General features: G+C 46.5%; 61 protein-coding genes, 1 tRNA gene and 1 pseudogene (1 of these 63 only partly in view). 14 read left to right on the top strand and 49 right to left on the bottom strand.

Going from position 1 to position 56343, the window contains the following annotated elements; translation table 11 throughout:
- The 6 genes in view from B5F78_RS02190 to B5F78_RS02165 are tightly spaced (at most 9 nt apart) and all read right to left on the bottom strand, a layout consistent with a single transcriptional unit that may run on beyond the window.
- Positions 1-1467: the 5' portion of a MotA/TolQ/ExbB proton channel family protein gene (locus B5F78_RS02190; RefSeq protein WP_087405846.1), read on the bottom strand. 162 nt of this gene lie to the left of the window's left edge; the window shows 1467 of its 1629 coding nt (coding positions 1-1467); it begins with the start codon at positions 1465-1467; its stop codon lies off the left edge, out of view.
- 9 nt (positions 1468-1476) lie between these two features.
- Positions 1477-2346, bottom strand: a complete 870-nt coding sequence (locus B5F78_RS02185) for a hypothetical protein (protein WP_087405845.1) — start codon at positions 2344-2346, stop codon at positions 1477-1479.
- Positions 2347-2354: 8 nt separating this feature from the next.
- Positions 2355-5678 carry a hypothetical protein gene (locus B5F78_RS02180; RefSeq protein WP_087405844.1) on the bottom strand — a complete coding sequence of 1108 codons (3324 nt, stop codon included), beginning with the start codon at positions 5676-5678 and terminating at the stop codon, positions 2355-2357.
- 2 nt (positions 5679-5680) lie between these two features.
- Positions 5681-7123, bottom strand: a complete 1443-nt coding sequence (locus tag B5F78_RS02175) for a tubulin-like doman-containing protein (RefSeq protein WP_239473438.1) — start codon at positions 7121-7123, stop codon at positions 5681-5683.
- Between the two features lie 5 nt (positions 7124-7128).
- Positions 7129-7632: a hypothetical protein gene (locus tag B5F78_RS02170; protein ID WP_087405842.1), complete on the bottom strand. Its 504-nt coding sequence runs from the start codon at positions 7630-7632 to the stop codon at positions 7129-7131.
- 7 nt (positions 7633-7639) lie between these two features.
- A complete protein-coding gene (locus B5F78_RS02165) occupies positions 7640-8920 on the bottom strand; it encodes a hypothetical protein (protein WP_140399996.1) in 1281 nt (426 codons plus the stop codon).
- A gap of 611 nt (positions 8921-9531) precedes the next feature.
- Between B5F78_RS02165 and B5F78_RS02155 the strand changes: the two genes are divergently transcribed.
- The gene (locus tag B5F78_RS02155; RefSeq protein ID WP_087405839.1) at positions 9532-10158 is read left to right on the top strand and encodes an HU family DNA-binding protein; all 627 of its coding nucleotides are present in this window, start codon (positions 9532-9534) and stop codon (positions 10156-10158) included.
- A gap of 172 nt (positions 10159-10330) precedes the next feature.
- Here B5F78_RS02155 and pflA read toward each other — a convergent pair whose 3' ends face one another.
- Together pflA and pflB are read right to left on the bottom strand one after the other, a co-directional pair.
- Positions 10331-11062 (bottom strand): pyruvate formate-lyase-activating protein, encoded by a 732-nt coding sequence (pflA, locus tag B5F78_RS02150; protein WP_087405838.1) that lies wholly within the window; start codon positions 11060-11062, stop codon positions 10331-10333.
- A gap of 97 nt (positions 11063-11159) precedes the next feature.
- Positions 11160-13382: a formate C-acetyltransferase gene (gene pflB, locus B5F78_RS02145; protein ID WP_022039928.1), complete on the bottom strand. Its 2223-nt coding sequence runs from the start codon at positions 13380-13382 to the stop codon at positions 11160-11162.
- Positions 13383-13908: 526 nt separating this feature from the next.
- On the opposite strand from pflB, the gene B5F78_RS02140 reads away from it, so the two are divergent.
- Positions 13909-13995, top strand: a tRNA-Ser gene (locus B5F78_RS02140).
- A 323-nt stretch (positions 13996-14318) separates the two neighbouring features.
- Here the strand turns inward: B5F78_RS02140 and B5F78_RS02135 are convergent.
- The 4 genes from B5F78_RS02135 to B5F78_RS02115 form a co-directional block, all read right to left on the bottom strand.
- Complete coding sequence (locus B5F78_RS02135) at positions 14319-14909, bottom strand: hypothetical protein (protein ID WP_087248845.1); 591 nt, start codon at positions 14907-14909, stop codon at positions 14319-14321.
- On the bottom strand, positions 14899-15315 hold the full coding sequence (locus B5F78_RS02130) for an RNA polymerase sigma factor (protein WP_239473402.1): 417 nt from the start codon (positions 15313-15315) through the stop codon (positions 14899-14901). The genes B5F78_RS02135 and B5F78_RS02130 overlap by 11 nt, the downstream gene beginning before the upstream one ends.
- A 50-nt stretch (positions 15316-15365) precedes the next feature.
- Positions 15366-16220 carry an alpha/beta fold hydrolase gene (locus B5F78_RS02125; RefSeq protein ID WP_087405836.1) on the bottom strand — a complete coding sequence of 285 codons (855 nt, stop codon included), beginning with the start codon at positions 16218-16220 and terminating at the stop codon, positions 15366-15368.
- Between the two features lie 1347 nt (positions 16221-17567).
- Positions 17568-17924 (bottom strand): hypothetical protein, encoded by a 357-nt coding sequence (locus B5F78_RS02115; protein WP_239473401.1) that lies wholly within the window; start codon positions 17922-17924, stop codon positions 17568-17570.
- 30 nt (positions 17925-17954) lie between these two features.
- On the opposite strand from B5F78_RS02115, the gene B5F78_RS02110 reads away from it, so the two are divergent.
- From B5F78_RS02110 to B5F78_RS02070, 9 genes are all read left to right on the top strand, one after another.
- Positions 17955-18176 (top strand): hypothetical protein, encoded by a 222-nt coding sequence (locus B5F78_RS02110; protein WP_005650250.1) that lies wholly within the window; start codon positions 17955-17957, stop codon positions 18174-18176.
- Between the two features lie 18 nt (positions 18177-18194).
- Positions 18195-18452 carry a DUF6926 domain-containing protein gene (locus B5F78_RS02105; RefSeq protein WP_005650248.1) on the top strand — a complete coding sequence of 86 codons (258 nt, stop codon included), beginning with the start codon at positions 18195-18197 and terminating at the stop codon, positions 18450-18452.
- Positions 18453-18456: 4 nt separating this feature from the next.
- On the top strand, positions 18457-18816 hold the full coding sequence (locus tag B5F78_RS02100; RefSeq protein WP_087405834.1) for a PcfK-like family protein: 360 nt from the start codon (positions 18457-18459) through the stop codon (positions 18814-18816).
- Position 18817: 1 nt separating this feature from the next.
- The gene (locus B5F78_RS02095; RefSeq protein ID WP_087405833.1) at positions 18818-20104 is read left to right on the top strand and encodes a PcfJ domain-containing protein; all 1287 of its coding nucleotides are present in this window, start codon (positions 18818-18820) and stop codon (positions 20102-20104) included.
- 19 nt (positions 20105-20123) lie between these two features.
- The gene (locus B5F78_RS02090; RefSeq protein WP_087405832.1) at positions 20124-20381 is read left to right on the top strand and encodes a hypothetical protein; all 258 of its coding nucleotides are present in this window, start codon (positions 20124-20126) and stop codon (positions 20379-20381) included.
- Between the two features lie 12 nt (positions 20382-20393).
- Complete coding sequence (locus B5F78_RS02085) at positions 20394-20615, top strand: DUF3873 domain-containing protein (RefSeq protein WP_072543831.1); 222 nt, start codon at positions 20394-20396, stop codon at positions 20613-20615.
- Positions 20612-20851, top strand: a complete 240-nt coding sequence (locus B5F78_RS02080) for a DUF6956 domain-containing protein (RefSeq protein WP_005650234.1) — start codon at positions 20612-20614, stop codon at positions 20849-20851. The genes B5F78_RS02085 and B5F78_RS02080 overlap by 4 nt, the downstream gene beginning before the upstream one ends.
- 62 nt (positions 20852-20913) lie before the next feature.
- The gene (locus tag B5F78_RS02075; protein WP_005650232.1) at positions 20914-21117 is read left to right on the top strand and encodes a hypothetical protein; all 204 of its coding nucleotides are present in this window, start codon (positions 20914-20916) and stop codon (positions 21115-21117) included.
- Positions 21118-21170: 53 nt separating this feature from the next.
- A complete protein-coding gene (locus B5F78_RS02070) occupies positions 21171-21476 on the top strand; it encodes a hypothetical protein (protein ID WP_087405831.1) in 306 nt (101 codons plus the stop codon).
- Between the two features lie 118 nt (positions 21477-21594).
- Here B5F78_RS02070 and B5F78_RS02065 read toward each other — a convergent pair whose 3' ends face one another.
- The 24 genes and pseudogenes from B5F78_RS02065 to B5F78_RS17925 form a co-directional block, all read right to left on the bottom strand.
- A complete protein-coding gene (locus B5F78_RS02065) occupies positions 21595-21939 on the bottom strand; it encodes a hypothetical protein (protein WP_087405830.1) in 345 nt (114 codons plus the stop codon).
- A 247-nt stretch (positions 21940-22186) separates the two neighbouring features.
- A complete protein-coding gene (locus B5F78_RS02060; protein ID WP_140399994.1) occupies positions 22187-22972 on the bottom strand; it encodes a DUF6624 domain-containing protein in 786 nt (261 codons plus the stop codon).
- 188 nt (positions 22973-23160) lie between these two features.
- On the bottom strand, positions 23161-23679 hold the full coding sequence (locus B5F78_RS02055; protein ID WP_087405828.1) for a glycoside hydrolase family protein: 519 nt from the start codon (positions 23677-23679) through the stop codon (positions 23161-23163).
- Positions 23680-23686: 7 nt separating this feature from the next.
- Positions 23687-24205: a DUF3872 domain-containing protein gene (locus B5F78_RS02050; protein WP_025892202.1), complete on the bottom strand. Its 519-nt coding sequence runs from the start codon at positions 24203-24205 to the stop codon at positions 23687-23689.
- A gap of 5 nt (positions 24206-24210) precedes the next feature.
- Complete coding sequence (locus B5F78_RS02045; RefSeq protein WP_087405827.1) at positions 24211-25134, bottom strand: toprim domain-containing protein; 924 nt, start codon at positions 25132-25134, stop codon at positions 24211-24213.
- The gene (locus B5F78_RS02040) at positions 25131-26024 is read right to left on the bottom strand and encodes a DUF4116 domain-containing protein (RefSeq protein WP_005650216.1); all 894 of its coding nucleotides are present in this window, start codon (positions 26022-26024) and stop codon (positions 25131-25133) included. The genes B5F78_RS02045 and B5F78_RS02040 overlap by 4 nt, the downstream gene beginning before the upstream one ends.
- Before the next feature lie 8 nt (positions 26025-26032).
- Positions 26033-26590 (bottom strand): conjugal transfer protein TraO, encoded by a 558-nt coding sequence (locus B5F78_RS02035; protein ID WP_087405826.1) that lies wholly within the window; start codon positions 26588-26590, stop codon positions 26033-26035.
- Positions 26587-27585: a conjugative transposon protein TraN gene (gene traN / locus B5F78_RS02030; RefSeq protein ID WP_239473400.1), complete on the bottom strand. Its 999-nt coding sequence runs from the start codon at positions 27583-27585 to the stop codon at positions 26587-26589. The genes B5F78_RS02035 and traN overlap by 4 nt, the downstream gene beginning before the upstream one ends.
- Positions 27586-27648: 63 nt before the next feature.
- Entirely contained in the window at positions 27649-28971 is a 1323-nt protein-coding gene (gene traM / locus B5F78_RS02025; RefSeq protein ID WP_087405825.1) for a conjugative transposon protein TraM, read from the bottom strand.
- Entirely contained in the window at positions 28946-29248 is a 303-nt protein-coding gene (locus tag B5F78_RS02020) for a TraL conjugative transposon family protein (RefSeq protein WP_204502520.1), read from the bottom strand. The genes traM and B5F78_RS02020 overlap by 26 nt, the downstream gene beginning before the upstream one ends.
- A gap of 4 nt (positions 29249-29252) precedes the next feature.
- Positions 29253-29876: a conjugative transposon protein TraK gene (gene traK, locus B5F78_RS02015; protein WP_087405824.1), complete on the bottom strand. Its 624-nt coding sequence runs from the start codon at positions 29874-29876 to the stop codon at positions 29253-29255.
- Between the two features lie 92 nt (positions 29877-29968).
- Positions 29969-30997, bottom strand: coding sequence for a conjugative transposon protein TraJ (gene traJ / locus B5F78_RS02010; RefSeq protein ID WP_087405823.1), 1029 nt, complete (start codon positions 30995-30997; stop codon positions 29969-29971).
- A 3-nt stretch (positions 30998-31000) separates the two neighbouring features.
- Positions 31001-31639 (bottom strand): DUF4141 domain-containing protein, encoded by a 639-nt coding sequence (locus B5F78_RS02005; protein WP_005650203.1) that lies wholly within the window; start codon positions 31637-31639, stop codon positions 31001-31003.
- Positions 31640-31677: 38 nt separating this feature from the next.
- Positions 31678-32100 (bottom strand): DUF3876 domain-containing protein, encoded by a 423-nt coding sequence (locus tag B5F78_RS02000; protein WP_005650202.1) that lies wholly within the window; start codon positions 32098-32100, stop codon positions 31678-31680.
- A gap of 96 nt (positions 32101-32196) precedes the next feature.
- A complete protein-coding gene (locus B5F78_RS01995; protein WP_087405822.1) occupies positions 32197-32874 on the bottom strand; it encodes a hypothetical protein in 678 nt (225 codons plus the stop codon).
- Between the two features lie 43 nt (positions 32875-32917).
- Complete coding sequence (locus tag B5F78_RS01990; RefSeq protein ID WP_087405821.1) at positions 32918-35434, bottom strand: TraG family conjugative transposon ATPase; 2517 nt, start codon at positions 35432-35434, stop codon at positions 32918-32920.
- Positions 35431-35763, bottom strand: coding sequence for a DUF4133 domain-containing protein (locus B5F78_RS01985; protein WP_087405820.1), 333 nt, complete (start codon positions 35761-35763; stop codon positions 35431-35433). Before B5F78_RS01985 ends, B5F78_RS01990 begins: the two co-directional genes overlap by 4 nt.
- 36 nt (positions 35764-35799) lie before the next feature.
- A complete protein-coding gene (locus B5F78_RS01980) occupies positions 35800-36111 on the bottom strand; it encodes a DUF4134 domain-containing protein (protein ID WP_005650196.1) in 312 nt (103 codons plus the stop codon).
- A 177-nt stretch (positions 36112-36288) separates the two neighbouring features.
- Positions 36289-36963: a hypothetical protein gene (locus B5F78_RS01975; protein ID WP_005650194.1), complete on the bottom strand. Its 675-nt coding sequence runs from the start codon at positions 36961-36963 to the stop codon at positions 36289-36291.
- Positions 36957-37253 carry a DUF3408 domain-containing protein gene (locus tag B5F78_RS01970; RefSeq protein WP_087405819.1) on the bottom strand — a complete coding sequence of 99 codons (297 nt, stop codon included), beginning with the start codon at positions 37251-37253 and terminating at the stop codon, positions 36957-36959. The genes B5F78_RS01975 and B5F78_RS01970 overlap by 7 nt, the downstream gene beginning before the upstream one ends.
- 36 nt (positions 37254-37289) lie before the next feature.
- Positions 37290-37706 carry a DUF3408 domain-containing protein gene (locus tag B5F78_RS01965; protein ID WP_005650191.1) on the bottom strand — a complete coding sequence of 139 codons (417 nt, stop codon included), beginning with the start codon at positions 37704-37706 and terminating at the stop codon, positions 37290-37292.
- A gap of 5 nt (positions 37707-37711) precedes the next feature.
- A pseudogene (locus tag B5F78_RS01960) lies at positions 37712-38518 on the bottom strand (ParA family protein); the annotation flags it as partial.
- A gap of 153 nt (positions 38519-38671) precedes the next feature.
- The gene (locus B5F78_RS01955; RefSeq protein WP_140399991.1) at positions 38672-38893 is read right to left on the bottom strand and encodes a hypothetical protein; all 222 of its coding nucleotides are present in this window, start codon (positions 38891-38893) and stop codon (positions 38672-38674) included.
- A gap of 230 nt (positions 38894-39123) precedes the next feature.
- Positions 39124-39252 carry a hypothetical protein gene (locus B5F78_RS17925; protein WP_255376581.1) on the bottom strand — a complete coding sequence of 43 codons (129 nt, stop codon included), beginning with the start codon at positions 39250-39252 and terminating at the stop codon, positions 39124-39126.
- Positions 39253-39259: 7 nt separating this feature from the next.
- On the opposite strand from B5F78_RS17925, the gene mobA reads away from it, so the two are divergent.
- From mobA to mobC, 3 genes are read left to right on the top strand one after another with little or no spacing between them, the layout of a single operon-like run.
- On the top strand, positions 39260-39697 hold the full coding sequence (gene mobA, locus B5F78_RS01950; RefSeq protein WP_005650187.1) for a conjugal transfer protein MobA: 438 nt from the start codon (positions 39260-39262) through the stop codon (positions 39695-39697).
- Positions 39682-40929, top strand: a complete 1248-nt coding sequence (mobB, locus tag B5F78_RS01945) for a conjugal transfer protein MobB (protein ID WP_087405816.1) — start codon at positions 39682-39684, stop codon at positions 40927-40929. The genes mobA and mobB overlap by 16 nt, the downstream gene beginning before the upstream one ends.
- 32 nt (positions 40930-40961) lie before the next feature.
- Positions 40962-42971, top strand: a complete 2010-nt coding sequence (gene mobC, locus B5F78_RS01940) for a conjugal transfer protein MobC (protein WP_087405815.1) — start codon at positions 40962-40964, stop codon at positions 42969-42971.
- 178 nt (positions 42972-43149) lie between these two features.
- Here the strand turns inward: mobC and B5F78_RS01935 are convergent, their stop codons facing one another.
- The 13 genes from B5F78_RS01935 to B5F78_RS01860 form a co-directional block, all read right to left on the bottom strand.
- Positions 43150-43755 carry a GNAT family N-acetyltransferase gene (locus tag B5F78_RS01935; RefSeq protein WP_087405814.1) on the bottom strand — a complete coding sequence of 202 codons (606 nt, stop codon included), beginning with the start codon at positions 43753-43755 and terminating at the stop codon, positions 43150-43152.
- Positions 43756-43757: 2 nt separating this feature from the next.
- Complete coding sequence (locus B5F78_RS17515; RefSeq protein ID WP_164470529.1) at positions 43758-43916, bottom strand: hypothetical protein; 159 nt, start codon at positions 43914-43916, stop codon at positions 43758-43760.
- Positions 43917-44005: 89 nt separating this feature from the next.
- Positions 44006-44623: an RteC domain-containing protein gene (locus tag B5F78_RS01930; protein WP_087405813.1), complete on the bottom strand. Its 618-nt coding sequence runs from the start codon at positions 44621-44623 to the stop codon at positions 44006-44008.
- Positions 44624-44842: 219 nt separating this feature from the next.
- Positions 44843-45286: a dihydrofolate reductase family protein gene (locus B5F78_RS01925; RefSeq protein WP_239473399.1), complete on the bottom strand. Its 444-nt coding sequence runs from the start codon at positions 45284-45286 to the stop codon at positions 44843-44845.
- Between the two features lie 295 nt (positions 45287-45581).
- Positions 45582-46892 (bottom strand): sigma-54-dependent transcriptional regulator, encoded by a 1311-nt coding sequence (locus B5F78_RS01920; RefSeq protein WP_087405811.1) that lies wholly within the window; start codon positions 46890-46892, stop codon positions 45582-45584.
- Positions 46880-49288, bottom strand: a complete 2409-nt coding sequence (locus B5F78_RS01915) for a hybrid sensor histidine kinase/response regulator (RefSeq protein WP_087405810.1) — start codon at positions 49286-49288, stop codon at positions 46880-46882. Before B5F78_RS01915 ends, B5F78_RS01920 begins: the two co-directional genes overlap by 13 nt.
- Positions 49289-49375: 87 nt before the next feature.
- Entirely contained in the window at positions 49376-50242 is an 867-nt protein-coding gene (locus B5F78_RS01910) for a helix-turn-helix domain-containing protein (protein ID WP_087405809.1), read from the bottom strand.
- A gap of 161 nt (positions 50243-50403) precedes the next feature.
- Positions 50404-50916, bottom strand: a complete 513-nt coding sequence (locus B5F78_RS01905) for a transcription initiation factor IID (protein ID WP_087405808.1) — start codon at positions 50914-50916, stop codon at positions 50404-50406.
- 670 nt (positions 50917-51586) lie between these two features.
- A complete protein-coding gene (locus tag B5F78_RS01895; protein ID WP_087405806.1) occupies positions 51587-51982 on the bottom strand; it encodes a sodium transporter in 396 nt (131 codons plus the stop codon).
- A gap of 1750 nt (positions 51983-53732) precedes the next feature.
- Entirely contained in the window at positions 53733-54482 is a 750-nt protein-coding gene (locus B5F78_RS01875; protein WP_013616528.1) for a hypothetical protein, read from the bottom strand.
- A gap of 75 nt (positions 54483-54557) precedes the next feature.
- Positions 54558-55139, bottom strand: a complete 582-nt coding sequence (locus B5F78_RS01870; RefSeq protein ID WP_025893088.1) for a hypothetical protein — start codon at positions 55137-55139, stop codon at positions 54558-54560.
- Between the two features lie 93 nt (positions 55140-55232).
- A complete protein-coding gene (locus tag B5F78_RS01865) occupies positions 55233-55682 on the bottom strand; it encodes a hypothetical protein (protein WP_140399989.1) in 450 nt (149 codons plus the stop codon).
- 60 nt (positions 55683-55742) lie between these two features.
- Positions 55743-56216 (bottom strand): hypothetical protein, encoded by a 474-nt coding sequence (locus tag B5F78_RS01860; protein ID WP_087405852.1) that lies wholly within the window; start codon positions 56214-56216, stop codon positions 55743-55745.
- Positions 56217-56343: the final 127 nt, after the last annotated feature.

Below are 56343 nucleotides of genomic sequence, written 5' to 3'. Positions count from 1 at the left end.
CGGCATAGTCACTTCCACAGACATATTTTGAACAGCAGCAATCAATTCATCCATTTTTTGCCTTTGACTAACGCCCATTTGTGCAATCTCAGTTTTTAAAGTATTTAAACTTTCCAATTCTGCATCTAGTTTTTCTCCCTGTATACCTATTGCCAAAACAACATTATCCAATTTCTTCAATTCATCCAACACGTTTCCATTCTCTTGAATTTTTCTTTTAAAAATTTCCTGTTGTTCATCCAAGGCTTTATTGAAAATGTTTTGTTTTCGAATAAGTGCTTCGTTCATTTCTTGCATACTTTTATCTGCATTCTCTTGCAAGGAATGTAATGTTTGTTGCAATCTGTCATCCACTGTTCCTACTGCTTGACTGATTGCCGCTTTACGTTGCTCTATATCTTTTACTTCCTGTTCAAAGAAAGTACCCATTTTTTCAATTAATTGGGTACGCTTTTCTTGTGAATCGAGATTTCTATTCAGCGCATTGAGTTGACTGATAAACTCATTTACATTATGCATATATTGACTAAACCGTTCTAACTGAGGAGTGCATGCCTGTAACTCACGTAATACAGAAACATTGGCGGTTGCCATTTTCTTAATATCCAATTGTTGAATGGTTTGTATCAATTCAATTTGGTTCTCATAAGATGTTTCTACCCGTTGCAATGCCTTGTCCAACTTTGTTGTATTCGTGGAGAATGAACGGTTGAACTTCAATAAATTTTCTTGAAGCCTCATTAGGCTATTCTCTGTCCCTCCTAACACTGGAAGAAGTTCTGTTTGAATCCAAGTATAGAACTCATTCTTATCTTCTTCTAATTTGGACGCTGCACTTTTTATTGACCACGAAGCTATACTTGTAAACAGAATACCAAAAAAACTAGCGAACATAGCTATGGCAACTCCTCCCATCAACATACCTATTGATTCACTCGGATTATTAATAAAAGCAGAAAAGCCTTGATTGTCACCTGTACCTAACGCTATAGAACCTATACCGACAATAATACCAATAACCGTTCCCATTAAACCTAAATATAAAGGCATGGGAATCTGTACACTTATTTCTTCCTGTTTTGCATCACAATTCCGTTCCACAATATCCTTTACTAACATAAAATCGCTAACAGCACCCTTGTTTTTTACTAAATAGATATTTATTGATTTTATGATTTGAGATAAAACCGGATGATTTATTGATGTGTCTGTATTAATGTATGTTATTTCAACGGTGTCTTCTGAAATATTTTCTTGTGGTATTTTATAACACCCATCCGTACAATCTATTTCATTTTTATTGTTAATTGCCGATAAAGGAATATATGCTTTAGATGTTTCAAAGCGAATACCTTTAAATATGTCTTTATATTTTCTTATTAACGTAAAAGTATTTACTCCTATCATTATTTGGATAATAATGATGAAGAACACTATTCCTCCTATTATTATTTGATGCTCTTCCATAATGCACTATCATTTAATAAATTCGATTTCGGCTTTTTTAATTACTTTCCAAACTCCATTTTGCATTTGTTCAACTTCGCCATCGCTTACATTTTTAATAGCTTTAGCGTTTATAGAACTGCCTGTTGTATCACAAAAATGTTCTAAAATGTATTCCTTATTTCTTATCGCTCTCAACATTTGTTCTTCTTTCTCATATATGCGGAATTTGGCAACTGTTGCATCTTTTTTTACAGAAATAATATATATGGCTTCCATTTCTTCTGTGGTTTTAAGAAAATCATCTTGTAGTGGTTTTGCATAAATTGCTTTCGATTCTTTTCTTTGACTTATATCATGAGTGTCTTTTATGTCCTCAACAACATTTTTTTGTACAACAGCTCCCTTCAAAGCTTCTTTACTATCACTGATAACTTTACTTTTTATCTCTTCGATATTCTTTGCTATTTTATCTATTTTTTCCTCTGTTGGATATCTTCGATAATTAGCTGCTTGAAAACTTTCTTTCCTTTTATCATCCTCATGATTCCGTTCTATATTCATCAGTTTCTTATATATCTTGTAACATCCCCAAACGATGGTGCTCAAAAAAATGAGTATCAATACTAATATTCCAATAGCTATCCAGCGTAGAATGCCGTTTAAGATTATAATGACCTTTTTATTGCCTTCTTGTTTCATTTTTTCAACAACTTTGTCTGCTATTTTATTTATTTCATTGTCTGTTAACGAATAAGCGTTTTGAGTTTCAGACATATCTGATTCCCTTTGAATAGAACTTATGTTTAATGAATCATTTTTTAATGAATCATTTTTTGTAGGGTTTGCGAAAAGACTTATACTACATATTAACGCAAAAACTGTAATAATCTTTCTCATAATACACTTTATTTATAGACTTCTTGAGCTATTTTATTAAGAATGCCAACCAATGGATAAAAGAAAAGTGTTTCTTCTATTTTAGGCTCTGTCCCAGTTTGTTCTATCTCTTTCTTTTTATCTTTAATACCATCTCTGAAATATTTCTTTATATCCATTTTACAATATTTCTGCACAATATCCCATTTAGAGCGTTCTGCGTCAAACTTATCAGCATAAGAAAACTTTTTATTCAAATCAAAAAATAATTGAATGACTTTATTTACTTCCTCTAATATGCTTTCCTCAATTTCTTCATTAACATCATCGTACTTTAAGTCACCTGTTGAAAAAGTATTGGATGTCCCCCCCAACAACACTTGCTTTAAGTCCATAATATCTGAATAATCTTGTGACTCAGCATTCAACAATCCGCCTTTACAAGTTGCTTCTTTAGGGTTTTCCAATTCACGAATAATTGTCAGATCATCTTCATTATAGGATTGCTCATACACAGCTTCAAAGATCATTTTCGTGAATCTTTCTAAAGTAGCATTATTAGGTGTAAGGATGCTTAATACTTTTGAACCTGTCCCACTAAATGTAATATGTCTAGGCATATTCATTCGTTTAGCTTTCATAATATTGGCTATATGATAAATAATGGCAACATAAAACAAAATGAATACATATTTACCACATCCATCTTGTGATAGCATTTCATTGAAATCAATTTTTATATTTTTCGATAAAACACTCTTATTTGTCTCTAAAGAGAAAAAGAAAGAAACAATGTCAACAGATTTTTTTTGCTTGCATAAGTTTTGCATCACTTCATAGGGATCTGCCAAATCATTATCTTCCAATTTTTTGTATATATCATTTTTAAAACGGTTGACAAATCCATTACTATCTGAAGTCAAGCCGTATCCATCTCCCCAAATACTATTAGCTGCAAAACGGAAAGAAGTCAATAATTCTTCTTTACCATTATTTACTATCAAAACATCAGTAGTACCTCCTCCTATGTCAATTGAAACGACATCAGTTGTTGTTCCCATCGTATTTTTATAATAATAATAAGGAGCTACTGATTCGGACATTGAAATTATATTAGATAAATCATCTCCGAAATTCTGCTTGTACAATTTTTTCCAGATCATAAAGAAATTATTGTAACGTCCTTCTGTCATACTAGCTGGATAAAACCAGATTATTTTTGTCTTTTGCAAATCTCCACCATTCAACAGAACCTTGTTACGTAATATTAAAAACAAAGCATCTAAATATTGTTTTACTTTCTCTTGATTATTGGGTTCATTCGACCATTTTAAATTTGTAGTTATCTTATTATAAACAGAAATAGGCTCTTTCTCATAAGCAAATGGGACATTAGTATTTGCCATTGAAAAGACTGCTTGATTCCAGTTAGTATCGCGCCCTTCAGACAAAACTGTACGTATCGGAAACTTAAAAGAATCTCCAATGACATCAGGCAAATAATCTTGATATAAGACTCTCACAGAAGAAGCATATCCTTGCATTGTATTTAGTTTACATAATTGTAAATCTTTCTCACTTATATTAAATGGGACAGATACCATTCCATCTTCTGAGTATTCTATATATGTATTAGTAGTGCCAAAATCGATTGCAAAAATAAATTGTTTGTTACCGCTTTTTTGTTTCCATTTCGGGATAATGCAACCTTTCAAATTCTCATTGTACACTAAGACCATACGATCAAAATTCGTATCGAGTATATAAGTTTCATTAAACGCATAGGTGGCATCTTTTACATTCCGATCTGCTTTTCCACGTATTTCAATGCTTTTATTCTCTTGGAAAAATTTAATATCAACTTTTTCTTTTTCTTTTCCTCCATAATCTCTTAACAAAGCAATGCGATAACGAGGGTTTTCATTTCCTACAAACTTTACTAAAGGAAATAAAGCGATACCAAACTTCCGCATTGCCACTCCACCTTTATTATTTTGAGGCTCTGCCATTGCATCTGCAAAATACAGGCGCTCGTAAGTGATATACTCATCCTTTTGGATCGGAACTCTTAAAACAACTTTTATACCACCTGCATTGCGGACCAGCTCAAACATTTTCTTACCGTCAGGCATTGTACTTTGAAGTTCGTCAACCGTAAAATAAGAGAAGAATTCTTTTCGAAGAGGCAATAAATAGCAGCCTTCTACATCTGTACCTCCATTAAAGAAATCTTCTTGGTTAAAGGTCGTATCATTCCACAAGATATAGTCCTCCAAAAAGTCACCGATTGTCAGATACGGATATTTAGTCCCATCATCCGGCAAGGAACGTTCTGAAAGAAGACGGCTATCATTATAAGGCACTTTGGTGTCTTTATCCCAAAGGTCTATTGTATAACGCATCTGTTTAGTATACATATCTACAGGAAGAACCAAAGGCAACTTTGCATCCTTACAAATGGAAGAATTGATTTGAAAATCGCTTTTCACATCTGTAATCCCTTTCCTTTTCTTAAGATGAAATCCCAGAACTTCCACAAGATTTGCATCAGACGTTACAGACAAGTCTTCATAATAAGCATCATACGCATCTTTATTCAAGGCACTGATTTTCTCTTTTTGCGAATTGCTTAATTTTGTATAACTCAAATTCAAGTAAGTATTGATTTCCGGATACAAGTCTGCAAAATCAGGCATACTCTTTTGTAAACAGAACCAATACATTTGATAATCAAAATCTCGCTTGTATAAGGGTTGGAACTCTTCATCGAAAGGTCGGTCTTTGCCGAAACTTAAATGTTTTGATACGTAAGATAAATTATTGGCAGAAGTAAAGAAGAATGTAGCCGGAGAAGTTGCTCCGATAATATTCATTTGCTCCGGTTTGTCTGGTCCTGTATAATCTAACAAGTATATCCGTTCCAAGTCTTTAAAATTAAAAGCATCGGCATCCTGTTCCAGATAAAGACGCAATGTTTCTCCGAACAAACGGTGTCTTTCATTGCCTGAATCAAGTAAGGTTTGCAAGTCATTTTTTTTGTCCCATACAATGATACGCACCTTGTCTCTAAATTTATCTATATTGAAAAATATTTCTCCCACATCGAAACAATCCGAAACCAATTTATGATGGATAGAATCGCCATCCAAATTCTTGCTTTCGGTAATAATTTTGAATGCTGTCTTAACCAAATCCATCCGTGCAAACGGAGAGGGGATAGATGTTATCTCTTTCTTACTCGTTGCCCCATTCGGATCCTTTATTCCTTTAATGGCTGTATTCCCATAGGCAGAAGAATTGTCCCAGCCCTTCAAATTATTATTATCTGTATGCAGTCTAAAAACCTTTACCATAACTATGCTAATTTTTTATCTGTTACTAATTTGTTAACCGTCCGATAGAATAATTCTATAAAGCGTTCTTCTGTGTTTAGGTTGTTAGAAACTTTAGGCTCCAAATCGCAAAGGCAATAATCGAACAAATCATAATTACTCCGATAGTTCATTACCTTGCTTGGCTTCACTCCTGCCACAAAACCAAAAACATCTTTTTTCATTTCCTCTAAATGGAAAGGAGCAAAGCCTCTATGATTGGAAGCCATCTCATCTAACCATTGCAAATAGTTTTCTTTTATTTTTACTAAATGGCTCTTAAAAAAATTCCCATTAAAGAAATTTCCATCAAAAGGACGCTTCCCTTTTGCCCACTTCAATGATTTAGATGAATTCAAATGTTCATTCAAAAATTTACAGAATAATGTAAATTCAGTCATCGGACGCTGGATAATATCACGTGTATCATCATAGAAACTGGAAAATATCATATCTTCATCACCCGAAGCCGCACCAAATTCTTTATAAATCGGATTCAACGCTTTTCCTTTTGAGGACTGAAGCACATTATTATCCATACTGCAAAAATCTACGATAGCCAATGCTGCTAATAACTCTATGATATGCGCTTTATTTTTTTGAGTCGTACCACCTTCGCTATATTCATACGTGTCGTAAATATCATCTGCCAAGTAATAAAAAGCATTCAAAGAATTGTTTCCGCTGATATTCTTATTATAATACTCTAAAGCAGCTTTTGCTTTAGAAATAAAAGTAGAACTGTCTATGTCATTCGTCCCATCCTGGCTTTGAGCCAAATTAAAATAAGGCAAAACCGTTATAGCACCAATTGGCGCATCTTTGATGTTCCCTGCATTAGGCAGCGACATATTTATACCTCGTAAATTCTTCAACAACAAAGGGAAACCACTGGCACCTGTACCCCCAAAAATAGAACTGACTATAAAAATACGGTCACCCGGACGGAAACTATTGGTAAAATCATTAAAAGCATCCGATTGCGCAAACTGGTTTAATACCACACTACCAATATTGGGATTACCTTTAAAACCGACTTCCATATCTGAATCCAAGTTCTTTTCCGAAAATAGCATATAAGCTAATGCTTGATTGGCTATATCCAATGAATCGAATCCCATATACTTACGAAAACGGTCATTTCGTGTATTCGATAATTCCAGACGATAATTCGGAATCATTTCACTGATTCTTGTTTTGAAAAAACGATTTTTTATATCATCGGAAAAATGAAGCTGTCCGTTCATATACTTATATTCCCGCAAAAAAGAAATGGTACGGGTTAAATCTGCCGCTGAGGCATCCGGATCGATAAATATCGGAACGATTTCATCTGTATTTATTTCTACTCCTGTAGTCAACAACATGGCAAGGGCTTTCATTACACGTGCACCTGTGCCTCCAATGCAAAAGATATATGTTTTCATGCTTATTAAAATTTAATGAAAGGAGAATATTTTGCCACACGGCTCCACCAGTGGAACAGGAGTGATAATACCAAAAAGAAAATAAAAGCCATAATCATATTGCTTATACCGAAATTCCAGCATTCGCTGGGAATAGAAATTAAATTTTGAACCACTTCACCGTTTTTATTCCTTAAATACAATAATTCATCGGGAATCTTTCCGGCATTATAATCAGAGAGTACACAATAATAACCTACAAACAAAGCTATTACACTATTGATTATTGCCATAATCAACCAACTCCACCATTTACAGAATCGTGGATGATCTATCACATAATAATATAACGCCATTATCACAAAAGAAATGATCAAAGTATAAAGTCCTATCGTGTTATACCTCAATTCTAAATCATACGTGCCTGATGCAGGATTGTAGCCCCACAGATATTGTGATAAGTAATCCGAATAGAACGACTTAAACCAGCAATACATATTGCCTAGAAGCAATTCAAAAAAAGTTCCCATAACTATTTCATTTTATTGTTATTTTAAATTCAGCGTAATTCTCCTGACGGCTTTTAAAGGCTTCGTAAACCCCTTCGATCAAATATTTCAATCCGTATGTCTTATCGGTAGCATTGTCTTTCACCAAATCATCTCCTAATAGGTCTGTTCTCTCTTCCACCCATTGCGGAAATCGGTTTTTCAACGTAATAGAAATCTTTCCGCGAGAAGCAATTTTAGAAGACAAATTAAAGATGTAAGGATAGTGTCCTGTTTTCTGTTCTTTTACAGACAAAGTATAATCTTTATTGCTGATTTCATAATTCGCGATATCCGTCAAATAGCTTTTATCCAATGGCAACTGATTCAGATTTACCCCAACCGAAAACATAAACATCCCTTTCTGTTGCCCTTTGCTCTCTTTCCGGATATCACAGATGGTTGTCTTCGGAGCAGTTCTATCCAAGTCAAAACTCCCCAACCTCGGCGTAAGCAAAACTCTATAATCAAATCCCTTAGATGAAGAAACCAACGTACAAACGTTATCCAAATCTGCCCCGTTCCCTTTCAAAGATTCCAATGGTGCTTTGTCCAGCATTTGTTTAATATGTGAAGTGCTTCCGATTATCCAGATATAAAAAGGGCGGTTTCCCTTGTAATATTTTGGATAGTCAACTTTGTTATAGAATTTACCATCGAACGAAGATGTCAACTGGCAGATAACGACTGATAAGTTTCCTTTCGAACGTTCTAAAGATTGCACAAAAGACTTTTTTATCTTTGTACGTTGCTCTAATAAATAACTATTCAGATTTTGTGGCGAAGAAGCATATTTGCTTCCAGGAGAAACAATACAGTCGGATATAAATATGGAAATATCATGTTCATGGTGCCGTTTCAATATCGAATCAAGTACAATAGCTATGTCCGATGTGCCTAAATTTCCTCCATGTTTTCTAAAATCTGCCGGTTCAATATTATGGATAAACTTTTCTACATCATGTCCTAAAGGTATCACTTGACTATTTATATAGTTCAGATTCAAGGTGTCCACCAACTTCCCGATTTGCAACTCTGTCAAGTAAGCATAAATAGATTGTTCAAACCCAGTATTTCCTTTGACATAGCCATCCATACTTCCTGAATTTTCAAGGTATATATTTATATCTTGAATTGGCTGAATCTGAATGCGTGTCGTCCCTTCAGAGGAAGTCACAGTTTTGCTACTACTATCATCAGTACAATAAAAACTTACCACCAACAACATAATTGCCAACAAGCTTCCTATAACCCTAAACAATTTATTCATCTTCTTTGCGTGTCTTCCAGTTCCCAAAGGCTATCAAAGTTAACAAAAAAGAAGCGTGGAACTGCGTGCTATCTCCACGTTCTTGAAGGTCCTAGGAAAACCCATTGCACATTGGTAAATAGACAGCAGACCCACGCTATACAGCGTGGGAACCGCCAACGTCCATCCTTGTGCAATCATGAAAATTTCCTAGGTTTTCAAGAGCAAGAATGAAGCATGACGCTTCTCACATAATATTTTTCCCACAAAATAGTGAGCCGCAGACGCTTCTGCCTGCTCGCTGCAACAAAAGTAAGCAATAGTTACGAATAAATCAAACGAATCAAGAAATTTTGTTGGGTAAAATATTTGTCATTGAATCGGATGGTTAGATAAATGGAAATGCTTGTTCCGGACTTGATTATTTTCAAATAATCCTCCAAATACTTGACTTTGCTTTCGTCTCGTATTATCTTTGTGACAGGCTTGGTTTTATGTCCTCCGATGCGGGGATATACATCCTTGCTGCCGAGGATGTACGTCCTTGCATCGGAGGATGTACATCCCCGGTACGGAGGACGTAAAACCAAGTGATAAGCAAACGGATTATTAACCTTAATCAAAACAAAACGATGAGTGCTCTTTATGATTTGTTGCCTGTGCCCTTTGCGGGCGATGCGGAAAACGCTCCGAAACTTTATCCGAAGATGGTTGCCTACCAGACCGTTACGTTTGATCAGCTTGTCGAGAAAATCGCCAGCCATTCCGGACTGACCAGAGGGAATATCCTTGCCGTGATGGAAGAGATAGAATACTGGACCACGCAACTCCTTTCGGAGGGATACCGTGTGCAGATAGGGAATATCGGCACGGCCTCGGTCTCGCTCAAGGCAGACGCGGAGGTGTACGATAAAGAAGATATACATGCCCAGTCCATCCGTTTCGATAAGGTGAGGGTGACGGTATCCAAACAGTTCTCGAAGCAATGCTGCGGGAAGGTGTTGCGTGCCCCTTCGTGGAAGAAGTTCAAGCAAAGTTCCAGCCGTTATACGGAAGAAGAGCGGCTTGACATGCTTCGGGCGTATCTGGAAGAGCATCCGTACATCACCCGCGCCGAATACGGGGAGCTGACCGGACTGTTGAGGAACAAGGCGTGGCAGGACCTGGACAAATGGGTGAAGGCGCACCTTATCGACATCAAGGGGCGCGCTCCTCACCGGGTGTATGTGAAGCGTAAGGGACAGGATGACAAGCTCTAATTTTCCAATAAAGTAGGAAGCGATTATATCATGCTCGGTACAAGTTTGTGTATTTTCTCACCACAGAGGACACAGGGTACCACAGAGGAAAAAAGTCAAAAGGCTCTGTGTGTCTCTGTGTCCTCTGTGGTAAAACAGTTATTTTACACCGGTTTGCTACATAGAGCTTCCTTCAGTTAACATAGACTTTAATAAAGTATGTTTCGAACAGTATCCGGGCCTCCTCCAGTTCTTCGGGTGTATTTTGAGGAACTTTTTTTAATTGGTAATCCAGACCCATTGCTTCGTACTTATGAACGCCTAGTGTGTGGTAAGGCAGGATTTCTACTCGTTCTATCATCCGGTAAGGATGGAAATGGGCTCCTAAAGCCTTGATGTCTTCACGAAATGAACTGTAGCCTGGAACTAGCACGTAACGCAACCAGAAGGGCTTTTCGTTAGCTTCCAGCCAGGCAGCCGTTTCCAGCGTTTGGGCATTGCTATGACCGGTCAGCCGGCGATGGCGTATATCATTAAATTCCTTTACATCGAGCAGTACCAGGTCGGTCAGTGTCAGCAGTTCCTTCACATCTTCGTTCCAGATGCTTCCATTTGTGTCCAGACAGATATGAATGCCCTCTTTCTTCAGCATCCGGAACAGAGGTATCAAGTCTTTTGCCTGGATCGTAGGTTCTCCTCCGCTGAAGGTGATGCCGCCTTTCTTGCCGAAAAAAGGTTTTTGATTTGTTGCCATCCGCAAAATGTCTTGGGGATCCGTGGCCTTGCTTTCACCTTGCGGATTGATGGTGTCGGGATTGGCACAATACAAGCACCGGAAGTTGCACCCTTGCAAAAAGACTACCAGACGGATGCCAGGCCCGTCGTAAGTGCCCAACGATTCGTATGAATGTACTTTTATTGCCATTATTATTTTTTACTTTGGACACGGAGACGCACTGGTGTTGAGCTTCTTTGTGGATAATCAGGTCACCTTGTGTCCCGTGTCCAATTGTTAAACTATTTTACATCCGTTCGTGGAAACTGCGTGAGATAACCTCCAACTGGTGCTCGCGGCTTAGTTTGATGAAGTTGACCGCATAGCCCGATACGCGGATGGTGAGTTGCGGGTATTTTTCAGGATGCTCCATCGCGTCTTCCAGCATTTCACGGTTCAGCACATTCACGTTCAGGTGGTGTGCCCCTTTTACGAAATATCCGTCCATTAATGTCACCAGGTTTTCAATGCGGCTTTCGCGGTCTACACCCAGTGATTTCGGAACGATGGAAAACGTGTTGCTGATACCATCCTGTGAGTCGCGGTAACGTAATTTTGCCACCGAGCTGAGTGATGCTACGGCTCCGTTCTTGTCACGCCCGTGCATCGGGTTCGCTCCAGGGGCGAATGCTACTCCTTTGGCACGTCCGTCAGGGGTGGCGCCTGTTTTCTTGCCGTACATCACATTTGAGGTGATGGTCAGGATGGAGAGTGTCGGCTTGGCGTGTTTGTAGACGGGCAACTTTTTCAGTTCTTCGTCGAAGTAATAAATCAAGTCTACCGCCAAATGGTCCACGCGGTCATCATCGTTCCCGAAGCAAGGGAACTCGCCTTCGATGTCGAAACCTTCGGTCAGTCCGATATCGTTACGGCGTGCTTTTACCTTGGCATATTTGATAGCAGAAAGCGAGTCTACTGCGATTGACATACCGGCCACTCCGTATGCCAGGTTAATTTCCGGGTCGGTGTCAACGAAGGCCATCTGCGCTTTCTCGTAATAATATTTGTCGTGCATGTAATGGATGATGTTCATCGCGTCGTTGTATACGCGCGCCATCTCTTTCAGTACTTTCTTGTAGTTGGCAAGCACTTCCTCGAAATTCAGCTCATCGTTACTTAATACCGGAATATCTTTCACCATCACTGTGCCCGTATTTTCGCAACGTCCGCCGTTGATGGCAAGCAAGAGTGCCTTGGCCAGGTTGCAGCGTGCACCGAAGAATTGGATATGACGGCCGATGTCTTGATACGACACGCAGCAGGCAATACCGTAATCGTCCGAACCGCGCACCTCGCGCATCAGGTCGTCGTTTTCGTACTGGATGGAAGATGTATCGATGGATACTTGTGCGCAGAAATCCTTGAAGCCTTCGGGTAGCTGCGGGCTCCAGAGCACGGTCAGGTTCGGTTCGGGCGAAGGCCCTAGGTTGTACAGTGTCTGTAAGAAGCGGAAGGAGGTCTTTGTCACTTTCACCCGTCCGTCATTGAAGCGTCCGCCGATGGACTCGGTTACCCATGTGGGGTCGCCTGCGAAAATATCAGTGTACGCCTGCATACGTAAGTGGCGCACCATACGGAGTTTGATGACAAATTGGTCAATCAGTTCCTGTGCGTGTGCTTCATCCAATGTTCCGTGAGCAAGGTCATACTCGATGTAGATGTCGAGAAATGATGACACGTTGCCTAGCGACATTGCTGCTCCGTCTTGCTCTTTCACGGCAGCCAGGTAGGCCATATATACCCATTGTACCGCTTCCTGTGCCGTTTCGGCCGGACGGCTCAGATCGAGTCCGTATTGTTCTCCCAGTATCTTTATTTCTTTCAAAGCCTTGATTTGCTCCATCACTTCCTCACGCAAGCGGATGCGCTCATCAGTCATCGGGCTGGTCAGGTGACGCAGGTCGTCCTGCTTCGCTTCTATCAGTCGGTCCAGTCCGTACAAAGCAAGGCGGCGGTAGTCACCAATGATTCGTCCGCGTGCGTAGTTGTCGGGAAGTCCGGTGAGGAATCCCAGCGAGCGGAATGATCGGATTTCTTCAGTATAAGCATCGAATACACCATCGTTGTGCGTCTTGCGGTAATGCGTGAATATATCCTTTACCTTCGGGTCTACTTCCGTTCCGTTTTCGCGGCAAGCTTTCTCTACGACCTTGATGCCTCCGAAGGGCTTGATGGCACGGCGCAGCACCTCGTCGGTCTGCAGACCGACGATTACTTCATTGTTTTTATCGATGTATCCTGGAGCAAACGACGTGATAGTAGAGACGGTAGACGGATCGAGCGAGCGCACGCCGTTGTTGGCACGTTCTTCGGCAAGCGCTTCCAGACATTTGTTCCATACGGCTTTGGTACGTTCGGTGGGACCGGTCAGGAAAGATGCGTTGCCCACATAAGGAGTAATGTTAGTCTTTACGAAATCGGTGACGTCGACGTGATGATTCCAACGTCCCGGTTTGAAATTCATTGTCATAAGGCAAGAAATAATTAAAATGTGATATACTTGTTTTTCCTAAAAACGGATGCAAAGGTACGGAAAATCCCGATACGGCGCAATACCTGAAAATGGGGATAAGCACATGGAGGGTTGCAGTCCTTTCATTTACACACAGATGACCCGCTATCTTTCTCATCACACAAACGGAAATGCCTCAAAAATTCACCCCAAATCATCGCACGATAAGTTCGAAACAGTTTCATAATTCTCTTCCTAATTTATCAGGAAGAAAGATTTGGGGATATTTGATGCCTAATCCCGACAGGTCTATTGATGATACATTGCAATATGAACGTTAATTGATTTTGGGGAAGCAGCAGTTTTCTCTTTATTTTTGTATCATTGATTGATCTTTCTATCTTGATTCTGTCTTTTTCTTACCGAGAGGACTATGCGAAAAGTGCAAAAAAAGTGCGTGAAAAGTTTGCACAAGTCAAAAACTCCATCTATCTTTGCACCGCATTTGAGAGAAAATGTGTTTTCAAAAATGACACAAACAAACGGAAGTTTGGGTGAGTGGCTGAAACCAGCAGTTTGCTAAACTGCCGTACGGGTTACCGTACCGGGGGTTCGAATCCCCCAGCTTCCGCTGTAACTACTGGACAGAAATGGACAGTGATAGGATAGGGATCTGCAAATTATTGATTTGTAGGTCTTTTTTTTATGGTCAGAAGTCCTATAGGAAAATGACACTTAGGAACCTTTAATATTTGACAAAACAACATGGGGTATCTGACAACTAATGCCATATGCAACATATAGGTTCAACAAAATAATAGCGACTGAAACTATTAGGTTCATAGTGACAGTCGCTATTGTTGTATATAAAGGTTTAAAACTTGTAGTTTATCGAATGCTTACAGTAAATGAGAATGTATCTGTCTTTTTATGTGTTTGTCCCAAAGACAATACCTATTCTAATAGCTGTTCCCTATGACTTTCAATGTACCTCATAAAGTCGTAGAACTTGTGATTGCGTTTTCTTATTATACGCGGTCGGAACACAAACCAGTTTAGAGCAATCCACAGCAACAGAATAGAATAGGCAATTATCCCCCAATAAAACGAATGGAAAAATGTATATTCATATCCATAGAGTGCAAAACCAATTGACAAAAAGAAAAAATATAAGTTCAAGATGAGATGCTGCTGTCTGTATTCTCGCTTTTTTATTCTTAAAAGATTATCTATATAGTCAATATTGGTACTATCAATTTTTAGTCCATAATAAAGCCGAAGGAGTCTGCCGTAGGATAAAGCCGGCAGCATAAAGCCTATGGACAACAAAGTAATGCCCACTTTGGTGACCGTCAGCAAGGGTGTCCAACATATCCAGATAACCGCTCCAAAGACAATGGCTAATATCATAAGCATAATGACGGCATAAGCCTCTCCGATTCTGCGTAATCTGAAACGTTTTATCTTTTTGCGTATGGCAGACAAATCTGCAACAGGTGCCTGCTGTCCTTTCCATAAGGATTTTATATCTATATCATTCATCATTATTACGTATTTTTTTTGCTAATGTGGATTTTATCCGGTGTATCTTTACACGTACATTTGCTTCCGACAGGCCTGTGATTTGAGCTATTTCCGCTTGTTTCAACTCTTCGAGATAAAGTGAAATAACCAAGCGGTCCATTTCCGGAAGCTCGGCTATGGCTTCATACAGAGTTTTCACCTGTAATGAATTATCGCTCGGTTCTTTAGCGAACAGGTTCAATGGGACTTCTGCTTGAGAAATACTATTCTGACGCTCTCTTTGGCGCAAACAAATGTTTGTGGCAATACGAAAAATCCACGTTCCTACGGATGATTCACCTTTGAAAGTGGGAAGATATTGCCACACACGGACAAAGACATCTTGTGCCAAGTCTTGCGCCAAAGAATAATCATTGAAATAGCCCATACATAATCGGAAGACCTTATCCCAATAGACCTTATATAAATACTCGAAACTCACGGTCTGTCATTTAAAAAGTCCATAATCTGTTGTATATACCATTCCCAGTCATCAAACATAATGAAATGCAATCCTTTATTCGCGTATTCCAACCGGATGTTCGGCAGATTTCCAAACTGTTGCTCAATCATAGGGGCTATTTTCTTAAAAGGATACTCCAACAAAACTAATGTTGAAACGGAAATGCTTGGTATAATGGGTCTTAAATCTATGTTGGAATACTCATAATACATATGGGCGTAAGTCGTTCTGTCAGTTGATAAGCTCCATTTGACGAGATTGTCATACCGAAGCGAATCACTCGTAAGCGATGTTGCGCTGATATAGGCTTGCCTGTAAAATTGCTCCTCACCTATCTTGCGCATTTGAGATTCAAACTCGTCAAACTCTTCGGGAGCAATCTTTTTAGTCTGAAAATCGGGATTATAAAGAGCCGCCAAACAAGGGAGTGCATCTACAACGACAATGCCTTTGGCTAAATTTGGCTGGTTTGATGCTATATAAAGAGCCAAGCCACCACCCATACTATGACCTATGAGTATAGGATTTTTTATATTTTCTTTTTGAATGAACCCAATAATCTGTTTTGCCCAACTATCAAAGGACGGATTCTTTTCGGGAGGAATACCTGCAAATCCAGGCATCGTTAGAATGTAACAACTGTAATTGTTTTGTAAGCTATCAACCGTCTGTTCCCATACTTCGCCAGAACACGCGAAGCCAGGAATCAGAATAATAGCTTGTTTCCCATTACCTACACGTTGCACGGAAAATGATTGAGCAAAGCCCGTATCTATGATTCCCAATAACACGACACACAGCAGCCCGACTTTACAAATTAAATTCTTCATGATTTTATTCTTTTTCCATTTAGATACGAAACCATGTAGAATGTTACAAAAATCAAGTGATTTTTCGCTCGGTGTTTTTCCTAAATAATACAAAAAACACCCGACTTTACATTCTTGGGTGTAAAATCGGGTGTTTGTTTTGCAAAACATTGATTTTCAATGTTTATTGCGGTGCGTACGGGACTCGAACCCGAAAATGTCCACAATTTGATTTTCAAATTGTTACAACGACCGTATATCTTTTCTGTAACGAATATGTAACAAACATTTGACTGATTATGTCCTAATGTGACTTAACAATGTCTGCACGTTTTATCATTACGGTTGCAAAGATACACACTTTTTCTGTAACAGCAAACTTTTATCCTATTTTTTTCAAAATCAAATCGGTATGGATTAAAGTTCAGACCTCTAATTAGTTCTCTAATAACGTATTATACATTGTATTTCAATTTGTTGTTTCATTTTTCAGAAAGACCACTGCCTTAAAACCGACTTTTCTGTAAATCTCCAAAGTCCATTTTAAGGCAATACACCGGAGTAACACCTATAACCGCAAGCCATGCTATTCCATGACTAATGCTTATTACAGAAGTTACTCAACGGTGAAGAAGGTTTCACCTCCTTTTTATCGCCCAACCTATTTTTGCTTTATTTATCGTAGTCAGAAACCCATTTTCTCCATAAAATCCCAAAAACGCTTTCTGCCTACTAAAAGCCGATTTCAGAAACAGTACAAGCAAAAGAAAAGCCAACAGCGACCACAATGTCATAAATGACACTGCCATCGCCGTGGGCACTTCTTTTATATGCTTGTACTAAAACGGTAAAACCGTTCTTACAGTCATTATTTCATCCATATACAAGTAGCCGAAAATGCCACTTCTACAGGACACGCCAAGCGTGGATCTGTTCTTGTGACCATTTTCGGCTACAATGTCCCGTGTCGTAAAACCAGTTTGCCTTCCATTGCAGACAAAGCAACGGCAGACAATCCCGTTTTACTACAATGTACCACCGGAGGAACACCAGTAACCGCAAGCCATGCACGCATGACAATGACGGTTACAGGACTTCCACACGGCGGTCGGAAAGCCAACTTTCCCCTTATTTGTAGCACCGCCCTTAATCCATCCACATGGCGCTGCACGCCAATACATCTGTCCCTTTTCCTTTCCGCCTCTCTATGCGTATGCCTCTGTTTCCATGCCGCCATCCAGGACGGCATCAGGTGTCATTTTCGTTGCATGGGGCAAAGGTAAAGACGGGATTAGGAACTCAAATTTTTTGTCGAAAAATCTCCACGCCCTTTCAGGGGTAGTATTTTGTCTAAAAAATTTGCTAATCCTACTCCCTAACCTTTGAGAAGCCCCCGAAACGAAAACGACCAATGCGGTCGGAAGACGTCACAAGAAAACATCGGACATACAGAGAGGCGAAAAGAAAAAGAAACCCGCCCACTCCAAATCCGAATAAGGTAATCAACAATCTAAAATCGGAAAATATGAGAATGATATTGAGTGACATCGGAAAGGTATTGTGGAAAGCATTATCCGCAGCAGTAACGACAACATCAAACATAGCCTTTTGTGCTGGCAGTTTGGTAGTAGGTATCATAGGAGAAATCCTATTCGGCATGTTGAGCATCATGTTCGGCATCCTAATCTCCCTATTTTCAGTAATGGCGGCAATCGGCTTTTTCATTTGGTTATTAACAATCTAACAAATAAGGATATGGCAAGAAGATACAGCAAGACAGCAGCGCAGCAATGCAGGTTTTACGAGGTGGACAACATCTTTGAGTATATGGTGGAAACCTACATCAACGGCAACCATTCAACCCTAAGAAGGCTATACCACGAACTCAACAAGGAAGCGAGAAAGGACTTTATCGGTTTTCTTTTGGTGGAATGCCCCCCACAATACCACACGGAGATTTTACAAGAGATTGTCTGACCACATAAAGGAACGGATATGAACAGGACAACGGAAAAGATACCCACATGGAGTTTAGCCTATATCATCAATGGCGATGCAACCGCACTCACAGACGATGAAGTTCAGACAATAGACAGATGGATGAAGCAATGGCAAGTACAAGATGTTTCACCCCTCACAGATGAAGAAGGGAACGCACAGCCTTATTTCACCCATTACCCCCTTTTCGGACTTCCCACAGAAGTGGAAGATTGCGAGATACTTTATTTGAACGACAACCCGACTAAAATTTGAGATTATGAAAGGAACAGACCATTTCAAACGAACCATACAGATGTTTTTGGAGCAGAGAGCAGCGGAAGATGAACTATTCGCCAAAAGCTACCGCAACCCAGCCAAGAACATAGACGATTGTGTCACATACGTTCTGAACTATGTGCAGAAAAGCGGTTGCAACGGCTTTTCAGACGGAGAGATTTACGGACAAGCCATTCACTATTACGATGAAAACGAGATTGAAATAGGCAAGCCGATACAATGTCGGGTAGTTGTAAACCATACAGCGGAACCTACTCAATATCCAAAGTTACAGAAACGTCATAAATCCACAGTGAAAAAAGAAACCCAAGTACAACAACCCTCATTATTCGATTTTTAATATGAAACCACATACTAACATTCAGAAAGAAATTGTTCAGCTTGCACAAAAATTGCCCAAACTGACAGAACGTCAGAAAGCCTATGCTTATGAACATTGTTTTAAGCACTATGCACACAGAACCAAAGGAGGTATGATAACTTGTATGGAATGTGGGCACAGATGGAAAAGTGAACACAGACTTGCAGAAAAATTGTGTGGCTGCACTTGCCCTCATTGCGGAAGAAAACTCGAGGTCATGGATACCCGCCAGCGGGTATTTACCAATAATGAATACTTTTCAATCGTTACTACCTGCAACGGCTATCAGGTTTTCCGCTTTTTCTATGTGAAAGTATTCAAGAAAGTAATGCAGCCAGCCAAGTATTCCATTACAGAAGTCGTTCAACGATGGATTTCTTCCAAAGGAGAAACCGAAACTTTCGCCCGATTGCGCTGTATGTTCGGTCTATATTATGACATGTGGAGCTTGAACAGCAACATGGAGTTAAGAAGCCAAAAAAGGCTCCATGCCTACAACATTTATGGAGTATGTACCTATCCTCAAATAAAACTACTACCCAAGCTGAAATATATTGGCTTTCGTTCCGATTTTTACGGAAGTTCACCTTATGACTATTATGCTGCTGTTCTTTCCGATTGCAGGATTGAGACATTGCCTAAAGCCGGTCAGACCTGTATGTTTCGCCACGCAATAACAAACGGCATAAGACTGAAAGATTATTGGGCAGCAATTAAAATCTGCATCCGCAACCGATATGAAATCAAAGAGCCACAAATATGGTGCGACTACATTAAATTATTGAAGCACTTTAAGAAAGACATTCACAATGCCAAATATGTGTGCCCTGCTAACCTTCATGCAGAACATGACAGACTGGTACAGAAAAGGAATGTGGAACTGAGGGAAGAACAGATGAAGAAGGATTTGCAAAAAGCCTTGAATGACGAGAAAAAGTACAAGGAGCAGAAAGGCAGGTTTTTCGGGCTTTCATTTTCCGATGGCACTTTGAAAGTCAAAGTTTTGGAAAGTGTTACCGAGTTCTTTGAGGAAGGTATGGCAATGCACCATTGCGTATTTTCAAATCAATACTATCTGAAAGAAGACTCTTTGATACTCTCTGCAAGCATTGAAGGGAAAAGGATTGAAACCATAGAATTATCTCTTGATACCATGCAGATTGTCCAAAGCCGAGGAGCCTGCAACATGAATACAAGTTATCATCGTCAAATCATTGAACTTGTAAACAAGAACATTCAACTTATCGAGCAAAGACTGACAGCATAAATAATATAATAAGTTCTACATGAAAGTAATAATTGAAAACATGTTTTTCGGGTGGCATGAAAATGCCCCCGAAACCTTCATCAAACTTATCAATTCATTGGTAGTGGCAAAAGATAAAACAGAAGTAAGGAACGTAATGCAGCATTTTGCACAAAGTTCGATATTCAATACCATTTTCGCCTACGGCTTCGGAGCGCACTACCTTTGGGTAGCCCAAAGGATGATAACCGACCCCGAAAAGGTAATGGAGAACCGACTGCTGATTGTTGAATTTTAATAAATGACTACCATGACAACAAGAATGACCATCAACGGAGTGAGTACCTGCCAGACGGCAGGTACTGAAAAGTACGAAAAGTACCAAACGACTATCAGACGGAAAAGAACAACCCTTTTCCAGTATGACTACCGACACACGGACGGAGAACTTTTCTCTTGCGTGAGACCGACATTGGAGGAGTGCAGACACCTGCGTGACGAATGGATAAAAGGAAAGGAGGACAGATTATGACAGCATACTATGATACTTTGATTGTGACATTCAGCGACCCTATCAGAATTTTGGATATGATGTGTACCGATACTTGTGATGTGGCAACACTAAAGGAGTGGATAGAGAGCTACGAAAGTACAAGAATGACCCCGATAAACGAACATACGGCAGTCATCACTTCCGAATACAACATGGTGCATGTAGTGGAATGGCTCAGAAAATATACCCCCATTGCCGAAATGAAAGAATACTAAAGGTGTGGCGGTACACAATACCGCCCGCACCCGAAACAGATAACCCATAAAACAGAAAGAGCATGAAATACTATTTTATATTGACAGACAGCAGGGACGCATGGATGCAGTTCGTTTACCTCCCTACGGGAGATTATGTGTCCGGCTATATCCGTGACTTGCAGAGTGTGGGAATATCCGTACATGACTATGACCTTTGGACGGAGGAAACACGACCCATTGCCGAGCGCACATTGGAGCATATAAGGCAGAGCATGAACGCATAAAAAAATCGGGTGGCAAAAGCCACCCATTGACAATAACTTAAATTCATATACAGATGATAGCGAATACAATCTTACAGCAGTTGGGCGGTCATGGATTTACCGTCATGACGGGAAGCCGTAACTATATCAATTTGGGCAACGGACTACAAATGAGCCTTGCAAGGAACAAGACGTCAGCCAACAGACTGAAAATCATATTGGATGAGGACACGGATACATACACCATGTATTTCTATCGTCAGACACTGACGAAGTATGCGGACATCAAGGTCAAGGAGATAGCCAAATACGAGGGAGTGTACTTTGATATGCTCCAGCAGATTTTCAAGGATGTAACGGGACTTTACACCCGACTTTAGGCAGAGGCGGCGAGAGCCGCCCTACTTTCTTTCGGTGAGCAGAAGGCGGACAAAGAAAGTAGCAAAGAAACCGCTGTTCCAAAGACTTCCACTGACGGAAGTCTTTTTTGTTTCCATCTTACAGATTTCTATTCAGAATAAGTGAAAGCGGATAGATATATTTGTTGTATGCTTTCAGTTTCTTCATATCCACACGGTTGTCCGAATACGGGTTGCTCTTCTCGTCGTAGAAAAAGATGTCCGTTATGTTTTCCTTTCGGACAATATGTTCCCCACACAGCGGAATATCCTCCACGTCAAAATCCTCCAGCGGAAGCATTTCCAGTCTGCCGGGAAGATGGTTGTCAAGCTCGTTCATGTTGTAGTTGAAAAGAGCGAAGCCCTTGTGTTTGAAGTCAAGACGTATGCCATACGGACGCCCTGTCAGAAAGGCATCCGCTGCTTTTGCCATATAATTTTCCATGATTGTTTGATGTAAAAGTCATGCAAAATTAAGGCTTTCGGAAAGCAGAAACAAATTTTATTGAATAAAGTAAACATGACATTTTATATACCCTGAAAATCATATGATAAACTCAGATTATTATACTGGATTTGAGTATAATGCTAATATCGCCAAGTCTCACAAAAAAACTTTTCGAGAAATTACGCGCAGAAAACATCACTGAGGCTGTGGACGTAGTAGATGATCTGAGGCTGATTTAGGAAGACTAATAAGAATTTTTATTCCGCTTAAACGATTGAAACCATGAATTAAAAATTGATTCATGTAGTTTTATATTGTTTTTGTAAAACTCTTTACTCCAGCCGGTTTTAAGTCCGCAGTCTTTCATATATTCACTCAAAGGCTCAAGCCCTATTTCCTTTCTTAGTGAATCGACCTTATCAATATCCTGTAGAGGGACCAGATAATCCACTCCATCCCTGGTTATTCTCTGCGTCCCATAAATCTGTTTTTGTCCTTGGTTCATAAGGCACCTGTCAGTCAGAAAAGCATATTGCCAGCCCTTAGCCGCACCATCTCGGACGGCTTCTTTCAGTATAGGTAAATACTTATTCTGGATTAAAGAATCTTGGGAATGTTGAATACAAAGGAAAAGAGCCTCGTTCGCTTCATATCCAATATCATCGGGAGAAAGCCAACCGTATTGGTCAATGATTTCAGCAACTCTGACAGCATTTCTTCGGTCTATGTCATCCATTATCCTTCTTATTTTATTTACATTCTGTTTCTTCTTCGAAGCATCAAGCAGTAACAATCGTATGCTTTGATCTTCAATTCTCATCTCTTTTAATTCTTCTTCTATTGAATATAGTTCTGCATCATACTCTTTTTCATAAGCATCAAGAATTCTGATATAGGTCTTATTAAACGACATAGTATCTTGCTTTTCCAAATAATAATGGCAGCTATCAATGATACTTGATAAATTTTGTGCTTCTGATTTATTACAGAACAACAAAAGCAAACAGATATAAAACAAGTTCTTTAACATTCTTCAAAAAATTAGACATAAAACACCTCACTTAGGCTATTTTTGTTTATCAAGTGCAAAGCTACATATTTCTCGACACTTATTCAATACCCTGTAGGGTAGTTCTTAATTCACTCACAAACGGAAGATGATATTATTTCAAACAACAAAGGGAGACCCCACCATTCGTGTGAAGCTCTCCCTTTGCGTTACTTCTCATACAGCAGCAAAAACTCCATTTTCCGTCGCCGCTCTATCGAGCGGATTTTCCGCCCCTTGTAGTGGCAGTAGGATATATACTCCTTATAGATGTCCCTGTCACCGGCTTCCAGCTTTTTCAGCAGACGGCTTTTCGGGTGTTTCCCATATCCGAGCAGAGTTCCGTGACCCACATTGTAGCTGAGTACGGTCAGGATCAGGGCATCTTTCCCATACTTGCTGAACAACCTGTAACGCTTCTCCAAATCCCTTATCAGTAGTTTTTCCGCTTCCGCCTCCGTCATATCATAGGACAGTTCCTCTCCCGGAAGTTTACAATGTCCGTAACCGTAGTACGGATAATCAGAACGGTCATGGAGTCCCTCGTATTTCTTAATCAGCTCGACGGCTAACCCGGCCTTCGCTTCATCTTTGAACGAGGCGGGTGTCCCAACCGTACCCGTATTCTGCGCCGGCAGGCTGGCGGAAAAAGCAACCGCCAGCACCACCGGGGCAAGCAGCCTTTTCATTACCCCCTTACTGATAGACACCTCCTTTCACCGTATTCAGCGTATCGTTTCCGGAGGGAGCCTCTTCCGCATCCGAATCGTTGTTGAAGTCCGTTTCCCATTCAAAAGAGTTCCCGAAATTATCCTCCACCGTAATGGTCAGGCTCTGTGACTCGTCACACTCCGATGTGTAGTACAGGCGGAACTTCTCGTTCTCCAGCAGATAACGGTCGTTAGGCTGGAACACCAGCCCGTTGTCGAGCTTCAGCGTACCTTTGCCGTCAAACTGGAAATATCGGATGGTATAGACCGCCCCGTCAAACTCGCCCTCACGCACCAGCTCGCAGCGGATTTCCGCCGTTTCACCCTTTGCCAGCTCCTTCGGTACGGGCATCGTTTCCACCGTAAACGGATAAGCCTGCGTCACGTCCAGCCCATCATCGCAGGCCGTCATGCCGATAGAAAGCAGTCCGGCGCAGAAGACTGCCAGCATTTTTACTGTATTTACCTTTTCTCTTATTCCATCTTTAAGTCTGTTCATGTCCATAATCATTATAATTTTATTCCGTTGTTTTTTCCTTTCTTTTCGTTTTCCCGCCATGCCTGCCTTTCGGCAAGCGTCTTTTGCAGATAGTCGTTCAGGTCCTTGCAGCCGCCGTACAGTCCGGAGCAGTCCGTCACCTTTCCGCCGTACCGTGTACGCAGGGCTTCCAGCGTCCTCCGTCCGGCTTCATCATTGTCAAAGTGACATTGCAGCTTCCCGTAACCGTCCAGATGCCTGTATGCCTTTGCCAGGTTCGACACCGAGTTCAGCACGAGGTGGTCTTCACCGTTTCCAATTCCAAGCACACGTGCCGACAGATAGTCCATGAAACCCTCGTACAGGTTGCAGCTTGCCGAACCGTAAGCCAGCAGTGTTACATCCTTGGGCGGCAGGCATCCCTTGAAGAAGCGGTTGCGTATCTCATAGCCGCCCCCTCCGTTACCGAATGCCACGGCAAAATACCGCTTCCCGTGTGTGGTGTAGTGTATCTCCCTGCATCCGCCGATGGCTACCCCCGACGATATGCCCCTTTCCTGCATGTAGCAGAGCAGCGCCCGGTTCTGGAGCGGCATCAGTTCCACGTTCTCGAAGGACGGCTCTACTGGCCGCCTCACTTCGCATGGGTGGTACACCTTCTTTTCCGGCAGCGGCATACCCGCCACTTCCGCCACATACCTTACCTGCGAGAGGAAATCCTCGCAATGGATGAACTCTCCGGCAAGGGCGAAGATGTTGCCGCCCTTGCCCAGCCCGTAGTCATACCACAGGTTTCGCTCCATGTTCACCTTGAACGACGCCGTGCGTTCCTCCCTGTACGGAGCCTTGTACCACAGCGCGTTTGTCCTGCGCTGCACGGGCGAATGCCCCAGCCGTGCGAGGAACTCCTCAATCGGTATCCTCTTCATTCTGTCTATTTCCGTTTCCGTACTCATGGCTTCATCCCCCGTTTTATCATCCTGTTCTTATGAGGCTGGTCATACTGGAACCGGCTGTTCTCCTTCGAGAAGCGGATAACCGTATCATTCATCACTCCTGTCGGTGTGGTGAACTGCTTCACCCGCAGCGGCTTGCCTTCATAGACCCGCTTTACCGTACCTGCATCGAATCTCTCACCGCAGGCCTTTTCCAGCAGATTCCCCAGCGTATATATGTTGCATCCGTTCCTGACCGCTTCCGGTATGGAGTCCGGCCTTGCCCGTACCACGTCCGGATACAGCTTTTCTGCCACGAGGCATATTTCCGGCGTGCGTCTGTCCGGCGGGATATGCAGGAACGACTGGAAACAGCCTTCTTCCATACCTGCCATATAGACCTTTTCCGTTTTGATGTCCTCACGTACGCTGCGGTGCAGCAGCGCCGCATTTCCCGATGTCCTGACTGCCATCAGCGCAAGCTCTTCCGTCTGCAGGTGCACGGGTACATACTGCAGGCAGTGCCCGTCCTTCCCGACAAGAAAACCGGCAATCTCCCTGTCCATGACTTCCGGACGGACAGTTGCCGCAAGATCCGTCATGTCCGTTCCTCCGGCGGAGTCTTTCAGGCATTCGAGTACCACGTCCGCAAAAGGCATGAAGCCGATGATGGCGCAATGCCCGTAATCGAGGTCGGGACTGGCGTTGAACGCTTCCCGGCACATCTCGCGTGTCTTCATTTCTTCCGGCACTATTCCCAGATTGTATCCCCATCCGCGCACCGCCTCCAGACAAAGCTGCGGGCTGCGGTATTCGTGCGGAACGTTATAGAAGGTCTCCGGCTTTTCCCGTACCTGGGCATGGTACTTCTCCGGTACATGCCATTCCTTTTTTATCGCTTCCTTTTTCATGATTGCCGTCAGTTGATAATGAACTTTATACCTATCCCGTACTCCGTGCGGCACACGCCCGTACTGCCGCCCCATAGGAAACGCTCCCTTACCGAAGCCGTCAGTGCGATGAAGTCCGCAAGATACAGTTCCATGTCCAGCGTGGCGGCGCAGCCATAGACGAAGCCGTCCCTGTTGTTCAGCCTTGCCCCGTCATACAGCGTCCTTTCTCCCCAGTTTACCGTCTCGTATCCGGCGAGGGCTGACGCCCCCGCGTAGAAGAACACCGTCTTTTTCACATCCGACAGGAAGTTGTAGTGGAAACCTCCCTCCGCCGTGAACTGTGCCACGGGAACATTTACGTTTCTGTACGGATGATTGGTCTGCAGGTATTCCGCTCCGTACACCCATTTGTTGCCGCCCCTTGCATAGCTCGACAGTGCGGCTCCCAGCCAGTAGCCGTCCGCCCCGGTCATTCCGGCTTTCATCTCAATGCCCCGCATCTTCGGCAGGCATCGCTGGGCTTCCGCCCGTCCTGCAAGAAGGACGGACAGAAGCATTGCTAAAAACACCACCTTGCCTTTCATCGTACACGCAGTTCGTTGATGGTTTCAGCCTGTACCAGGTCTTCGTTCTCCACGGTGAACGTCTGGTGACGCCCGCCGTTCTTCTCGTTCATTTCCACCACCAGCTGCTTGCCGTCGGGGATGGTGAACTTCTGCAGGCAGAACACCGTGCGCTCGGACTTTTTCCCGGCCACACGTACCGCATAGTTGTACGCACGGAGTGGAAACAGCACCTGTTCCTGGATGGCGGTTCGTTTCGCCACCTTCTTGTCCACAATCTTGAACGTGATGTAGTCCACGTCAAACGGCACGTTGCTCTGGTTCTTTATCTCCGTGTGCAGGTACAGCAGGTCGTTGTGGACATATATCCCTTTCAGCAGATACTGGATGCCGAAACGCTTGCAGCCGATGTGCTTCACCTTGCGCTTGTTCTCCTTGTGCAGCGACTTCATGATGAGATGCACCAGCATGGGGCTTTCGCTTCCCAGTTCCTTCAGATAGATTTCCTGCGCGTTGTTCGGGCGGTTCACCGTGCTGCCGTCATGGATGAAGTCCTTCATCTCCACATTGAGCAGCAGCGGCTCGTCGGCGTATTTCACGTTGAACGAATAATAGGACCCGTCCTCCGTGATGACGCTCATGTTCGTCTCCGTGCGGAAGTTCCTTACCGTCGCCTTCACGCGGATGACGTTCTCCGCACCGTCAGCCTTGCCCGCTATAAGGTTGGGTGAACCGAGATCCACATAGCGCACTGCCGAGGGAAACAGGATATGCACCGTCTTGTCATACGTGACCTCCAGACCGTGCGGCGGTATCATGCGGTCAAACATCAGTTTCCTGGTCAGTCCGTGATACAGGTCGCCGTTCTCCTCTGTCTGCGGATAGACGTCCTTTACCAGTTTCAGCTCCTCCGCCTTCGTGGTGGCGGTGCTGTCGTTTTTCACTTCCTGTGCGTGTCCTGCACAGACAATGCCCGTCATAAGGGCAAACATCATCATTACTTTTCTGATACTCATTTTTACGTTGGATTTAGTGGTTGATAAAATTTGACTGTTGTTTTTTCTTTCGTCTCTTGCTGTCTATTTTTCCTGATACAGCAGCACCCTGTATCCCGATTTCAGATGCACCCTTACCGTGCGCATCCTCTTCGATATATACTGAGAGACTCCCTGTATCACTCCCTTTCCCAGATCGGAGGCGAGCTGCGCCCCCGCATCGGTCGAGATGTTGATGCTGCTTCCGAGCGAACTGCCCATGTTCGCCCCGATTTCCTTTGCCGCGTCCGTTTCCATCGAGCCGGGCACAAAGATGCCCGCCTGTCCGTCGCTGTCGTACACCGCCAGTTCCACACCTACGATGGTTCCCTCATGCTCCAGCGAGCCGATGCCTATCTCCAGACGCTCACCCTGCAGGCGTGCCGTCCCCACAAGGGTCGTGTTCCTTGGTATTGTCCGTCCAGACACCCGCATCGGCTCCAGCAGCCGCAGCCTTACCGTCTGTCCGTCCGTTACCGTCTGGTCGCCCTGCACGCAGGCTGCTATGGTGTTCTTTTCCGGTACCTCCGTACTGCCGATGGCAGTGTGGAATCCGTAGTTCCTTTCGCCCCCGTAGTCCGCTATAAAGGCGGAATCTGTCAGGGGCTGCGGCAGGGCGGACACCGTTGACGGGCGCACGCCGCTCACTGCTTCAGCCTTCATTTTCTTTTCGCCGGCATTGCTTTCCGTCATTTCCGTCCCATCGGTCCGTGCGGTCTGCCCGGCATTGTTTCCTCCGTTCTGGTACTTCGCCGCCAGCTCGTACGACTTCTCCAGCAGGGCGACCTGTTCCTCCATCCTTGCGGGCTGTTTCTCCTGTTCCATGACCATGCGTTCCAGTTCGTCGATGCGCTGCCTGAGCTCCTTCTTCTCGGCGTCCTCCTTCGGCGGCTCATAGAACGTACCCAGCGAGGTGTTCAGCCGCTCGTTGGCGGCAGCCGAGGAGCGGATGCCTGTCTGTATTCCGCTTCCGCCTGTCTTCGGCAATGTTTCCGGTTGTGCCAGGCGGCAGTCGTCCGTTCCGTCTGCCGTGTCCGTTCCTTCCGTCTTGTCGTCCCAGAACGCGGACAGGTCGCCCACCATGCCCCGGCGTTCCTTCTTCCTGTTCTCCAGCTGCTGCTGTTCGTATGCCTTCGCCTTGTCGCCGATGATTCCGGAGTTTTCCGGCAGGGGCATGTCCGTGTTGAATCCCAGTCCCTGCCGTTCCTTTCCGCCGTCCTTCTGCGAGGGGGCAAAGATGAGCCACATGCACCCCAGAAAGGTCAGCACCATCAGCGGATAGACCAGCATCTTCTTTCTCCGCTGGCGCTGTTCCTCTGTCAGCGGTCTTTTCTCTTTTGTCTCATTCCTTTTCTGTTCCTTTTCCATATATCCTGTTTTTATGATAATGTTCATACGCTTCCTGCAAATCCGCTTTTTGCGGCAGTTCCGGTTTCTTCATGTGCCGTATCTCCATCGTCCCGTTTCCTTTCCCGAAGCCGGCAATGGCGGTGGCGGCCATGTACAGACAGCCTGCGGCAAAGGCGGCGGACATCACTGCCACCGTCGCCAGCCTTGCCTTCGGCGGCAGTGCGTCCAGTCTCCTGTGCAGTTTTTCCCTGAGAACGGCAGCGCATTTTCCCGTCAGAATTTTCATCTCTCCCATACGCCTATCTCTCCATGCTTCTAATGTCCCTGTTCTCCAGTATCGTGAATCCCTCTATGGTGAACCCGTTCGGATTGTCGTCCGAGCGGCTCGCGTTCAGCAGCCGGCAGGTCGTTACCAGCGTGCGCTCCGTCACGTTGCTTTCCCTGATGATCATCTGCCTTGCGTAGGTGCGTGTCTCATAGGGATAGCGGTCGAAGTTGCAGACCACGCTGTCCACCTGGAGCACCTGGTTGATGTTCCCCGCGATGATGCGGTTGTAGAATCCCTTTTCCGCAAAGTCGGCGTAGTAGTTGTACGCGCTTCTGTCCGCCAGCAGCAGCGCACGCTTCACGTTGTGCTCGATGGCACTCTTCTCCGGCGAGAGGGTGAAGAACAGCTCGTGGAAGCGGCGCACATGCTCCCTCGCTTCCGCCGGACGGTTCTGCGACAGGTCCTGCGAGAGGGCGAGCATCAGGCTCTTTCCCCCGTCAAGTACGTATATCTTCTGCCTCTGCGCTTCGGCGAAGCGGAAGGCGCATACCACCGAGCAGAGGACGATGGCGGCACATACCGCCGTGTAGATGATTCCGAACAGACGTATCTGCCGGAAACTCGTTTCTATGTTATTCAGGCTCTTGAACTCCATTCTTTCTGTTTTTTATGGTTTGTAAAATCATTTTGGTATGCTTTCCCGGGGTGGCACAGCAGCTATGCCAGGGTACCGCCCCGGTTATCAGGCTATTTTCTTTTCAGCAGCCGTCCGGCCTGTTTTCTGATAAACTTGCCCGTGCGTCCCGCCACGTTTCCGGCTGCCGCACCTGCCAGACTGCCGCCAAGGGCGCCCGCAGTACCGATGTTCTTGTTGTAGCTGCCCACTCCGCCACCGGCCTGGATTATCCATCCGGCTACCGTCGGGATGGTGAAGTATCCCACGATGCCGATAACGAGGAACACGATGTACACCCCGTTGCTCGCCTCTACCGAGAAGTTCGGGTCTGCCTGCATCGCCTCGATGTCATTCTGGAGCATCAGTATCTGTATCTTCGCCAGTATCGTGCTGAACAGGTCGGAGACGGGCAGCCACAGGTAAATCTGTATGTAGCGGCTGAACCATGCCGAAAGCGTGGAGTGGAAGCCGTCCCATACCGAGAAGGCGAAGGCGACGGGTCCCAGTATCGACAGCACCACCAGGAAGAACGTCCTGAGCGTGTCGATGACAAGGGCGGCAGCTGCGAACATCAGCTCCAGCAGCTCGCGGAACCAGTCACGCACGCTCTTCTTGATGTTGTACGCCGCACGGTCCATGTACATGCCCGTCATGGTGATCATGTCCGACGGCGACCAGCCCAGCTCGTCTATCTGGCGGTCGAACTCCTCGTCCGAGGCGAGATAGGCGGTTTCCGGGTTGCGCATCATCGCCTCGTATTCCAACCTGTCTTTCTGTTCCCTGTACTTCTCCATGTCAAAGGTCTGTTCCTCCAGTATCGAGTGCGTCCCCTGTACGATTACTCCCAGTACGGAGTTCATCGTTCCCAGCACGATGGTCGGGAAGAAGAGGATGCACAGTCCGATGGCAAACGGCCGCAGCAGCGGGTACACGTCTATCGCCTCGGCACGGGCGAGCGACTGCCACACGCGCATCGCCACATAGAACAGGGCGCCCAGTCCGGCAAGCCCCTTTGCCACTCCTGCCATGTCCGAGCAGAGCGGCATCATCTCCTCATACAGCGAGAGGAGTATCTGGTGCAGGTTGTCAAACTCTCCCATAGGCTACCAGTATTTTTCGTTGGAGTTCCCGTAGAGTGCCATCACCCGGTCCATGTCGTTCTTTTTTCTCGCCCGCAGGTACGACACCGATATGGTCTTGTTCGTGTAGTAGCGCACGAGGTTGCGGTAGTTCATCAGGCTGCGGTAGGCATTGTCTATGATGGCGAGCCTTTCCGCATCCGTCAGTGACATGCCCGTCACGTTCACCACATTCTTCAGGTCCTGCAGCACGTCCGAGCTTTCGTCTATCAGCATCGCATAGCCCGACGAGATGGCGGCAAGCTCCTCCGGCGTGTAGTTCTCGTCCGAAAGCATCTTCTGGTAGTTGTCCACATAGATTTCCGATATTTCCATTACCAGAGAGATGCTCTTCGCCACCTTCGCGCCGCCCTTTACCACGTCGTGCACTGATTTCAGTGCGTCGTAATACGCCTTTCCCTGCTCGAACACCTTCTTCGTTTCCAGAAAGCCGTTCAGGGTGTTGGCTTTCGTCCCGGCTGTCTCCACCATCTCCTTGGCGGAGTTGATGATGCTCTGCGCAAGGTTTCCTGGGTCGGACACCACCCATTGGGCATTTGCCCCGCCTGTCCCCGCAAGGCACAGGCAGACCGCAATCAGCGGTATTTTCAGTTTCTGTCTCATTCTCATTCTTTTTTTGGATTTAGTGGTTCGTTAAATTGCTATTGCATATTCTCTTTCTCCTTTGTCCTTTCGCCGTCACCTGCATCCGTGTTCACCCGGACATAGTCACCGCCCGGCGAAAATGTCAGCACATCCGTCTCCTCGTTGTATGCCACGTCAATGCGGAACCCCGTGTTCATATACAGGTTACCGTTCTCCTCCCTCTGCAGCAGATAGGTCTCCGGTCTCAGTACGCGACGTACGCCCTTGCGTCTGAACAGTGTCACCTTATATGATTCTCCCTCCCTGTACACCAGTATGTCGGGACCGGCTTCCGCGTTTTCCCAGTTTCCGCAGATTCTGTCGCGGGTGTCGCCGTCTTCTTTTGCCATTATATCACAGGCTTGCAGCATCAGCGATGCCATGCCTATCAGACCGCCGCACAGCAGCAGCCTTTCGGTCTTTGTCAGTTTGATGTTCATTTTCTTGTCTTCTTTAAGTTTCGTTCTTTCATTTTTTTCAATCCTTTTTTCTTTTCGTCTTTTCCGTAGCCGGAGTCCGCCCGGTTTCCTTTTCCGTCAGAATCCCGGTCTTCTGCCTTTACGCCTGCACATGCGGTTTTCCCTTGCGCCATTCTCCGGCGCCTCCTTCTGTGCAGGTACCGACTGCCGTACTGCGGGCTTGCCGAACAGCTCGTCCGCATCCGGCTTCTTGCCCGTCATCCGGCAGAATCGGGCATCCAGTTCCCGGTATGCCTTCTCCACCTGCTTGAGCACCGTTTCGCGCGGTCCCTTGTGGTCAATACCGTATTTGTTCAGGATTTCCGGCTTGTACCACATCGGGTCGTCATAGTCTTTCCGGTACACCATACCTCTCAGATAGAGCAGTTCCTGATATTTTTCTTCCAGATAGTCCCTTGCCGGAGCGGGGCAGATGCTTTCGTAAGCCTTTTCCACCGCAAGAGTGATTTTTCCCTTGGCTCTTCCTGCCTCGCACAGTTCTTTCATGCGCTGCTCCTTCCCATATCCCCTGCAGTCCTGTTCAGCAGGCATCCGGTGAACCTGTATTTCCAGTTTCTTGTACCGCTGGTAGTCTTCTTCCAGTCCGTATCGCCTTCTGATATGTTCCGGTAGCGAAGTCCCGAATGTCAGGAACTCACGGAACCATGAGATATGCTCCCGGATTTCCTCCTGTTTCCGCAGCGCTTCATCGCTGTATCGGTCATCAATGTACATGTTGTCAGTCTGTTGGTTCATAAATCATTTTCTATTTTTCATTTACTGTATATTTCCTGCCGGTTCACTGTCCCGTCCGTTCCTCTTTCCGTCGCTCCGCCACCTGACGGATGGCGGCTTCCATGTCGCCTCCCGGTTTCTCCGCCAGTTCGCGTACTTCCATCTTCTCCGTCTCCTCCGTCGTATAGGCGAGATACTCTTGCATCGACACCTCCGTGGCATATACCGCCGAATGCGTGCCCCCAAGTCCTATCCACACCTCCTTGTACCGCCTCGACGGGTCGTTGGACTGGTTGATCGAGAGTATCTGCGACTTCTCCTTTTCCGTCAGACCCAGCAGCGACTGTATCTGGTCGAACTTGTTCATGTACTTGCGCTGGTCCAGCAGGATTTTGCAGTCCGAGTTGTTGATGATGCTTTCCTTCACGATGGGCGAGCTGATGATGTCGTCCACTTCCTGTGTCACCACAATCGCCTCCCCGAAATACTTTCTCACCGTCTTGTACATGTAGCGCAGGTAGTCAGCCATGTTTGCCGATGAAAGGGCTTTCCATGCCTCTTCCACAATCAGCTGTTTCCTTACGCCTTTCAACCGGCGCATCTTGTTGATGAACGCCTCCATAATGATGATGGTCACCACCGGAAACAGCTCGGCATTATCCTTCACCGCATCAATCTCGAAGACCACGAACCGCTTGTGCAGCAGGTCGATGTTCTCCGTCGAGTTGAGCAGGAAGTCGTAGCGTCCGCCCCGGTAGTACTGCCTCAGGGTGGTCAGGAAATTGTCGATGTTGAAGTCCGACTTTTCCACCTTGATATAGCGTTCCTCCATCTCCTTGCGGTACACGTCCCGCATATACTCATAGAATGTGTTGAACGAAGGCACGATGCTCCTGTCCTGTTGGAGTTTCAGCAGGTAGGCGTTCACCGCGCTTCCCAGCTCCGCCGATTCCGTTTTCGTGGCGGGTTCGTTCTCGCTTTTCCACAATGTCAGCAGCAGCGTCTTGATGCTGTCCTTTTTCTCCACGTCGAACACCCCGTCATCCGTGTAGAACGGGTTGAACGAGATGGGCTTCTCCTCCGTATAGGTGAAGTAGATGCCGTCCTGTCCGTGCGTGCGGCGGTGTATCATCTCGCACAGTCCCTGATAGGAGTTTCCCGTGTCCACCAGTACCACGTGCGTGCCCTGTTCATAATATTGTCTGACCAGGTGGTTCATGAAGAACGATTTTCCGCTTCCGCTCGGTCCCAGCACGAACTTGTTGCGGTTGGTCGTGATGCCGCGCTTCATCGGCAGGTCGGATATGTCGATATGCAGCGGCTTGCCGCTGATACGGTCTGCCATGCGGATGCCGAAAGCCGAGGGCGAGTCCCGGTAGTTGGTCTCTCCGGCGAACAGGCATACCGCCTGCTCGACAAACGTGTGGAACGATTCCTCTGCCGGGAAGTCCGCCGCATTGCCCGGTATGCCCGCCCAGAACAGCGTCGGGCAGTCCGTCGTGTTGTGGCGCGGTACGCATCCCATCGAGGCCAGCTGGCTACCCACGTCGTTCCTTATCCGTTTCAGCTCCTCCGTGTCGTCGCTCCACGCCATCACGTTGAAGTGGGCGCGGACGGACTTCAGCCCCTGTGAGTGGGCTTCGTTCAGATATTCCTCTATCCACTCGCAGTTGATGGCGTTCTGGCGGCTGTAGCGCGAGAGCGACTGCATGTTCCTCGCCGACTTCTCGAAGCGGCGCAGCTCCTCGTCGCTGTTGCCGACAAACACGTACTGGTTGTAGATATGGTTGCAGGGAAGCAGCAGCCCCAGCGGGGCGGCGAAGGACAGGCGGCAGTCCGAGCGGTCGGTGGAAAGACGTTCGTAGCGGTAATCCGTTTCCACCGATGCCGGCAGGTCTTCCGTGTCCGATAGCGTGTGCAGGCACAGGCGGTTGCTGCCCACGCGCATCTCCTCCGCGCTCATGGCGATGTCTTCCAGACACGCCGTATCATCCGTCGTCAGTGCCAGGTATCTGCCTATGATACCCGTTTCCTTTTCCGTTCCCGTAATCTCATCGTCCCTCAGGCGGCGCAGGTGGACGTGTCCCGAATCGTTCAGGATGCGGGCGAACTGTTCCACCGCCTCCATGAACTTCACCGCCGTTTCCCTGTCCCGTATCTCTTTCGGGACGATATGCCCACGGCACAGCGTGCTCCAGTTACTCTGCCGCCTCATGCGCTCTTTTGTCGTCTTGGTCAGGAACAGGTAGCATTTGTGGTTCAGATACGGACGCTCGTTGAAGTGCATCCCGTTGCTCCGTGCCAGGAAACCCGTACCTTCCTTCTCCCAGTCGGGGCGGTACAGTTCCTTTACATACCAGTCCTGCTTGTGCAGTACCGAATAGTCGGGCAGCACCTTGATTGCCTTGCACCACGTGGCATGGATACTCTCGTATTCCTCCGCCGTCACGGTATAGACCTCCGGCAGTTCCACCTCGAAGGCTGCGGTGATGTCCGCGTCCTTCGAGATGATGCACCCGTGTTCCACCGCCAGCAGCGGGAAGCGGCTCTCCAGCGTGGTGGCTTTCATTACGTTTCTCATGCTTTTCCTCCTTTCTTTTTCCGTCTTAGCATACGGCATACCCGTCTGCGGTGGAGCAGGTAGCGTGGGCGCATCCGTGCCGCGCCCAGCTTCATCAGCCCGTGTTCCCCATACATTGCGTTCAGCCGGAACGTGAGCCATACCACGGCGGAAACCGCCGTGACTCCCAGGCCGATGCAGACCCACTGGCTCACGCCCGCCATGTACAGGATGACAAACAGGAGGAAGGCGGCAAGCAGCCCGCCCGCGAACAGGAACAGGTACTGCGCCTTCAGCCCTTTGAACTCCACCGGACGACCGATGCCCTTGTTTACCGGGTATTCAGCCATTGTCCTTTTATCTTATTATATATGGAAAACGCCTGTTTAGAGAAAGAACGAGCGTAAAATGGTCGCACTCACTATCAGGAAGATACACGCACCGAACCAGCTTGCGGCGGTCTTGCTCGTGTCCGGGTCGCCGGACGAGAACTTGCCATAGACCTTGATGCCCCCGATAAGACCCACCACTGCGCCGATGGCGTAGATGAGCTTTGTCGCCGGGTCAAAATACGATGTCACCATGCTGGTGGCTTCGGTGATGCCCGCCATGCCGTTACCCTGAGCGAAGGCGGAAATGTTGGCAGCCAGCAGAAGGGCTGCGAGGATGAACTGTTTCTTTTTCGATGTCATTGTCATAATCTTTTTTCGTTTTTTGTGCCTTGGGGTCGGATATTCCCTTCGGCGATTGATACTTTTTAATTCTTGCGGCTTCGGATAAAGCCGGCTTCTGGATTTAGTGGATTCGGTGGCAAGCCGATAATTTAGCCGTAGTCGGTTTTCTTTTTTCGCATCTTAGTTACATCTTTTACATTGTTATACATAGTCGCGGATGTTGAAGTTCTCGTATTCCTTCCGTACAGCCGCTTTCATTCTTGTTTTCTTCTCTGCGGGCTGGATACTTGTGAGATAGGTTTCCACCATTTCCGACACCCTTGCCTCGTACCGGGCATTGTTGCGCCGGAACATGTCGTAGAACTCTGTCCCTTCCAGCTCGTGGAATACCTTGCCCGCTTGCAGGATGTCGGCTTTCCCTGCCTTCGGGTTCTTCACCGCCCTTGCCGCACGGTCGATTTCGTCAAAGGTGCTTCCGCCCGCCTGTGGCGGCTCTTCCTCAAGTTCCCCGTCCGTGTCGTGGACGCGGTTGTCCCTGAAAACCTCGTCCAGATCCTCGTCGGGCACTTGGCGCGACGGCTTCGTTTCCGCAGCGTGGCTGCCGGCGGTTTCCATTTCGTCGTCAAAGGTAACGTCCTTTTCGTCCACCGCCTCGCTTTGCATTTCCGTGGCAGCATTTGGCGTCGGAGTGGCAGCCTGTGGCTTCATTTCCGGCATTCTGAACCTGCTTTTTCCAATCACATCGGGCAACGGTTCCCGTGCCGGTTCAATGCCGTCCTTGCCGTCAGCTTTTCGTGACTCCTTGCGTTCCCATGTCAGGTAGAGCAGTACCCACAGGTTGCACGCCATCATCAGGATTAGCAGCAGCGTCACCATAGGCTTACCGCTATCTGTCCGACAACATCGTGGCTTTTCTTTCTGTGCAGGCTCTCCGGCTCCGTACCGTGGTGTTCAAGGTGTTCGGTGACGATGCGGTCTGTATAGCCGGATATGGTCATCCCGTTTTCTCCCGCCATGCCCGCTATGCGCCTGACCGCCTTGTGCTTCTCCCGGCTGATGTACACCGCCTTCCGTGCGGTGCCTTCCGGCTTGCATCCGTTCAGGCACTTGCCCTTATAGGCTTCCTCTCTCTGCTTTCTTTTGAAAATTTGGATGTTCAGTTTCATTTCGTCTTTACTTTTTTATGTGATACAATGTTTTCCTCAAATCAGATTGTCCCTGTTGCGGCGGTACAGGTCGTTGATTTCGTCCTTGTTCTCCTCAAAGTGGCGCATCAGCACCGTGTCGATGTAGCCGCCCACGGTTATTTCCTTGTCGGCGATGGTGTTCACTATCTTGGAAACGATGCTGTGTGCCTCCTTGCTGATGTACACGCAGTGCCGGAGTTTCACCTCGTTCCGTTTGAGGAAGGTCGAGCCGTAGTCAGGCTTCTTTCTTTTCGCGGGTTCGCTCCGTGCTTTAGCTTCCGTGGGCTGTACCGCATCTTCCGGTACGTTGCCGGCATCGGGTTCGTCCGTTCCTTCCCTTGCCGGAGGTCCGCCCATCTGACGGGATTTTCCTATGGAGGCAAGCAGCAGGCTTTCGTCTATGCCCTCCGTATTCAATTTTCGGCTTGCCATGAGGTTTATCCGTTGATGATGGAACATATCTCTTCCGACAGCTCGCGGATACGGCTTCCCTTCAGCATGGAGGCGTCCGGCGGCAGGATGGTCGAGCGGAACACCGACTTGCGGTCGTCCGACGGCTCGCGGCGGAAACGCTTGCTGTCGGGCAGCCTCGTGTCAAGGACATGGAAGTCGTTTTCGGCGAACAGCTTCCCGTACAGGTCGTACAGCCCGGTCTTTTCCCGTCCGTCCACCATTGTCCAGAACAGGGATATGCCTTTCGTCTTGGCAAGCCCGGTGGTGACGAGGTTGTCGTTGAACATCATCACGAACTGCAATGCGCTTTCCACCACGAAGCGGTCGGCGCTGACGGGCGTGAAGATGTAGTCCATCTGCGAGAGCGTCTTTATCACCCCGTCGCTTTTCAGCGTGCCCGGCAGGTCGAAGAACACGATTTCCGGCTGGTATCCTTTCTCTGACAGCAGGCTGTCCGCATCGCCCAGCGCTTGCACGGCGTTGCTTCGGACGATGGGAAATCCCTTGCGCCCCGACTTGCGGAAATGTTCACAGGCAACGGCTTTCAGGCTGTCGTTCTTTTCGATAAGTGCCGTTTCCTTGTCGCGCAGCCCGGCGATGCTGTGCTGCGGCTCGTCGCAGTCTATCACGGCGACATCTATCCCCATCACGTTGTGGATGTAGTTGGCTACGAGCGCGGTGACGGTCGATTTGCCGACACCGCCTTTCTGTGTTGCGAATGCAACGAATGTTTCCTTGTTCATTTTTCTGTATGTTTTAATCGTTGTGGGTTTATGACTGTGGCGGTATGCTTCCCCGCCTGTTCATTTCTCTGCCTCTGTATATATGCGTATGCGCACTTTCTTGCATACACGCATTTCTACGGAGGTCTTGGTTTGAGTCTCCGCTGGTGTGTTGTCATACGCCAATACGTCAGTACGTCAGCACGTATGTACGTCAGTGCATCAGTACGTATGTATGTCAGTACGCCAGCGGAGCTGTGTGTCTGTCCGTCCGTGCGGACCTGCCTTTTCAAATGTCTGTTTCCGTCCATGTCCATTTATTTGCCTTGTTGCTTCATCGTTTCTGTCCGCAAAGGAATATACAAATCCGCCGGTCTGTATCGTTTCCCCCTTGCGTGGCAGCATTTGGCTTCGTTCCGGTAGCTTGTGGCGTTTTTCAGCCACTTCCCGGTGTGTTTTTACCCCGTACCTTTGCCCCCAAGCGGCAGGGCAACGCTCCCGATGCGCACATCGTACCCCCGGCTCCGTCCTTCTTTTGGGCAGCCGAAGGGTATCGGGCGACCGATACCTTTATAGGTTGTTATAGCAGGTTTATCCCCAATCCGTCGTGTACGGATTCTTGTGTCCTTAAAGACACAGCAAGGTGTCCTTTGAGTAACTCAAAGGGTTTCCGGTTACTCCCGGAAACGACCTTGCCCCTTGCGGGGGAGGGCTTCCCCTCCGAAGTCGGGAAGCCTGTTTCCTACCTGCGGTATGCGTGCCGGAAGCTGCGCTTGTGCCGTGAAACGAACCACTAAATCCATAATAAAGATGAACAAGAAAAAGAACGGGGATGAAGCGTCCCTTAAATGGGGGCGGCATCCGAAAGAGAGCCGCAAGTCGCACTGCGTGATGGTGCGCTTCGACAATGAGGAATGGCAGAAGTTTCTTGCCATGTATGAGAAATCCGGCGTGTACGCGAGGGCAGTGTTCCTGAAAGCACACTTCTTCGGACAGCCCTTCCGTGTGCTGGTCACGGACAGGACGCTGCTGGACTATTGCACGAAGCTCTCCGCTTTCCATGCGCAGTACCGCATGGTCGGCAACAACTACAACCAGGTGGTCAGGGAGCTTCGCTGCCATTTCTCGGAAAAGAAGGCGATGGCATTGCTCTACAAGCTGGAGCAATGCACGAAGGAACTGGCCGCTCTGACGCGGCAGGTCATGGAACTTTCAAAAGAGTTTGAGGAAAGATGGTCGCGAAGATAAGCATGGGAACATCGTTGTACGGCGCACTCGCCTACAACGGCCTGAAAGTGAATGAGGGCGAAGGCAGGCTTCTTGCCGTAAACCGGATTTTCGACGACGGCAGCGGACATGTGGACATAGCCCGTGCCGAGCAGGACTTCAAGCGGTTCATGCCGGAGCAGGTGCGCACTCGGAATAAGGTCATCCATATTTCCCTCAATCCGCACCCCGACGACCGCCTGACCGACATGGAACTGGAACAGCTCGCACGCGAGTATCTCGACAGGCTTGGCTACGGCGACCAGCCTTATCTCGTGTTCAAGCACGAGGACATCAGCCGCCACCACCTGCACATCGTTTCCGTCAATGTGGACGAACGGGGCAGGCGGCTCAACCGTGACTTCATCCACCGGCGCAGCAAGCGCATCACCTCCGAGCTGGAAAAGAAGTACGGGCTGCACCCGGCTGACCGCCGCCGGCTCCGTACCGACAACCCGCTCCGCAGGGTGGACGTATCGCAGGGCGATGTCAAGCGGCAGGTATCGAATGTAGCCAAGGCGGTCATGGCAGGCTACAAGTTCCAGACAATGGGCGAATACCGCGCTCTGCTCTCGCTCTACAACGTCACCGTGGAGGAAGCCCGTGGCATGGTGGACGGGCGCGAGTATCACGGGATGGTCTATTCCGCCACTGATGATACCGGTAACAGGACCGGCACTCCCTTCAAGGCTTCCCGCATCGGCAAGTCCGTCGGTTACGAAGCCGTACAGCGCAGGTTTGAATACTCCAAGGAACAAATCCGCGACAGGCGTCTGGCGGAGACGACCCGCCGTACCGTCGCCGCCGCGCTTGCCCGGACATACCGCCGCGAGGAGTTCGTCACCCTTCTCCGGGACAAGGGCGTGGATGTGGTGTTCCGCCACACCGACGAAGGGCGCATCTACGGGGCGACCTTCATCGACCATCGCACGGGCTGTGTGCTCAACGGTTCTCGTCTGGGCAGGGAGTTTTCCGCCAATGCCCTGCAGGAGCATTTCACCCTGCCGTATGCCGGCACTCCGCCCATACCGTTCACTATTACCGTGGACGGGCAGCAGCCCGACACCCGTCCCGCCGTGGAATACGACGAGGGGTATTCCTCCGGCTTGGGCTTGCTCGGCGGCGATGCTTCGGGCGCACAGGCCGAAGAAGCCGCCTTCGAGCGCGACCTCAGGCACAGGCGGAAAAAGCGCCGCAAGGGACAGGGATTATAATTCAGTCATTCACTTGAAAACAGAAACAGATTATGTCACAACAGGAAGACGATTTGAGGGCACTGGCGAAAATCATGGATTTTCTCCGTGCCGTAAGTATTATTCTAGTGGTCATCCACCTCTACTGGTATTGTTACGAAGCCGTAAGGCTGTGGGGCATCGGCATAGGTGTCGTGGACCGGGTACTGATGAACTTCGACCGTACCGCCGGACTGTTCCATCACATTCTCTACACGAAGCTCTTTGCCCTTCTTCTGCTCGCGCTCTCGTGCCTCGGCACGAAGGGTGTCAAGGAGGAGAAAATCACCTGGTGCCGGATCTGGGCGGTACTTGCCGCGGGGCTGGTGCTGTTCTTCGGCAACTGGTGGGTGCTCTCCCTGCCGCTTCCGGTGGAGGCGGTTGCGGGTCTCTACACCGCTTCAATGGCGGCGGGCTATGTCTGCCTGCTCATGGCGGGCACATGGATGAGCCGCCTTTTGCGTACCAACCTCATGGAAGACGTGTTCAATGTCGAGAACGAGAGTTTCATGCAGGAGACCCGTCTCATGGAGAACGGGTATTCCGTCAATCTGCCCACACGTTTCTACTACAGAAAGAAGTGGAACAATGGCTATATCAATGTGGTAAACCCGTTCCGTGCCACCATCGTACTGGGTACGCCGGGCAGCGGAAAGTCCTATGCCGTGGTGAACAGCTTCATCAAACAGCAGATTGAGAAAGGCTTTGCGATGTACATCTACGACTTCAAGTTCAGCGACCTTTCCACCATTGCCTACAACCACCTGCTGAACCACATGGACGCATACAGGGTCAGGCCGAAGTTCTACGTCATCAACTTCGACGACCCGCGGCGCTCGCACCGCTGCAATCCCATCCATCCGGATTTTATGGAGGACATCACCGATGCCTACGAGAGTGCCTACACGATAATGCTCAATTTGAACAAGACCTGGGTGCAGAAGCAGGGCGACTTCTTTGTCGAGTCTCCGATTATCCTGTTCGCCGCCGTGATATGGTTCCTCCGTATCTATCAGGACGGGAAATACTGCACCTTTCCTCATGCCATCGAGCTGCTCAACCGCCGTTACGAGGACCTGTTCCCGATTCTCACCAGCTATCCCGAACTGGAGAACTACCTTTCCCCGTTCATGGACGCCTGGCAAGGCGGGGCGATGGAACAGCTCGCCGGTCAGATAGCCTCGGCGAAGATTCCGCTCTCGCGCATGATTTCCCCGCAGCTCTACTGGGTCATGTCCGACAGTGAGTTCACGCTCGACATCAACAATCCCGACGAGCCGAAGATTCTCTGTGTCGGCAACAATCCCGACCGCCAGAACATCTACGGGGCGGCGTTGGGGCTGTACAACTCGCGCATCGTCAAGCTCGTCAACAGGAAGGGCAGGCTCAAGTCCTCCATCATCATCGACGAGCTGCCCACGATTTACTTCAAGGGGCTGGACAACCTGATTGCCACCGCCCGAAGCAACAAGGTTTCCACCCTGCTGGGTTTTCAGGACTTTTCCCAGCTCAAGCGTGACTACGGCGACAAGGAGGCCGCCGTGGTCATGAACACCGTCGGCAACATCTTTTCCGGTCAGGTCGTGGGCGAGACCGCCAAGACCCTTTCCGAGCGTTTCGGCAAGATTCTCCAGAGGCGGCAGAGCATCACCATCAACCGCGAGGACAAGTCCACTTCCATCAATACGCAGATGGAAAGCCTGATTCCGGCAAGCAAGATTTCCACGCTCACGCAGGGCATGTTCGTGGGAGCCGTCGCCGACAACTACGACGAGCGTATCGAACAGAAGATTTTCCATTGCGAGATTGTGGTCGATGCCGGGAAAGTGAAGCGTGAGGAACAGGCTTACCGGCCTATACCCGTCATCACCGACTTTACCGATGCCGGCGGCAACGACCGCATGAAGGAGATGATCCAGGATAACTACAACCGTATCCGTGCCGAGGTCCGGCAGATTGTTGCCGACGAGTTGCAGCGCATACAGTCCGACCCCGAACTGCAATACCTCCTCAGCGGCAGATAACCCGATATACGGTCAGATGAAAAGAGAAAATCCGTAGCACGTACAGCCTTTTACTGTCGTGTTACGGATTTTCCTTTTTTGTCTGTTCCCGTTATAAATAAAGAATGCCCCCCAAGTATGCTGCCTTTCAGCTCGCCTGGGAGGCTTATTGTCTTTTTAGTCTGGTGATTGCCTTCTCTTATTCTTCCACTTCACCGACCAATCCGATAAGGTCAAAATACATCAGTCGGGTCCTCAGTTTCGTGTCTTTGTCAAATCCCGTATTCTCCGCTTCCTGACTTTCCGTTGAAAACAGAAATGTGAAGCCGTTCTTTAGATAATACCCCAATGGGATTTCTTCATTATAGGCATCCACGATAAGGAAACGGCATCCGGTCTTGTTACCTGTGTCGATAAACCATGATTTGATAAACTCCATCAGTTCGCTTCCAATCCCACGGTGGGCAAATTCCACATTGATGCCCAACCGTCCAATCAGGACACCGGGATAACGGCGCATCTGTTTGGAATAAGGAATGCTTTTCTGCACTTTTTTCTCCCGGCTGTTGGGCAGCATATCTACACGGATGCTGTCATTCGACAGCGTAAAGGCACACACTATCACGGATGGGTCCTCGTCCAGCCTGAAGCAGTAACTCTTTCCCAGCATCTGCCTGCTGTAAAGCGGGGCATCATGCTGAAAGAACTCGTCCAGGTCTGCATTTCCGCATGAAAAAGGACTGCAATCTGCAATGACTTTTTCGTCCAATGGAGAGAAACTGCATTTATCTAACAGGAATCCCATACTTACAACATATTGGCTTTTTTCAATATGGCACGGGCTATTTTCACCTGCTTGCTGAAATCTGTTTTCTCCTTCTTTTGGTAAGCCTTGTCCGCTTCCTTCACGAAACGTTCGGCTTCTTTCCCTTTCAGCGTAGGAATTGCTTTGATTTCTAATGCCATGACTTGTTAATGATTTGGTTCTCTGCTGCAAAGATAAGAATTTTTCGGCAAATCCCTTTTTCGGATGCCTGTTTTTCTGACGAACGGCTTTACCGCCTCTTCCGTTCCGCCTCCTCGTCCCGCATCATCCTGCGGTTCAGCCGTTCCGCCGCTCTGTCAAAGAAATACGTCCGGCTCTCGTTCTTCCGCCGCTTGATGTCCGCATAGGTGTTGTAGCACTGGTTCTCCTTTATCTCCACACCGAACATGCGGCAGAATCTCGCCAGCAGCTCCTTGATGCCCGTTTCCCCTCCGTTGATGAGCTTCATCTCGTCCAGACCGTAAATCAGTTCCACCAGCTCGGCCGTGCTTCCCGTCCACTGCATCGCAGCGGCTTCGTCCTGCCTTTGGTTTGTCTTTTCGCCTCCGTCAAAGGCTCCGCCCCGATGCAGCCGTACCTGGTAATACTTCAGCATCTTGCGCACGAACGACAGCGCCTTTCTCACATACATGCTGCGGCTGGAGTCCGTCTCCTGCATGGCATCGTGATATTGCAGTTCCGTTTCCGCATAGCTCAGTGCGAAAACAGTCCGGCAGACACTTTCCCTTTCCTTGCACAGGGACACTACTGTGGTCGTGAACTCGTTGTATGCGGTTCCCAGTCCGGTAGAGCCGGGGTTGTCTATCAGACGGAAGAAGTCTGTTTCTGTCAATATGAGGTGTTCCATTTTCTTTCAGTTTTATGTTATTACACTTGGTTTGAAGTGTGCGCACATAAAACTATGGGACAAATAGCGGTCCTGCGGGAGTGTTTTTCTTTAAGTATGGATATATCACACTGATATTCAACGAAATATTTGCTGAAAATATTTTTTGGAGCTTTTCCCAACGCCTCATTTTTTGTTCAGAATCTGAACGTACGTTCACTTTTTGAACGTTCCGGGCGTTCATTTTCCGAACGTCACCACCCGTTGGCGGGGTGTTTTCCGTCCGTAGGCTATCCGTACCATTCCGTCCTTCCATTGTCTGCTTCCCGTGCATGTCCATTCGCTTTCGGGCAGCGACGACTGGAACAGCCTGCTGCCGTTTCCCGCAATGACGGGAACCATGTAGAGGATAATTTCATCCACAAGCCGCATCCGTATCATGCCGTTGATGATACCTGCCGTCTTTTCGGTTGCTTCTATCAGATAGTTCAGGGAATCGCCGGTGTTTTCCATCCGGCTGGAGAGGAGTGTAAGCGACGTATCTTCTGTCAGGACGCAGGTAGCAGCCTCTTTCAGCGCACCTATCCCGTACTGGTCGGAACCAAGCCATCGCCCGGACAGACCGGTTGTTTCTGCCGGACAGCCGTCCATCGTCAGGACGGCAAGTAATCGGACTTTTGCCATAGCGGTCATTCTGTTGCGACCGGAAGCCGTAAAATAAAAAATAGCGTGCAATACACGTTATCTCTAATGGAGGCTCTGGTAAAGCCAATCGGGAAATATACGCGAATGCACGCTATGCCAAGGCATAGCATAAGCATCACGCAATCGCTCCCGATGTCGAAATTTACCAGATTTCCATTAGAACGCCTTGCGGTCTTATTCTATACTATATCTTAATCGGTACGGGAAACCGTGTTTCTCCGTACCGTTTTTCTACTATGTTCATGCAAAGATAGGATTTTCAGTCGAGATTTTCTCATTTTTCGCTCTTTTTCTGCATGATACCGTATTCTTTCATCTTGTTGTACAGGGTCGTGCGGCTGATACCCAGCAGTCCGGCAGTCATTTCGCGGTTCCCGTCCGCCTGTGCCAGTGCCCGCACGATGCGTTCCCTTTCCTCATTCCCGTCTTTCAGCAGCAGGGAGCTGCCTGCCTGTGCCGTACTTTCCGCTTCCAGCCTGTCAGCGCCTATCAGCCTTCCTTCCGTCAGCAGGACGGCGGAACGCACCGTCTGTTTCAGCTCCCTCACATTTCCTGCCCACATCCGCCTCATGAGTTCCTTTTCCGCCTCCTTGTCGAATCCTTCCGTATGCCGTCCCAGTTCCTCGTTGGCAAGCTCCCGGAAAAACTCCGCAAGGGGCAGTATGTCCTCCCGGCACTCCCGCAGCGGCGGTATCTTGATGACAAACTCCTTCAGGCGGTGATACAGGTCCCGCCGAAAACGTCCTTCCTCCACTGCCTTCTCCAGATTCTCGTTGGTCGCCGCCACGATGCGTACGTCCGCTTTCCGCTCGCGGGTGCAGCCCGTCGGACGGTAGCATTTGGTCTGCAGCGCACGCAGCAGTTTCTGCTGTACCTCAGCGGGCAGGTTGCCCACCTCGTCCAGAAACAGCGTGCCGCCGTCAGCCTCCGCCATGCAGCCCTTCTTTCCGGTTATGGCTCCCGTAAATGCGCCTTTCTCGTATCCGAACAGCTCGGATGCCGCCAGCTCCCGTGTCAGCATACCGCAGTCTATCGCGACAAACGGACCTTTCTGCCGGGTACTCTGCGCATGTATCTTTTCTGCTACGTGTTCCTTGCCCGTGCCGTTCTCTCCAAGTATCAGCACACCTATGTCCGTCGGGGCTACCAGTGAAATACGCCGGTCGATGGTCCGGAATGCGGCACTTCTGCGCTCCAGTATGGGCATGATATGCCTTCTTTCCGATTTGCGTACCAGCTCACTTATCCTCGGAAGCAGCTTTTCCTGCAGCAGGGTCTTGGGGATATAGTCCTCGGCTCCCAGCCTCATGGAGCTGACAGCCGACGCGACCTGCGCATAGTCGGTCATGATGACAAACGGGTTTCTGATACCCGCTTCCCGCATCCGCTCCAGCACTTCCGTACATTCCCCGTCGGGCAGACGCAGGTCCGACACGATGATGTCCCCATCGTCCAGTTCCTCCAGCAGCCTCCGTGCCCCGGCACAGTCGTATGCCGTGCGGGTCTTGTAGCCTGCCTTCTCCAGCATTCCGCAGACATGGTCGCGGAATACCGGGTTGTCCTCTATCACTATTATTCTTCCCATACCGTTTTCTCCATTTCCTTTCGGGCGAGCCGGATAATCGTTTCGCCCTGACCGGTTACCTTGCCGGCATACTCCCTGATTTCTTCTGCCGTCCCATTTCCGTGGAGCACGTCATACAGCTCCTGCAGCGGTCCTTCGGCATGTATCAGCATCCACGAGCTGCGGATATGGTGTATCCAGTAGTCCAGCCTGTCCCTGTCACACCTTTCCGCTTCCTCCCGTATGGCGGCCATTTCCTTCTCCGTTTCCCTGACCAGACATTCCAGCCTCTGCCTCTTGTCGCCGTATGCGAACAGCGGGCCGAGGTCTATGCGTGGGGTGCTGTCCTCGCCGATGCATTCTTCCGCGGCTGTCAGCAGTTCGTCGATGGAGAACGGCTTGTACAGCACCGAGCCGAAGCCCGCACCTGCCAGCTCCTCTTTCGTGATGCTTTTCGAGCCGGTCACCACCATCACGGGGATGGTGCGTGAGTTGCCTATGTCCGACATGCGGAGCAGTTCCAGCACCTCGTAGCCGCTTGCGTCCTGCATCTTCAGGTCCGTGGTCAGCAGGTCATAGTGTCCCTCGCGCAGCTTCTCCGCCATTTCCCCCGTGCTCGTGCAGGTGTCGCAGTGCACTCCGTTCTGCACGAATATGTCGTGTATCATCCCCAGTATGATGCTGTCGTTGTCCAGCGACAACACCGAACATCCGCCCAGTCTTGTCCGCCTCGCTGCTGCCTTGCGGTCTGTCTCTCCGGCTTTCTCCGCCTGGGGCAGCGGCAGCACCACGCTGAAGCGGCTGCCCGTGTTCCGTATGTTCTCCACCGATATACTGCCCTTCATCAGTTCCGCAAGGCTTTTCACTATCGACAGTCCCAGTCCGAAGCCGTCCTGCGTGGCGGCATTGCTCAGCCGCTCGAACGGCTTGAATATCTGTTCCCGTTTGTCCTTGTCTATTCCTCCTCCGGTATCTTCCACCGCAAGCGTGAATTTCCCTCCGGCATACAGGGCGGTCAGTGTCACGCCCCCGCGTTCCGTAAACTTCAGTGCGTTCGACAGCAGGTTGCTGCCGATACGCAGTATCAGGTTCCTGTCGCCCATGACCACCTCGTCAGCGGCGTTGTTCACCCTGAACTCCAGCCGTTTCTCTTCCATCCGTGCGGCAAACTCCGTTTCCAGTGTTTCCGCCACTCCCGCCAGTCTGAACGGCTTCACCCTGACGGTCTCCTTTCCGTTGTCTATGCGGTAGTAGTCCAGCAGGTTCTCCATCAGTGCCCCCATACGCTCCGCCGACTGCCGTATATACTCCGCGTGCAGCGCCGTTGCCTCCCGGTTCCCGTCCTTCAGTATCAGTTCCGCATTGCCGCGGATGGCGGTCAGCGGTGAGCGCAGGTCGTGCGTCACCGTCTGCATGATGTTCTGTCTGCTTTTTATCAACTCTTCATTCTCCCGGACCGACCTGCGCAGGGTCTCTATCAGTTCCTCCCGCTGTTTCCTGTCTCTGGTGCGGCGGCGGATGTCCCTATGGACTACCACATACAGCAGCACCGCACACAGGACACCTGCCGCCGATATGCCGCATATCAGTACGAATGCCGTTTCTCTCAGTTCCGCCACCCGCATGTGCCTTTCTTCCATGCGTTCCGTCTCGTCCTGTCCGATTTCCCGTATCAGCCTCGAAAGGTTCCGGTTCAGTATGCTGTTGCGTATTTTCAGTGAGTCCGACAGATGGGAGAATGCCTGTTCCTGCTCTGCCAGTGCCGTACGCATCTCTTCCTCAAACCGCCGCATCTCCGCAATGTGCCGGGTGTTGGGTGTCGTGCTCACCCGTGTGGTCGTGCGTGCCGGTTCTTCTTTCTTTTTCTTGCGGAACAGGCCGAACAGTCCGCCCCGTTTCTTTTCCTCTTCCGGTTCGGTGCGTTCCGTCACTGTCGTTGTCCGTACCGATGCCGTCTGCTCCAGTCCGGGCAGGTGGCGTTCCAGCAGGCTGTCCATGCGGTACGCCGTGGTCGGCATATCCACCATCCGCTCGATCAGCCTGCGTTTCTCGTGCAGCAGCCTTACTACCGTGTCTATCCTTGCCGTCTGTGCCGGCTCTCCGTAGTAGCCTTTCAGCCGGTCTATCACCTCCATCGTGTGCGATTCCCGCCGGTCGTATGTATCCATGTCCGAGTCGTCCCACAGCATTGCGCGGTCATTGTCCAGAAACAGTGTGATCAGTCCCCGGTATGCTTCGCTGGCGGCAGCACGCTGCATGAGCAGGCTGCGTTCCTCTGCCTCCGCCTGCTCGAATACCTGCTTTTCGTACCATACAGCCGTGATGATGCCCAGTACGAGCAGTCCCAGTATGAGATAGCCCGACAGGATTTTCAGGTGGAGGGATTCCTTCCATCTTGAAAATGTATTGTTGTTCATGTATTTTCGGATTGTTTTTTAGGCGGTAAGTTAGTGGAACCTTCCCGAAGGGATGTTCCAGATCCTGATAAAAATCAGTGCGCGTTTTTATTGGTTCCAGAAATCCATCCTGCGCTTCTCCCATTTCTCATGTCCTATGGCTTTCAGTTCGCACGGACTCATTCCGGTCTGCTTCTGGCAGAAGTCCGCAAAATTGCTTGCCGAGCCGAAGGCGTTGCGCTCGGCTACTTCCTTCAGCGGCAGTTCCACCCGGTATTCCATGTCCTCCTCTATGCGCCTTATCCGCTCCCGGCGCAGCCACTCCGATGGCCCCATACCGTAGTATGTTTTGAACTTGCGCCGCATCAGCGAATAGCCCATGCCGCACAGTCCGGCAAGTTCTTCCGCCACGAATGTGCGGTGGCTGTAGTGGTTCACTGTCATGCGGAATACCGCCTTGTCCAGTTCCGGCAGCCTGCTCTCGGCGTATGCCATATCCTTTTCCTCTATGCGGAAAATCTTGCCATACAGCTTGTTGCGTCTTTCCCTGAAGAAATAGTCGCATACCCTGTTTGTCATCTCGTTCGTACGTGCATGGCCTTTCAGTGTATGCAGCACGTCGCATAGCACCAGCATTTCCCGTGTCCGGTATTTCCGTTCCCATGCATCCGTCAGTTCATTGCACATGTAGCAGATCACTTCATACTCGCGTGAGCGGCACAGCATGAGCATCCATGCCCTGAAATCCCTGTCCCTTGCCGACGGTGCTTCCTTATCCTTCCGCAGTGCGCTCACTGCCGTCAGCATCAGTTCCGTGTCATTGCCGTACTCCGCCAGCCGTATTCTCATCTTCGGCAGCGAGTGCCGTTCCTTCACCGACTTCCGTATGCTCTCCGCCAGTTCTTCCATCCGTTCCCTGCACACTTTTGCCCTGTATGCCTCCGCAAGCACCGCTTCTGTAATTCTCAGCTTCATCTTTCTCTGTTTTAATGGTTTATAATGGTTCTCCGGCAAAAGTAGCGTGGAGTCGCTGGACTATTGTTCCAAATCCTGACAAAAATCAATGCACGGTTTTATTGTATTGTAGAAATGGGATGTATGTTCTTATAAGTGAAATACAGTTTTTTCTGGTAGGATTATAGATTGGGACTGATAAAGTAATACCATACTCCGGTAAAATAGAGCAGGTCTCCTGCAATCAGTGCTGTAAGCCGTTGCTTGAATTTCAGGTCATACTTTTCCTCCTTCAGCCTTCTCAGTTCCCTGAACATATCGCTGAAGTCAACAGGGGTCCAGCTTAGCAAGTGGACAGGCAGTAGAACAATGATACCTGGAAGACGCCTCATTTCATAGGACATATAAAATGGGGCGAACAGGAACATCGGTATCAGTTCCCACCACCGGTAACTGACATTCCTGTTCTTCTCTCTTTTCTTGTCGAGCCGTGCCTGTTCCGCAAGGGCGGCGGCATCCAGCCTTCTCATGAAGGCTTCCTCTTTCTCTTCCATGATGTCGGCTATCACCTTGTCTTCTACACCGCGCCGGTACAGTTCCTCTTTCGCCTGCCTGACTTGCTTATCCGAATATTCTCCGGTAACATTGTTGGCTATCATCAGCAACTCATTGGTATCGTATTCCTTGATTTTCATTGTTATCTAATTTAATCTGTTTCACTTTTTTCCCTCAGTTTCATACATTGACTTAGGGAACAAGACTGAATATCAATATATTGACTTTTTTTGATGAGCAGTTATTCTATAAATAAGCTTTTGAGTAATATATAGTAAGTTGCAAATTGTATAATTATGGAAATCAAATAGATACTATAATATTGCACATATTTTTTCTCTTTGTCAAATTGCTTGAAATACTTTCTGTACTTGTCGTTCTTAAATAAAAAACATTTATTGATATAATACATAAATAAGCCTATGGCTATCCATAATGGGAGAAAAAATAAACCATTGGGATTAAAAGCAATTATCAATAAGTTTTTTATTTTTAAAGACTGAATTCCAATAAGGCATATAACAGCAATTATCCAAAGACTAATATGACACACGGAAACGGTAGCATAATCTGCAACCCAAAGAATTACACCTTTATGGGCTGCATCAGCCTCTATCTTTTTACTAATCGATATAATACGATTAATATAATTATTATTCCATTTCTTCAACCTAATCCAATACAATGGATTAATAAGTCTGTACAAAAAATAGAATAGTATTTTATATGTACAATAATAAATCACATTATAGTATTTCTCCATTAAATCTTTCATTCCATTAACTTTATATGTATAAGATATGTTGTAATTTATCTGAACTGATAAAGTAACAGCATCAGAATAAGCCCTACTGTTGGTACTATATAGCGGAGGCTTAACACCGCCTTGTCTGAATATTTGGTATTGTATCTGTTGTTTTGATATTTTTCCACTAAAGCGTTTATTCTTTTTTTGTTGTAATGTAGATAGATGATAGGCCAGGGCAGAAAACAGCCGATTATCCCTATTATTATTCTTGCTCTCCCGGATGTACTGGGTAAAAAGAAATCTCCCGTAAAAAGGAACGACAATATCAGCGCAGCAAACAAATAAACCATTGTAACAACTTCAGCCAATACACATGTTGCCCCAAAACGAGGAAATTCCTCATTCTTGATGGAAATCAGATAATACCTGTAAAACAGGTAATCAATAATCTTTTTCATAAGCTGTTGTTTCTAAATCTTGATTTATTTTTGTCAGTAATAAGTTGGTGAGCAACAGTGTTCTGCTGTTGGCTTTACCATGTTAGCGGATTTTTATATTTAATCTCTTAAACATCAAATCATTTTTAGATGAAATAATATTTTACACATCAATATGCATATAAAGAATATTAATATAGGAGACAAATATATTATCCATGCAGGAATTATCTTATTCCATATATTGCCTTTGTATTTCAAAAGTATAGCGGTAGTCCTTTTACGATTGTATCGAATAAAAAATGCAATAGGGAAAAAAATTCCTAACCCCACAAATATTCCTTTCACCTGAATGGGGGTAAAGTTGTCTAATAACCAATCATAATTCAGTACTTTGTTAAAGAAAAGACCTAAAAAGCCAAACAGTATTATACAAATCATCCCTAAAAAGAGACAGGAACTGATACGTGCAGGTTCATTATGTCTCCGATAACCAACATACAACCGATAATACAGATAATCAAAAAAATAATACCTGTATTTCTTACCCTCTCGTATCAAGTTATTTAACTCAAAACGACTTATCGTCTCTTTTCTTTTTTTCATTTTCAATATTATTGTTACTAATGGTTCAGCAGGGAACTGCTTGTCCGTTATCCTGCGTTGTTAGTGAAATATTCTTTCTGTTATTATTTTGTCAGAATAAACCTTAAAGTTATACAAAGACAAGCTATAGACATACTATAAGATAGTATATACCATATAAATAGTTTCCAAAATTTCTGTTTCCTGAATTTCTTAAAATAAGAAACATATTTATCGTTCTTATCTATAAAAACATGATAAGTAAAATATATCATTATACAAAGAATAATTATTAGTAATCCCAATACCATTTTATTATTGAAAAAATCATATACTCCTATACCTGTTTTTAGGGCTATAGCATCCAGTATAGTAAGTAAGATAATCAGTATTGTAAATGAGTTAATGCAAATAAATAAAATAATTCCTGTGTCTGCCATGCTAAGAATTTTAAACGGAGGTCTCTTTTTATTTTCTGAAGACCACATCAAATTATTATATATCTGTTTAACGCTGTTTACATATTCCCAGTAACCATTGCTTTTGCAGAACTTTCGTGTACATGTATTGTCCAGTATAGAGAGGAGAAGCCAATCAATACCTTTTTGTACCTTATGAAAAATCATATAATTACAATAGTATAGCATATTAAAAAACAATTCTATCCGTTTCATCTTAATATGTTTTCGCTAATGGTTTGGTGAGAAACAGCGTTAGCTGTTATCTCAACCTTGTTATGAACTTATTTTATTATAAAAGATTAATATGGCATATAAAATTTATCTGCCATAAACAGCAATACAATTAGAATAATAAACGGTAATATTAAAAATAGAATAGCCCATATATTGGAATATTTCTTATACGATTCGTCCTCTCGAATTTTCAAATACCGTCGTTTATAATGATAATAGATATACAGAATAATCCATATAAGAGGAAAGGCAAGCAGAAAAAGTGGTCCCGGATTAACACTTGTAGCTGCCCAATATATCAAAGCTATATCTACTCCGTAAAACATAATTACAATACTTAACACATCTGGGACATGCCAAGAATCTGAATGTCGGATTAAGTATTCTGTCTTATACCATAAATATCCTAATATTCTATGTATCATATATTGCTACTGTTCATAATGGCTAAGCGGGAAACGCTGTAAGCGTTATCACGCTTTGTTATAAACTCAATTTACTTTGCATGATTGGCTTTTATTTACCCACCATTCCTGTTCTTCCACTTCACGAGCCTTTTGTATCTCGTCCGTTGTCAGATTCTCATTGTGATAGGCATTATATAGATTTTCCCAACCATTCTTACGATATTTCGGTGATACAACCCATTCTCCTGCATCATTAAACAGGCAGAAGTTTGCTGGAGTATCTGGTATGATTTCATCTGCCCAGGAACAGACTTTTGTCAGCCCCTTTGCGGATTTCCACTTACCCCGATATTCAGATAAGTTCAATTTCAGTTCTGATATTTCATTTAGTCCTTTCTCTATTTGTTGTCCTCTCATCCGATACCCTTGTTTGAAAGAACCGGAGAATGTACCGCAATATCGTTTATCTCCGTATTCCTCAAACGAGTAATGCCCGTATATGAAACCGTCCACTTCCGTATATTCACTTTTTATTATTTGAGAACAGGAAGAAATGCTATCTATACAAACCTTTCCCTTAAACGGACATATTACGGACAATCGGGTACGACTGATACCCATTATCTCATATTCTCTACTATCCATTTTCCGAGCATCGGTAATATGAATGTCAATTCGGCTACAATCTTCTCCTAATATGCCAATCATGCTTGAATTGTCAAACAAGCCAGAAAGGTCTTGCTGCAAAATATCCGCTTTGTGATTTTGTGGATAGGCTACTCCACAAAACCAAAAGAGTAAAAAGATACTGATATGGTATATTTTCTGTTTCATATTTTGCATTACTGTTTATAATGATTTGGTGAGGAACAGCCTTAAGCTGTTATCTCGACCTTGTTATAAACTGAATTACATAGGTGCTTCTTTTTCGTATATCGGGTAAACAATAAGCGTGTCTTTAGTTACAACTTGCCCATTTTCATTTCGTTTCAAGAGCACATTTCCTGTAAATGTCATGTTATCAATCTTAAATTCTTTTATTTCATAATCCAACTGGTTTAACTCACTATAAGAGTCAGAGCTGTCAAAAAGCCCTACATATTTCTCTAAGATTCCACTTTTTTTATATATACTTTTTTGTTCGTAATAATCACGTCCTCCATATCTATATTGACGGATTATATATTGATTGTTTTCAGCTACAGCAGTGTCAAAGTTGAATAGAAACCACCATAATGGAGGAAAAATGACGAATGGAAATATATATACTCCAAAATAAATGCGCATACAGACTTTGCTCCATGTAGGTAGTTTTTTAGGAACACAGAACATCAGAACGAAAGGAGTAAGGAAAAACAATAACCGAAGAATATCACCAATATTCCAGCGTAACCGGTCACAATTACCTATTAAATTCAAAGTTATCAATCCTATTATTCCAGATAATAGATGAATACAGAGAATGATATAAAAGAATTTGGATTTCGTCATATTTCAATCAATACTGTTTATAATGGTTTGGTGAGCAACAGCGTTTAGCTGTTATCTCGACCTTGTTAACATTCTATTTTTATTCTCATCAAATTATGGTATTTCCAAATTCATCTTCTTCATATATGCAGTATCTAATTCAGCTCCTTTCCAGTTTATGTCAGGAGGGAACTGTTCCCAACCGGCTTTGGGTGGTGCAAGTACCCATTTAGGAACAATAATACTTAAGACCTTTGCATTGCCATGAAATACCGCTGAAAACATTATCAATACATGTGTATGAGAAATATCTGTGTTATTAAATTTTCCTGTTGTTGCAACATGTTTAATACTATCAACATAATAAATAAATCCTTTTTCTTTATTCGAACTCGAATTGACAATAACCCCTTCTTTATAATAAGTTCCGATTGTATAACGAATATTATCGTCATTAAAATAATAGAACTTATCCATGAAGTAGACTACCGGCAATTGTAATAAAACACAAATGCAAATAATCCTAAGTATCCATTTTTTCTTTTTAGAGAGATTAATTTCCATAAATTTGATGACTCGTATTGCCCAATTGATGTTAATGGTTCAGCAGGAAACGGCTTGCCGTTATCCTGCATTATTAGTGATATTCTTACTTATATTCAATTTCCATACTATTATCTTGGTAATACTTGCAATTAGCAAGCATAGTCCCAAAGAAAAAAGACCTACAAAGTAGAATGTCATTATGAAAATAGAGAAGATATAGCTTAATACACCGCTCAGAGTTATAGGTTCAGTACTAAACACATGAATTCCACGACAAGATAAAATGATAATTGGAATACTGCAACAAATAGTCAAACCCACATGAAATAGAAATGCGGTAAACAGACCACACAATAAATACTTACTATAAGAAAATGGGCGTATCCAACACCATGCAATCCAGCTTGCAAACAATGCAGAGCAGCCTGCGCAGATATAAGAGCCCATAACTCCAAAAAGATGATTATAAGTATCAATCGGAATTGCTGTACTCATAAACACCCACGTAGTCAGTACTGTTAAACTAATATATATAATTTTCGCTATATCCATATCATACACATTTATCACTAATGGTTTGGTGAGCAACAGCGTTTAGCTGTTATCTCGACCTTGTTAACATTCTATTTTTATTCTCATCAAATTATGGTATTTCCAAATTCATCTTCTTCATATATGC

Origin of the sequence: Bacteroides sp. An279 (assembly GCF_002159615.1) — a bacterium.
Classification (GTDB): Bacteria; Bacteroidota; Bacteroidia; order Bacteroidales; family Bacteroidaceae; genus Phocaeicola; species Phocaeicola intestinalis.
Note: the sequence above shows the minus strand (reverse complement) of the source record. Positions and strands in the feature narration are given on the sequence as shown.

Excerpts from the sequence above, each read along its gene's own strand:
- B5F78_RS02185 (WP_087405845.1), bottom strand. The coding sequence starts at position 2,346 with ATGAGAAAGATTATTACAGTTTTTGCGTTAATATGTAGTATAAGTCTT.
- B5F78_RS02180 (WP_087405844.1), bottom strand. The coding sequence starts at position 5,678 with ATGGTAAAGGTTTTTAGACTGCATACAGATAATAATAATTTGAAGGGC.
- B5F78_RS02175 (WP_239473438.1), bottom strand. The coding sequence starts at position 7,123 with ATGAAAACATATATCTTTTGCATTGGAGGCACAGGTGCACGTGTAATG.
- B5F78_RS02170 (WP_087405842.1), bottom strand. The coding sequence starts at position 7,632 with ATGGGAACTTTTTTTGAATTGCTTCTAGGCAATATGTATTGCTGGTTT.
- B5F78_RS02165 (WP_140399996.1), bottom strand. The coding sequence starts at position 8,920 with ATGAATAAATTGTTTAGGGTTATAGGAAGCTTGTTGGCAATTATGTTG.
- B5F78_RS02155 (WP_087405839.1), top strand. The coding sequence starts at position 9,532 with ATGAGTGCTCTTTATGATTTGTTGCCTGTGCCCTTTGCGGGCGATGCG.
- pflA (WP_087405838.1), bottom strand. The coding sequence starts at position 11,062 with ATGGCAATAAAAGTACATTCATACGAATCGTTGGGCACTTACGACGGG.
- pflB (WP_022039928.1), bottom strand. The coding sequence starts at position 13,382 with ATGACAATGAATTTCAAACCGGGACGTTGGAATCATCACGTCGACGTC.
- B5F78_RS02135 (WP_087248845.1), bottom strand. The coding sequence starts at position 14,909 with ATGATGAATGATATAGATATAAAATCCTTATGGAAAGGACAGCAGGCA.
- B5F78_RS02130 (WP_239473402.1), bottom strand. The coding sequence starts at position 15,315 with ATGGGCTATTTCAATGATTATTCTTTGGCGCAAGACTTGGCACAAGAT.
- B5F78_RS02125 (WP_087405836.1), bottom strand. The coding sequence starts at position 16,220 with ATGAAGAATTTAATTTGTAAAGTCGGGCTGCTGTGTGTCGTGTTATTG.
- B5F78_RS02115 (WP_239473401.1), bottom strand. The coding sequence starts at position 17,924 with ATGAAAAAGCCGATTGCCGCCATTACTGAAAATAGGGAGATTAGGATG.
- B5F78_RS02110 (WP_005650250.1), top strand. The coding sequence starts at position 17,955 with ATGGCAAGAAGATACAGCAAGACAGCAGCGCAGCAATGCAGGTTTTAC.
- B5F78_RS02105 (WP_005650248.1), top strand. The coding sequence starts at position 18,195 with ATGAACAGGACAACGGAAAAGATACCCACATGGAGTTTAGCCTATATC.
- B5F78_RS02100 (WP_087405834.1), top strand. The coding sequence starts at position 18,457 with ATGAAAGGAACAGACCATTTCAAACGAACCATACAGATGTTTTTGGAG.
- B5F78_RS02095 (WP_087405833.1), top strand. The coding sequence starts at position 18,818 with ATGAAACCACATACTAACATTCAGAAAGAAATTGTTCAGCTTGCACAA.
- B5F78_RS02090 (WP_087405832.1), top strand. The coding sequence starts at position 20,124 with ATGAAAGTAATAATTGAAAACATGTTTTTCGGGTGGCATGAAAATGCC.
- B5F78_RS02085 (WP_072543831.1), top strand. The coding sequence starts at position 20,394 with ATGACAACAAGAATGACCATCAACGGAGTGAGTACCTGCCAGACGGCA.
- B5F78_RS02080 (WP_005650234.1), top strand. The coding sequence starts at position 20,612 with ATGACAGCATACTATGATACTTTGATTGTGACATTCAGCGACCCTATC.
- B5F78_RS02075 (WP_005650232.1), top strand. The coding sequence starts at position 20,914 with ATGAAATACTATTTTATATTGACAGACAGCAGGGACGCATGGATGCAG.
- B5F78_RS02070 (WP_087405831.1), top strand. The coding sequence starts at position 21,171 with ATGATAGCGAATACAATCTTACAGCAGTTGGGCGGTCATGGATTTACC.
- B5F78_RS02065 (WP_087405830.1), bottom strand. The coding sequence starts at position 21,939 with ATGGAAAATTATATGGCAAAAGCAGCGGATGCCTTTCTGACAGGGCGT.
- B5F78_RS02060 (WP_140399994.1), bottom strand. The coding sequence starts at position 22,972 with ATGTTAAAGAACTTGTTTTATATCTGTTTGCTTTTGTTGTTCTGTAAT.
- B5F78_RS02055 (WP_087405828.1), bottom strand. The coding sequence starts at position 23,679 with ATGAAAAGGCTGCTTGCCCCGGTGGTGCTGGCGGTTGCTTTTTCCGCC.
- B5F78_RS02050 (WP_025892202.1), bottom strand. The coding sequence starts at position 24,205 with ATGGACATGAACAGACTTAAAGATGGAATAAGAGAAAAGGTAAATACA.
- B5F78_RS02045 (WP_087405827.1), bottom strand. The coding sequence starts at position 25,134 with ATGAGTACGGAAACGGAAATAGACAGAATGAAGAGGATACCGATTGAG.
- B5F78_RS02040 (WP_005650216.1), bottom strand. The coding sequence starts at position 26,024 with ATGAAAAAGGAAGCGATAAAAAAGGAATGGCATGTACCGGAGAAGTAC.
- B5F78_RS02035 (WP_087405826.1), bottom strand. The coding sequence starts at position 26,590 with ATGAAAGGCAAGGTGGTGTTTTTAGCAATGCTTCTGTCCGTCCTTCTT.
- traN (WP_239473400.1), bottom strand. The coding sequence starts at position 27,585 with ATGAGTATCAGAAAAGTAATGATGATGTTTGCCCTTATGACGGGCATT.
- traM (WP_087405825.1), bottom strand. The coding sequence starts at position 28,971 with ATGGAAAAGGAACAGAAAAGGAATGAGACAAAAGAGAAAAGACCGCTG.
- B5F78_RS02020 (WP_204502520.1), bottom strand. The coding sequence starts at position 29,248 with ATGGGAGAGATGAAAATTCTGACGGGAAAATGCGCTGCCGTTCTCAGG.
- traK (WP_087405824.1), bottom strand. The coding sequence starts at position 29,876 with ATGGAGTTCAAGAGCCTGAATAACATAGAAACGAGTTTCCGGCAGATA.
- traJ (WP_087405823.1), bottom strand. The coding sequence starts at position 30,997 with ATGGGAGAGTTTGACAACCTGCACCAGATACTCCTCTCGCTGTATGAG.
- B5F78_RS02005 (WP_005650203.1), bottom strand. The coding sequence starts at position 31,639 with ATGAGACAGAAACTGAAAATACCGCTGATTGCGGTCTGCCTGTGCCTT.
- B5F78_RS02000 (WP_005650202.1), bottom strand. The coding sequence starts at position 32,100 with ATGAACATCAAACTGACAAAGACCGAAAGGCTGCTGCTGTGCGGCGGT.
- B5F78_RS01995 (WP_087405822.1), bottom strand. The coding sequence starts at position 32,874 with ATGAACCAACAGACTGACAACATGTACATTGATGACCGATACAGCGAT.
- B5F78_RS01990 (WP_087405821.1), bottom strand. The coding sequence starts at position 35,434 with ATGAGAAACGTAATGAAAGCCACCACGCTGGAGAGCCGCTTCCCGCTG.
- B5F78_RS01985 (WP_087405820.1), bottom strand. The coding sequence starts at position 35,763 with ATGGCTGAATACCCGGTAAACAAGGGCATCGGTCGTCCGGTGGAGTTC.
- B5F78_RS01980 (WP_005650196.1), bottom strand. The coding sequence starts at position 36,111 with ATGACAATGACATCGAAAAAGAAACAGTTCATCCTCGCAGCCCTTCTG.
- B5F78_RS01975 (WP_005650194.1), bottom strand. The coding sequence starts at position 36,963 with ATGGTGACGCTGCTGCTAATCCTGATGATGGCGTGCAACCTGTGGGTA.
- B5F78_RS01970 (WP_087405819.1), bottom strand. The coding sequence starts at position 37,253 with ATGAAACTGAACATCCAAATTTTCAAAAGAAAGCAGAGAGAGGAAGCC.
- B5F78_RS01965 (WP_005650191.1), bottom strand. The coding sequence starts at position 37,706 with ATGGCAAGCCGAAAATTGAATACGGAGGGCATAGACGAAAGCCTGCTG.
- B5F78_RS17925 (WP_255376581.1), bottom strand. The coding sequence starts at position 39,252 with ATGGATTTAGTGGTTCGTTTCACGGCACAAGCGCAGCTTCCGGCACGC.
- mobA (WP_005650187.1), top strand. The coding sequence starts at position 39,260 with ATGAACAAGAAAAAGAACGGGGATGAAGCGTCCCTTAAATGGGGGCGG.
- mobB (WP_087405816.1), top strand. The coding sequence starts at position 39,682 with ATGGTCGCGAAGATAAGCATGGGAACATCGTTGTACGGCGCACTCGCC.
- mobC (WP_087405815.1), top strand. The coding sequence starts at position 40,962 with ATGTCACAACAGGAAGACGATTTGAGGGCACTGGCGAAAATCATGGAT.
- B5F78_RS01935 (WP_087405814.1), bottom strand. The coding sequence starts at position 43,755 with ATGGGATTCCTGTTAGATAAATGCAGTTTCTCTCCATTGGACGAAAAA.
- B5F78_RS17515 (WP_164470529.1), bottom strand. The coding sequence starts at position 43,916 with ATGGCATTAGAAATCAAAGCAATTCCTACGCTGAAAGGGAAAGAAGCC.
- B5F78_RS01930 (WP_087405813.1), bottom strand. The coding sequence starts at position 44,623 with ATGGAACACCTCATATTGACAGAAACAGACTTCTTCCGTCTGATAGAC.
- B5F78_RS01925 (WP_239473399.1), bottom strand. The coding sequence starts at position 45,286 with ATGGCAAAAGTCCGATTACTTGCCGTCCTGACGATGGACGGCTGTCCG.
- B5F78_RS01920 (WP_087405811.1), bottom strand. The coding sequence starts at position 46,892 with ATGGGAAGAATAATAGTGATAGAGGACAACCCGGTATTCCGCGACCAT.
- B5F78_RS01915 (WP_087405810.1), bottom strand. The coding sequence starts at position 49,288 with ATGAACAACAATACATTTTCAAGATGGAAGGAATCCCTCCACCTGAAA.
- B5F78_RS01910 (WP_087405809.1), bottom strand. The coding sequence starts at position 50,242 with ATGAAGCTGAGAATTACAGAAGCGGTGCTTGCGGAGGCATACAGGGCA.
- B5F78_RS01905 (WP_087405808.1), bottom strand. The coding sequence starts at position 50,916 with ATGAAAATCAAGGAATACGATACCAATGAGTTGCTGATGATAGCCAAC.
- B5F78_RS01895 (WP_087405806.1), bottom strand. The coding sequence starts at position 51,982 with ATGAAAAAGATTATTGATTACCTGTTTTACAGGTATTATCTGATTTCC.
- B5F78_RS01875 (WP_013616528.1), bottom strand. The coding sequence starts at position 54,482 with ATGAAACAGAAAATATACCATATCAGTATCTTTTTACTCTTTTGGTTT.
- B5F78_RS01870 (WP_025893088.1), bottom strand. The coding sequence starts at position 55,139 with ATGACGAAATCCAAATTCTTTTATATCATTCTCTGTATTCATCTATTA.
- B5F78_RS01865 (WP_140399989.1), bottom strand. The coding sequence starts at position 55,682 with ATGGAAATTAATCTCTCTAAAAAGAAAAAATGGATACTTAGGATTATT.
- B5F78_RS01860 (WP_087405852.1), bottom strand. The coding sequence starts at position 56,216 with ATGGATATAGCGAAAATTATATATATTAGTTTAACAGTACTGACTACG.